44 protein-coding genes, 1 tRNA gene and 2 pseudogenes are annotated in these 55,997 nt (G+C 44.2%); 29 read left to right on the forward strand and 18 right to left on the reverse strand.

The genetic code is table 11. The annotated features are described in order from the left end of the window. Nucleotides 1-63 precede the first annotated feature (63 nt). A complete protein-coding gene (locus tag DWY79_RS08315; protein WP_122369187.1) occupies nt 64-1,425 on the reverse strand; it encodes a TrpB-like pyridoxal phosphate-dependent enzyme in 1,362 nt (453 codons plus the stop codon). A 159-nt stretch (nt 1,426-1,584) separates the two neighbouring features. Between DWY79_RS08315 and DWY79_RS08320 the strand changes: the two genes are divergently transcribed. Continuing rightward, a complete protein-coding gene (locus DWY79_RS08320; RefSeq protein WP_005859945.1) occupies nt 1,585-2,814 on the forward strand; it encodes a DcaP family trimeric outer membrane transporter in 1,230 nt (409 codons plus the stop codon). Nucleotides 2,815-2,836: 22 nt separating this feature from the next. Continuing rightward, nucleotides 2,837-4,057 carry a DcaP family trimeric outer membrane transporter gene (locus tag DWY79_RS08325; RefSeq protein WP_034530824.1) on the forward strand — a complete coding sequence of 407 codons (1,221 nt, stop codon included), beginning with the start codon at nt 2,837-2,839 and terminating at the stop codon, nt 4,055-4,057. A 95-nt stretch (nt 4,058-4,152) separates the two neighbouring features. Here DWY79_RS08325 and DWY79_RS08330 read toward each other — a convergent pair whose 3' ends face one another. Further along, complete coding sequence (locus DWY79_RS08330; protein WP_005859941.1) at nt 4,153-5,163, reverse strand: aspartate-semialdehyde dehydrogenase; 1,011 nt, start codon at nt 5,161-5,163, stop codon at nt 4,153-4,155. Between the two features lie 154 nt (nt 5,164-5,317). Here DWY79_RS08330 and DWY79_RS08335 point away from each other — a divergent pair, with 154 nt between their 5' ends. Both DWY79_RS08335 and DWY79_RS08340 read left to right on the forward strand, forming a co-directional pair. Continuing rightward, complete coding sequence (locus DWY79_RS08335) at nt 5,318-7,690, forward strand: lamin tail domain-containing protein (RefSeq protein ID WP_122369188.1); 2,373 nt, start codon at nt 5,318-5,320, stop codon at nt 7,688-7,690. A 33-nt stretch (nt 7,691-7,723) separates the two neighbouring features. Then, nucleotides 7,724-7,990: a hypothetical protein gene (locus DWY79_RS08340; protein WP_008772999.1), complete on the forward strand. Its 267-nt coding sequence runs from the start codon at nt 7,724-7,726 to the stop codon at nt 7,988-7,990. Nucleotides 7,991-8,101: 111 nt separating this feature from the next. Here DWY79_RS08340 and DWY79_RS08345 read toward each other — a convergent pair whose 3' ends face one another. Then, complete coding sequence (locus DWY79_RS08345; protein ID WP_122369189.1) at nt 8,102-9,235, reverse strand: clostripain-related cysteine peptidase; 1,134 nt, start codon at nt 9,233-9,235, stop codon at nt 8,102-8,104. A gap of 229 nt (nt 9,236-9,464) precedes the next feature. Then, a complete protein-coding gene (locus DWY79_RS08350; RefSeq protein WP_197735325.1) occupies nt 9,465-10,514 on the reverse strand; it encodes a YhcG family protein in 1,050 nt (349 codons plus the stop codon). Between the two features lie 268 nt (nt 10,515-10,782). Between DWY79_RS08350 and DWY79_RS08355 the strand changes: the two genes are divergently transcribed. Continuing rightward, nucleotides 10,783-11,343 carry a DUF3575 domain-containing protein gene (locus DWY79_RS08355; protein ID WP_005863367.1) on the forward strand — a complete coding sequence of 187 codons (561 nt, stop codon included), beginning with the start codon at nt 10,783-10,785 and terminating at the stop codon, nt 11,341-11,343. A gap of 12 nt (nt 11,344-11,355) precedes the next feature. Next, nucleotides 11,356-11,862, forward strand: a complete 507-nt coding sequence (locus DWY79_RS08360; RefSeq protein WP_121961179.1) for a DUF3868 domain-containing protein — start codon at nt 11,356-11,358, stop codon at nt 11,860-11,862. Between the two features lie 137 nt (nt 11,863-11,999). Here the strand turns inward: DWY79_RS08360 and DWY79_RS08365 are convergent, their stop codons facing one another. Together DWY79_RS08365 and DWY79_RS08370 are read right to left on the reverse strand one after the other, a co-directional pair. Further along, nucleotides 12,000-12,548, reverse strand: a complete 549-nt coding sequence (locus tag DWY79_RS08365) for a hypothetical protein (RefSeq protein ID WP_122369190.1) — start codon at nt 12,546-12,548, stop codon at nt 12,000-12,002. Continuing rightward, entirely contained in the window at nt 12,548-13,084 is a 537-nt protein-coding gene (locus DWY79_RS08370) for an AAA family ATPase (RefSeq protein ID WP_370449943.1), read from the reverse strand. Before DWY79_RS08370 ends, DWY79_RS08365 begins: the two co-directional genes overlap by 1 nt. A gap of 162 nt (nt 13,085-13,246) precedes the next feature. On the opposite strand from DWY79_RS08370, the gene DWY79_RS08375 reads away from it, so the two are divergent. Both DWY79_RS08375 and DWY79_RS08380 read left to right on the forward strand, forming a co-directional pair. After that, nucleotides 13,247-13,936, forward strand: coding sequence for a type 1 glutamine amidotransferase domain-containing protein (locus DWY79_RS08375; RefSeq protein ID WP_057326108.1), 690 nt, complete (start codon nt 13,247-13,249; stop codon nt 13,934-13,936). Nucleotides 13,937-13,991: 55 nt separating this feature from the next. Continuing rightward, nucleotides 13,992-14,720 carry a nitroreductase family protein gene (locus DWY79_RS08380; protein ID WP_057326109.1) on the forward strand — a complete coding sequence of 243 codons (729 nt, stop codon included), beginning with the start codon at nt 13,992-13,994 and terminating at the stop codon, nt 14,718-14,720. 94 nt (nt 14,721-14,814) lie between these two features. On the opposite strand, the gene DWY79_RS08385 is transcribed toward DWY79_RS08380, so the two are convergent. From DWY79_RS08385 to DWY79_RS08410, 6 genes are all read right to left on the reverse strand, one after another. Further along, complete coding sequence (locus DWY79_RS08385) at nt 14,815-15,225, reverse strand: hypothetical protein (protein ID WP_005863355.1); 411 nt, start codon at nt 15,223-15,225, stop codon at nt 14,815-14,817. A 1,037-nt stretch (nt 15,226-16,262) separates the two neighbouring features. Continuing rightward, nucleotides 16,263-17,318 (reverse strand): fimbrillin family protein, encoded by a 1,056-nt coding sequence (locus DWY79_RS08390; RefSeq protein WP_005863353.1) that lies wholly within the window; start codon nt 17,316-17,318, stop codon nt 16,263-16,265. A gap of 53 nt (nt 17,319-17,371) precedes the next feature. Further along, nucleotides 17,372-18,403, reverse strand: a complete 1,032-nt coding sequence (locus DWY79_RS08395; protein ID WP_122369192.1) for a DUF5119 domain-containing protein — start codon at nt 18,401-18,403, stop codon at nt 17,372-17,374. Then, on the reverse strand, nt 18,400-18,975 hold the full coding sequence (locus DWY79_RS08400; protein ID WP_009275253.1) for a DUF5119 domain-containing protein: 576 nt from the start codon (nt 18,973-18,975) through the stop codon (nt 18,400-18,402). Before DWY79_RS08400 ends, DWY79_RS08395 begins: the two co-directional genes overlap by 4 nt. A 132-nt stretch (nt 18,976-19,107) precedes the next feature. Beyond that, complete coding sequence (locus tag DWY79_RS08405) at nt 19,108-19,962, reverse strand: helix-turn-helix transcriptional regulator (protein WP_005859912.1); 855 nt, start codon at nt 19,960-19,962, stop codon at nt 19,108-19,110. 11 nt (nt 19,963-19,973) lie between these two features. After that, a complete protein-coding gene (locus DWY79_RS08410; protein ID WP_005859910.1) occupies nt 19,974-21,503 on the reverse strand; it encodes a glycoside hydrolase family 10 protein in 1,530 nt (509 codons plus the stop codon). Between the two features lie 206 nt (nt 21,504-21,709). Here DWY79_RS08410 and uvrA point away from each other — a divergent pair, with 206 nt between their 5' ends. Further along, a complete protein-coding gene (gene uvrA, locus DWY79_RS08415; RefSeq protein ID WP_121962432.1) occupies nt 21,710-24,493 on the forward strand; it encodes an excinuclease ABC subunit UvrA in 2,784 nt (927 codons plus the stop codon). Nucleotides 24,494-25,040: 547 nt separating this feature from the next. Here the strand turns inward: uvrA and DWY79_RS08425 are convergent. After that, a complete protein-coding gene (locus DWY79_RS08425; RefSeq protein ID WP_005863339.1) occupies nt 25,041-25,259 on the reverse strand; it encodes a hypothetical protein in 219 nt (72 codons plus the stop codon). 49 nt (nt 25,260-25,308) lie between these two features. Continuing rightward, nucleotides 25,309-27,111: a T9SS type A sorting domain-containing protein gene (locus DWY79_RS08430; protein WP_122369193.1), complete on the reverse strand. Its 1,803-nt coding sequence runs from the start codon at nt 27,109-27,111 to the stop codon at nt 25,309-25,311. 73 nt (nt 27,112-27,184) lie between these two features. Here DWY79_RS08430 and hflX point away from each other — a divergent pair, with 73 nt between their 5' ends. The 12 genes from hflX (at nt 27,185) to DWY79_RS08490 (ending at nt 44,947) form a co-directional block, all read left to right on the forward strand. Further along, nucleotides 27,185-28,396 carry a GTPase HflX gene (gene hflX / locus DWY79_RS08435; protein ID WP_005859898.1) on the forward strand — a complete coding sequence of 404 codons (1,212 nt, stop codon included), beginning with the start codon at nt 27,185-27,187 and terminating at the stop codon, nt 28,394-28,396. Between the two features lie 21 nt (nt 28,397-28,417). Continuing rightward, the gene (locus DWY79_RS08440) at nt 28,418-30,406 is read left to right on the forward strand and encodes a DUF4954 family protein (protein WP_008779088.1); all 1,989 of its coding nucleotides are present in this window, start codon (nt 28,418-28,420) and stop codon (nt 30,404-30,406) included. A gap of 5 nt (nt 30,407-30,411) precedes the next feature. Next, nucleotides 30,412-31,293: an AraC family transcriptional regulator gene (locus tag DWY79_RS08445; RefSeq protein ID WP_005863332.1), complete on the forward strand. Its 882-nt coding sequence runs from the start codon at nt 30,412-30,414 to the stop codon at nt 31,291-31,293. Between the two features lie 97 nt (nt 31,294-31,390). After that, a complete protein-coding gene (locus DWY79_RS08450; protein WP_011967258.1) occupies nt 31,391-31,948 on the forward strand; it encodes a glucose-6-phosphate isomerase in 558 nt (185 codons plus the stop codon). Between the two features lie 3 nt (nt 31,949-31,951). After that, complete coding sequence (locus tag DWY79_RS08455) at nt 31,952-32,911, forward strand: ROK family protein (protein WP_008779090.1); 960 nt, start codon at nt 31,952-31,954, stop codon at nt 32,909-32,911. Continuing rightward, nucleotides 32,892-33,680 (forward strand): glucose-6-phosphate isomerase family protein, encoded by a 789-nt coding sequence (locus DWY79_RS08460; protein ID WP_122369194.1) that lies wholly within the window; start codon nt 32,892-32,894, stop codon nt 33,678-33,680. The genes DWY79_RS08455 and DWY79_RS08460 overlap by 20 nt, the downstream gene beginning before the upstream one ends. Before the next feature lie 32 nt (nt 33,681-33,712). After that, nucleotides 33,713-35,149, forward strand: a complete 1,437-nt coding sequence (locus DWY79_RS08465) for a sugar porter family MFS transporter (RefSeq protein ID WP_122369195.1) — start codon at nt 33,713-33,715, stop codon at nt 35,147-35,149. A 1-nt stretch (nt 35,150) separates the two neighbouring features. Beyond that, nucleotides 35,151-36,410: a cellulase-like family protein gene (locus DWY79_RS08470; RefSeq protein WP_122369196.1), complete on the forward strand. Its 1,260-nt coding sequence runs from the start codon at nt 35,151-35,153 to the stop codon at nt 36,408-36,410. Between the two features lie 134 nt (nt 36,411-36,544). Further along, nucleotides 36,545-38,785, forward strand: coding sequence for a glycoside hydrolase family 2 protein (locus tag DWY79_RS08475; protein WP_122369197.1), 2,241 nt, complete (start codon nt 36,545-36,547; stop codon nt 38,783-38,785). Between the two features lie 152 nt (nt 38,786-38,937). Then, a complete protein-coding gene (locus tag DWY79_RS08480) occupies nt 38,938-42,135 on the forward strand; it encodes a TonB-dependent receptor (protein ID WP_122369198.1) in 3,198 nt (1,065 codons plus the stop codon). A gap of 17 nt (nt 42,136-42,152) precedes the next feature. Then, nucleotides 42,153-43,658: a RagB/SusD family nutrient uptake outer membrane protein gene (locus DWY79_RS08485; RefSeq protein WP_122369199.1), complete on the forward strand. Its 1,506-nt coding sequence runs from the start codon at nt 42,153-42,155 to the stop codon at nt 43,656-43,658. Between the two features lie 332 nt (nt 43,659-43,990). Then, complete coding sequence (locus DWY79_RS08490; RefSeq protein ID WP_034531679.1) at nt 43,991-44,947, forward strand: Rpn family recombination-promoting nuclease/putative transposase; 957 nt, start codon at nt 43,991-43,993, stop codon at nt 44,945-44,947. A 38-nt stretch (nt 44,948-44,985) separates the two neighbouring features. Here DWY79_RS08490 and xerD read toward each other — a convergent pair whose 3' ends face one another. Continuing rightward, nucleotides 44,986-45,891 carry a site-specific tyrosine recombinase XerD gene (xerD, locus tag DWY79_RS08495; RefSeq protein ID WP_005859891.1) on the reverse strand — a complete coding sequence of 302 codons (906 nt, stop codon included), beginning with the start codon at nt 45,889-45,891 and terminating at the stop codon, nt 44,986-44,988. A gap of 100 nt (nt 45,892-45,991) precedes the next feature. On the opposite strand from xerD, the gene aroQ reads away from it, so the two are divergent. From aroQ to DWY79_RS08520, 5 genes are read left to right on the forward strand one after another with little or no spacing between them, the layout of a single operon-like run. Beyond that, a complete protein-coding gene (gene aroQ / locus DWY79_RS08500) occupies nt 45,992-46,408 on the forward strand; it encodes a type II 3-dehydroquinate dehydratase (RefSeq protein WP_005859889.1) in 417 nt (138 codons plus the stop codon). A 60-nt stretch (nt 46,409-46,468) separates the two neighbouring features. Continuing rightward, nucleotides 46,469-47,926: a pyruvate kinase gene (pyk, locus tag DWY79_RS08505; protein WP_005859887.1), complete on the forward strand. Its 1,458-nt coding sequence runs from the start codon at nt 46,469-46,471 to the stop codon at nt 47,924-47,926. A 5-nt stretch (nt 47,927-47,931) separates the two neighbouring features. Further along, the gene (locus DWY79_RS08510) at nt 47,932-48,567 is read left to right on the forward strand and encodes an O-methyltransferase (protein ID WP_122369200.1); all 636 of its coding nucleotides are present in this window, start codon (nt 47,932-47,934) and stop codon (nt 48,565-48,567) included. A gap of 12 nt (nt 48,568-48,579) precedes the next feature. Then, nucleotides 48,580-48,915, forward strand: coding sequence for a 30S ribosome-binding factor RbfA (gene rbfA / locus DWY79_RS08515; RefSeq protein WP_005859883.1), 336 nt, complete (start codon nt 48,580-48,582; stop codon nt 48,913-48,915). Nucleotides 48,916-48,926: 11 nt separating this feature from the next. Further along, the gene (locus tag DWY79_RS08520; protein ID WP_008778805.1) at nt 48,927-50,156 is read left to right on the forward strand and encodes an FtsX-like permease family protein; all 1,230 of its coding nucleotides are present in this window, start codon (nt 48,927-48,929) and stop codon (nt 50,154-50,156) included. 51 nt (nt 50,157-50,207) lie between these two features. Here DWY79_RS08520 and DWY79_RS08525 read toward each other — a convergent pair whose 3' ends face one another. After that, nucleotides 50,208-51,290 carry a mannose-1-phosphate guanylyltransferase gene (locus DWY79_RS08525; RefSeq protein WP_005863311.1) on the reverse strand — a complete coding sequence of 361 codons (1,083 nt, stop codon included), beginning with the start codon at nt 51,288-51,290 and terminating at the stop codon, nt 50,208-50,210. Nucleotides 51,291-51,493: 203 nt separating this feature from the next. Between DWY79_RS08525 and DWY79_RS08530 the strand changes: the two genes are divergently transcribed. The 3 genes from DWY79_RS08530 (at nt 51,494) to DWY79_RS08540 (ending at nt 53,444) form a co-directional block, all read left to right on the forward strand. After that, nucleotides 51,494-51,577, forward strand: a tRNA-Leu gene (locus tag DWY79_RS08530). 272 nt (nt 51,578-51,849) lie between these two features. Further along, complete coding sequence (locus DWY79_RS08535) at nt 51,850-52,647, forward strand: class I SAM-dependent methyltransferase (protein ID WP_008772948.1); 798 nt, start codon at nt 51,850-51,852, stop codon at nt 52,645-52,647. Further along, nucleotides 52,644-53,444 carry a GNAT family N-acetyltransferase gene (locus DWY79_RS08540; RefSeq protein ID WP_034531667.1) on the forward strand — a complete coding sequence of 267 codons (801 nt, stop codon included), beginning with the start codon at nt 52,644-52,646 and terminating at the stop codon, nt 53,442-53,444. The genes DWY79_RS08535 and DWY79_RS08540 overlap by 4 nt, the downstream gene beginning before the upstream one ends. 61 nt (nt 53,445-53,505) lie before the next feature. Here the strand turns inward: DWY79_RS08540 and DWY79_RS08545 are convergent. Both DWY79_RS08545 and DWY79_RS23360 read right to left on the reverse strand, forming a co-directional pair. Further along, a pseudogene (locus tag DWY79_RS08545) lies at nt 53,506-54,296 on the reverse strand (PDDEXK nuclease domain-containing protein). After that, nucleotides 54,279-54,740 (reverse strand): annotated as a pseudogene (locus DWY79_RS23360) (phage integrase SAM-like domain-containing protein); the annotation flags it as partial. The pseudogenes DWY79_RS08545 and DWY79_RS23360, both read right to left, overlap by 18 nt. Nucleotides 54,741-55,997: the final 1,257 nt, after the last annotated feature.

Consider the following 55,997-nt stretch of genomic DNA (forward strand, 5'->3'; position numbering starts at 1 on the left):
CTGAAATAAACAATAGCAAAAAGGGGCTGTCACACTTTTTGGACAGCCCCTTTCTTGTTTTTATCAGATGATTTTCTCCAAATCTTTCAAATTGTTAGCTACTTCCTCATCCGTTACCTCATAGTTTGTTAGATCACCGGATAGATATTGGTCGTAAGCGGCCATATCGATCAAGCCGTGGCCCGATAAGTTGAACAAGATCGTACGAGGTTTACCTTCGATTTTGGCTTGCTCTGCCTCATGGATAGCCGCGGCGATAGCGTGGGATGATTCTGGGGCCGGGATAATACCTTCCGCTTGCGCGAATAGAGTAGCGGCCTTGAAGGTATCCAATTGCTTGATATCCACGGCGCTCATCAATTCGTCTTTCATTAACTGGCTGACGATGGAGCCGGCGCCATGATAACGCAAACCTCCCGCATGGATATTCGCTGGAGAGAAATTATGTCCCAACGTGAACATCGGGATTAATGGGGTATAGCCAGCCTCATCTCCGAAGTCATATTGGAATTGCCCTCTTGTAAGTTTCGGGCAAGATGCCGGTTCCGCCGCTATAACCCGGATATCCTTACCTTCCGTTAGTTTATGGCGCAGGAATGGGAATGTGATACCGGAGAAGTTGGAACCACCACCGAAACAACCGATAACGACATCGGGGTACTCGCCAGCCTTTTCCATTTGTTTCTCAGCTTCCAGTCCGATAACGGTCTGATGCAGCATAACGTGGTTTAATACGCTACCTAATGTATATTTACAGTTCGGTGTTTGCATGGCCAACTCTACCGCCTCGGAAATAGCGGTACCTAGGCTACCTTGATAATTAGGATGGTCTGTCAATATCTTACGTCCGGCTTTCGTACTCATACTCGGGGAGGCAACAACTTGTGCTCCGAAAGTCTGCATGATCGAACGACGGTAGGGTTTCTGGTGGTAACTAACCTTTACCATATAAACGGCAAGTTCCAAGCCGAAAGCTTTTGCCGCGTAAGAAAGAGCGGCACCCCATTGTCCGGCGCCTGTCTCGGTCGTGATATTAGTCGTACCCTCTTGTTTACAATAATAAGCCTGAGCCAAGGCCGAATTCAACTTATGTGAACCGATCGGGCTTACACTCTCGTTCTTGAAATAGATATGAGCGGGCGTATCCAGCGCTTTTTCTAATCCGGTAGCACGAACCAACGGAGTCGGTCGCCATACCTTATAAAGCTCGCGTACTTCATCGGGGATCTCGATCCATGCGTCTGTCGTGTTCATTTCTTGATGAGAGACGCCTTTCGAGAATAGAGGATATAAATCTTCCTCCTTTAAGGGCTGTTTAGTTTGTGGATTTAAGATCGGCAGCGGTTTATTCTTCATATCCGCTACGATATTATACCATGCCGTAGGTATATCTTTTTCTTCTAGCAAAAACTTTTTAGTACTCATTTTCTTTATCTGGTGTTTACAATATTAATCTAATTTGACCTTTAAGGCTTACAACTTGGAAGCAAAGGAACAAATAATATTTCGTTTCTTCAAATTGAATCCATAAAAATATATACATTCGCGGCTTATAAGGTAAGAAAAATAACAAACTGAATTATAATGAGACGGATTACCCTGTTGCTCGTGGGGATGCTAGCCTTATTTTCTACGACAGCGCAAAGAAAAAACTTCACTTACAAATTCTACGGCTTCGTCCGTGGAGATCTTTTCTACAATTCCCGGGCTAATATGGCTCCGATCGATGGGAACTTTTATCTCTATCCTTTGGATAAGAGTTTTGATGCGGATGGCAAGGATTTGAACGCCACGCCGAATGGCAGTTTCTATACGTTCACTTCCCGCTTGGGCTTGGACGTGACGGGTCCCGATATCGGCAAGGCTCGTTCCTCCGCTAAGATAGAGACGGACTTTGGCGGTTTTTCCGGTAGTAATACGATGTTACGTATCCGGCAGGCATACGTAAACTTGGATTGGGGAAAATCGGCGGTATTAGTAGGGATCACGTGGCATCCCTTGTTTGGCGCCGTGATGCCGGATGTCTTGAATCTTTCCACCGGAGCGCCGTTCCAGCCTTTCAACCGTAGCCCTCAGATCCGTTACCAGTATAAGGCGAATAGCCGGGTACAATTGACGGCTTCCGTGTTGTGGCAATTACAATACCTTTCCAGCGGACCGAAAGGCATGAGCGAGGATTATATTAAGAATAGCTGCATTCCGGAGATGTTCGTGGGGGCGGATTTTACCCCTGCGGATGGTTGGTTGATGGGGCTCGGCGCTCATATGATCTCCTTGAAACCCCGTACTTCCACGGAATGGAAGGAGCAAACTTTTAAGGTGAACGAGCGAATGACCGCATTCTCTTACGAGGCACATTTGAAGTATAGCGGAAGAAACTATACCTTTGCGGCGAAAACCTTGATGGCCTCAGCCTTGGATCATACCGCTTTATTGGGCGGTTACGGGGTGAGCTCGGTGGACTCCCGTACGGGCGAGCAGGGATATACGCCTTTTCGCCATTCTACGACATGGGTGAATTTCGCCTACGGAACGAAATGGAGACCGGGAGTTTTCGTCGGATATACGAAGAATTTGGGAACCGGGAAGTCCTTGGTCTCAGCGGATAAGGTCTATGGTATGGGATTGGATATCGATCAATTAATAACCGTCAGCTTAAACGTATCGTATAATTTACCGCATTGGAAGTTCGGTTTCGAGTATTGTCCGGCGACAGCTTATTATGGCACGACCGACTTAGAGAGCGGACGTATCGAGCAAACACATGCGATAACGAATCATCGTATATTAGGTTTGATGATGTATTATTTTTAAAGATAGATTGACCGGAATGGAAATGAAACGCAACTTGCTTCTTTTGATCGGCCTATGTATGGCGGTATGCGTACAGGCGCAAAAGAAAAACTTCTCTTACAAATTTTACGGACAGGTACGTGGAGACTTGTTCTATAATTCCCGTGCGAACGCCGAGATCGTGGATGGTTTGTTCCACCTATATCCGAAGGACGTGGCGTTGGATGCGGATGGCAAGGACTTGAACGCTAGTCCGAACGGTAGTTTTTACCTGCTTTACTCCCGTTTGGGAATCGATGTACAAGGACCGAAGGTTGGTTCGGCCAAGACTTCCTTGAAACTGGAGGCCGATTTCCGGGGTTCGGGTAGCAATTGGGCGGTGCTTCGTATCCGTCATGCCTATGTGAATCTGGATTGGGGCAAGTCCGCTGTCTTGATCGGACAGACGTGGCATCCGCTATTTGGCGAGGTCTTTCCACAGATGTTGAATCTTTCTACCGGCGCCCCGTTCCAGCCCTTTAACCGCAGCCCGCAAATTCGTTATCGTTATACGGACAATGGATGGCAATTGACCGGGTCGGTTCTATGGCAGTTGCAATATCTATCGGCCGGCCCGAATGGAAAGAGTGAGGAATATATCAAGAATAGTTGCGTACCGGAAGTCTATCTCGGGGTGGATTATAAGAAACCCGGTTGGCAGGTAGGAGCCGGTATGGAAATCTTGTCGTTAGTGCCGAGAACGCAGAACGAGGTGGATGGCAAGATTTATAAAGTCAGCGAGCGGGTTACTTCCGTATCCGGCGAGGCGCACGTGAAATATCAGGACGCTAATTGGTTGGTGATGGCGAAAACATTGCTGGCTTCTAACTTGACGCAGACTTGTATGTTGGGTGGTTACGGCGTCACCTCTATCGACCCACGTACCGGCGAACAGGAATATTCGCCGTATCTCTTCTCCACTTCTTGGTTGAATATCGTGTATGGTAAGAAATGGAAACCGGGTTTGTTCTTAGGCTATTTGAAGAACTTGGGAGCGAACGAGGCACTGGTAGGCAAGACCTATGGCGTAGGTCTGGATGTAGATCAGGTATTTACGACCAACCTACAACTTTCATATAACCTCCCGCACTGGAAACTGGGTGTTGAATACAGTCCTTCCATTGCATGGTATGGTAATGTGGATTTGCAGGATGGTGGACGGATTCATGACACACATTCGATAACCAACCATCGGGTATTGGGCGTATTGATTTATACGTTTTGAGAAGGCATGAAGGAATTACGCTAAGCATAAAAAAGCGGGATAAGAGTATTCTCTTGATCCCGCTTCCACGTATATAGAATTTACAAAGTTGTCTGTTATTTGATATTACCCACCTTTAGCAAGTACTCGGCGATTTGTACGGCGTTCAAAGCGGCGCCTTTCTTGATCTGGTCGCTCACGGTCCAGAATGTCAAACCATTCGGGTTGCTGATATCCTTACGGATACGGCCTACGTAAACCGGATCGTGATCCGCTACGAACAACGGCATCGGATAATCCTTGTTTGCCGGTTCATCCTGCAATACCACACCCTCAGCCTCGGCGAAAGCCTTGCGAGCCTCTTCCACGCTGATCGGACGCTCTGTCTCTACCCAAGTAGATTCGCTATGCGCGCGCATAACCGGTACGCGAACACAAGTAGCGCTCACCTCGATATCCGAGTGCATGATCTTACGGGTCTCGTTATACATCTTCATCTCCTCTTTCGTATAGCCATTTTCCGTGAATACGTCTACGTGAGGGATTACGTTATATGCCAATTGATAAGCGAATTTCTCTACTGTAGGCTCCTCGCCCTTTAATAATTGCTCATATTGTTTTACCAACTCAGCCATAGCGGTAGCGCCCGCTCCACTGGCAGCTTGATAAGTAGATACGTGAACACGCTTGATATGAGATAAGTTCTCGATCGCCTTCAACGCTACAACCATCTGGATCGTGGTACAATTCGGGTTAGCGATCACGCCACGAGGACGATTCAAGGCATCCTCCGGGTTTACTTCCGGTACGACCAATGGAACATCCTCGTCCATACGGAACGCGCTGGAGTTATCGATCATCACCGTACCATGTTTCGTGATCGTCTTCTCAAATTCCTTGGAAGTACCACCTCCGGCTGAAACAAAAGCAACATCGATTCCCTTAAAGTCGTCGTTATGCTTCAGTTCCTTAACGGTATACTGTTTACCACGGAAGGTATAAACACGTCCGGCACTACGAGATGAGCCAAAAAGTACCAGCTCATCCATCGGGAAGTTTCTCTGGTCGAGTACACGCAGGAACTCCTGTCCTACGGCTCCACTTACACCAACAATTGCTACTTTCATTTTGAGCACTGATTTAATTTGAATAATGTAAAATAGTTATAACTTTGCTGTCTGTAAAGGGCTTTCATATTTTTGCCTTTTGCGCCCTATTATTTACAGTTGTAACTTATTAGGGTGCAAAGATAGAGAAATTTATAACTAAAACGATATAGCTATGAAACAATTATTATTAATTCTTGCGTTTTTACTTCCGCTTTGCGCTTATCCCCAGTTAAAAGAACCGTTTAATGGACCGGAGATTACATCGGATAACCCTTGGACGGGTGATTTAGATTGCTTTGTGATTGAGAACGGATGGCTGGTCTCACGTGCGGATCCTACCCGGAAAAGTGTTTCCATAGAAACTCCTCTCGTTTATTCCGCTACAATGGAATGGGAATTTGAGATTCGGATGGATTTCAAACCAAGCGATCAAAACCATATCCGGCTACATGTTTATTTAGATGATCAGAGGATGCTTGGATTAAAAAACGATTATTATGTCCAAATCGGCAGTAATAAGAAAACGATAACTTTTCGGAAACATACCGCAACGGAGAAGAATCCAAGGATCTTAATAGAGAAAGCGCTCGATGTCTTGTTGGGAGCCGTGGATTTGAAAGTGAAACTTACTTTAGAAAATCATAAGATATGGAACTTATATGTGCTAGAGAAGGGTAGGTTTGTCTTGATAGGGAGTTGTGAGTCTGAAGTTTCTTCTTCATGTAAAGGGGGACAACTACGTTTTGAATGCCGCTATTCTAAAACTCGAGTAAATGATTTTGCGTGTAACTACATCATTATATCCGATAATATCTCGATCGAACCAGAGAAGCCGGATACTCCCGAAGAGCCAGAAGAACCCAATGAGCCCGATGAGCCGTTGGTTCTTCCGCGGCTTCTTGCTATCCAACCGATCACCGAGTCTGTTTTCCAATTACAATATAATCTTCCGGTGGATATCCGTGAGGCGATATTCTCTATATCGGGTATCGGTAATGCCTCTCGTATGACCTATGCGGATGATATGCGGATCCATGTGAATATCAGCTTTGATAAGGAGTTGAAGGTTGGTATGGGTTATGATTTGTTGTGCTCGGGGTTAATGGATCTTGAGGGAAATAAGATTCCGGAGAGTTCTACCGAGATTCGGTTAGAATATGAAGAAGAGCCCGACGTTCCGGAGGAACCGGAAGTGCCGGATACTCCTTCTTTCCCCGCCGGTAGTATCCGTATTAATGAGGTGATGGCTGATCCGAAAGGGCAAAAGGCTTTTCCGGAAACGGAGTATGTGGAACTTTATAATACGACGGATAAGGCTATAGAGTTAAATGGTTGGTCATTCTTATATGGTAGTAAGCCAACGGTATTGACAGCTTTGCTTTTGGAAGCGGATGGATATATCGTGCTTTATCGGTCTGGTAGGGATATACATATTGACGATTCGGGACAAGATATGCCCTTGGATAAATTCCCGGCGTCTTTGGCGAACACGAGGAAGGAGCTTGCGTTATTCGATCCTTCCGGTAAGGAGATCGACCGGATTGCCTATGAGAAAGCGAAAGCCGGTATCGCTTGGGAACGTTCTGAAACCGGTTTTTATTTATCAACGGATGAACGAGGAGGCACGCCGGGTTCCGCAAACTCTTCTCCTGACGATGAACCAGAAGATCCGGATCGTCCGGACACTCCCCATAAACCGGGTATCCCCACGGACATTATAGTCTTACCCAATGAGATCGTTTTTAATGAGTTGTTGCCGAATCCTTATCCGGAAGGGAGTGAGTATATCGAGCTTTATAATCGTTCGGACCGGACATTGTCTTTGGCTGGACTGTCTGTTGCTACCCGCAAATCCGATGGTACATTGAGTTCGCATTATCCTTTATCTTCTATAGTCTCTCCGGTAGAACCACAAGATTATGCGTTGCTGACTAAAAGTATGGGAGGAGTGAGCGATTTTTATCTGATATCTTCGCCGGATGCTTTGCATGAATTAAAACTTCCGGTCTTGGCAAATACCTCCGCTACGCTAGTCCTGTTTCGTACAGAAGATGAGGTTATGATCGATGAGATTCGTTATTCCTCTAAATGGCATGCCCCATCCGTGAAAAATGAGAAGGGGATTGCCTTGGAGCGGATTAATCCTGATAGCGATACGCAGGATGAGATGAATTGGACTTCGGCTTCGGCCACGGCGGGATACGGTACGCCCGGCTATCGGAATTCCCAATATGGAAAGCAAGATGAAGGCGAGGTCACGGGCATAGAGTCTCCCGTTTATTCTGAGGCAACGAAGGAATATACGATCTCCTACCATCTTGATGAATCCGGCTATACCTGTAGGGCCTGGATATTTGATATCTCCGGAAGGCGTATCAGTGAGGTGGTAAATCATGACTTATTAGGGATAGAAGGTGAATTGGCTTGGAACGGCCTTGCGGTGAATGGTTCCAAGGTGAGAACCGGCGTTTATATTTTCTATGCGGAACTTGTTCATCCTCAAGGACAGGTAAAACGATATAAGGAAGTGTTTTTAGTGAAATAAGTTCATTTGTGAAATAATATTAGTATTTTTGCTATGAGTAACTATAACGGTAACATTGAAAAAAGAAAAGCGGCTCAGGATTTAATGAAGAACAGAAGAGAAAATACTTCAAAGTATTTCTTCGATTTGTCAAAATTAACTTTTGCCGCTCTTGTATTGGGAGTAGGAAGCGCATTATTAAACCGCTGGGAGGATACGAGAGATATCATGTTGTGGCCTCCTATATTCTGGTATTCTTTATTTACTGGAACGTTTATCGCTACAGTATTTGCTTTGATTGGGTATAAATTATTAAAATAGAGAAATATGTTATTAGCAGTATTCTTTACGGTTATTTCTATAATGGCGGCAGGTTTCTTGATATTCCTGTATACCCCTCGTGGTAAACGCTGGCTAAGAGATGAGTTTTAATCATTGATATACATCTTTATACCACTCAAGATCCTTGTACCATTCGTTCAGTTTGGGCAAGGCTTCTTGGGGGACGTAAATGGATAGGCCGCTATATTTATTGACCGGCAGATAGCTTCCATACGGATACGGATAAGCGTAAACCGCCTTGGGTGTAGTAGCCTTGTAAATAACCGCCTTTTCCATGCTCCGCTTGAATGCGTTATATTGCTCTTCCGTGGCCAGACGGCTCACGTAATCATCAAAATCATATAAGGCATGATAATTCGGCGTCAAATACTCCATGATCTGCAATTCGCTAACGGGTACGGCGAAAAGATCACTTTCCGTCTTATCATGGAATAGGGTACGGCAAGTAGCGGCCAATTCATCCAACTCATCGCTTTTCATGACCGAGATCGTTCCTGCCTCACTTTGATAATACGTATAAAACTTTGTCGCTATCCCCACCACATCAGCTTCTTTCTTGAACATATCCCCCATGATCGTTTGATAGGGGAAACCATTGGCCAGTATCTCCGTTGGCGAGCCGATGATATAATCCGTACATCCCCGGAAAGCATAAGCTACCTCGGCGCACGACATATAACAGGCGTCGAACAAAATAAAATCAAAATGATACTTCGATAAAGCGGAGGCCAAATCATTGATCTCCATGAAATTATTCTTCCCATCCTGCCCGAAAGAACGCAGATAGCTATAGATATCCGAAGGTAGCCATCCCGTTCCGTGACTCCACAGCACCAACCCGTAACTATCCGCCGGATATTCCTTTTGTACCTTGTCGATTATTTGCGTCAGCGTCTCGGTAGAGGCCGAGTTCTGGTTCGAGTCGTAGGTCTCGAGCACGATCTGCCGGATGGTATCCGCTTCCAGCTTTAATTGAAAAAGCTGGGGAGCCTCGTTCTGCTTATCCGTATAGATCAACAAATTACCGTTGTTCAATCCATCTCGCTCAATCCCTTCCTTTATCGCCCTCAGGTTTTGGCTCACGTATCCACTCAAGCTATTATCCCCTGCGAAATAGATAAGAACCGTACGAGGGGCAGTAGTAGGGATAACGACCTCCTCTTTATCGCAAGCGACAAACGAAAGGAGTGAAAGGAGAAAAATCACGATATATTTAGCCTTCATGAGTCATATTCTGGATTTATTTTACAAAGGTATTACAATTTCTTGATATACGGAAGAATGAGGAAGATGATTTATCCTTACTTTCCACTCTACTATTTTATATATGAGAGTGTAATTTGCTAAGCTACTTCCGGTATTATCTGTTGAATATCTCGTGCTTTGTTCAACAAAACCATTTGCGGCAGTTATCATCATTATTATAGGAGCTATGGAATCAATCGGAGCTGTTCTATTGATTAATTTTGTAATCGTTTTGAGATTTCTCCGCAGTGCGTTTCACTTCATTGATTTCATTGATGAGCTGTTCGGTAGTAGGCAGGTAGAGTTGGTATTTACTTGCGAGAATAGTCTGATTGTTTTCGGGCAAAGCCAACTTCACCGCCGTATCGTTTTTGTCGGTGCAGAGAAGAATACCGATAGTAGGGTTCTCATCCTCCGTCTTCACATAGCGGTCGTAGTAATTGACATACATCTGCAACTGTCCAAGGTCTTGGTGCGTGAGTTTCTGCGTTTTCAGTTCAATCACCACAAACGAGCGCAGCAGGCGGTTGTAGAACACAAGGTCGGCGAAGTATTCGTCATCTTCCACAAGTAGTCGCTTCTGCCTTGCCACGAAAGAGAAGCCCTTGCCCATTTCAAGCAGAAAATCTGCAATGTGCGAGATAATAGCACTCTCCAAATCTCGCTCATAATAAGAAGCACGGCGTTCCAATCCGAGGAACTCCAATACCATTGGATCTTTGATAATCTCCGTGGGCGATTCGGGAATTCGTTGGTTTTGCGCCACGGCAAGCACCGCCTCCTTGTCGTTACTAAGCAACAGACGCTCGTAGAGCAGGGAATTGATTTGCCGTTCCAGCTCACGTTTAGTCCAGCCGTTGTTCACCGCCTCCAATTGGTAGTATTTGCGTTTATCTGTGTCGGGTATGGCTATTAGCAACTTGTATTGCGACCAGTTCAATTGCGAACACACTGTATTCGCAATCGGGTAAGTACGGTAAAACTGACGGCACATTTCGAGCTGACGCACCGAAAATCCGCTACCATAGTCGGGCGTGATGCGCTTCGAGAGGTTCTTGATAAGGTAAGAGCCATAGTCGGCACGCTCTTTGCCCTGCTGCTCTTTCTCGAAAATGCGCTTGCCGATGTTCCAATACATTTGCACCCGACAGAGGTCCACACTCCGCACGGCATTGGCACGTGCGCTATCTATTATCTGTTTTATTTCGCCCACGAACCCGTCTAAGGAATTTACCATTTCATTCTTCATATCATCCATTGCAAAGAACCGATTTAAATTCGTTTAATGCCTGCAAGTCAAACTCGCTAACCGTGAGGTTGCCAATCATCAAAGCCAACTGCGATGAAGCTAACTCGTTTACTTTTAATTACTACAAGAACATTTAGTGACTTCTGTAGACAAAGATAACGTTTTTCATTTGAAATCATGGATATTATATAAGTTAACGTACAAATGAACTGATAAATAATATTTATATTTGTACGGTTTTGTCTCTTAAATAAACAAACCTAATGAACCGGGAGATATGAATAAACTATATTTACTGTTAGTATTTCTTTTGTCAACCTTTATGGATATTCAAGGACAGGTCGTGGCCGTGAAGACCAATGTGCTTTATGACGCGATCACTACGCCGAACGTAGGGGCGGAGGTCGCGTTCAACAAGCATTGGTCGGTTGAGGCATCGGGGTATTATAACGGTTGGACATTCTCGAGCGATAAGTCCTTTAAGCATTGGATGATACAACCAGAGGCGCGCTACTGGATACACGAGCGTTTCAACGGACATTTCTTCGGGGTTCATGCCCAGTATATGGATTACGATTTCGCCGGTTTGAAGCTCCTGTATGGGATGGAGAAAAAGAATAGTTATAACGGTAACGCTTATGGCGGCGGTATCTCTTATGGTTATCAGTTATACGTGTCGCCCCGTTGGAACGTGGAGTTCACGGCGGGTTTCGGATACTTGCATTTCGAATATGATAAGTACGCTTTTCCTAGAGGAGATGCGCCTATCGGCAAGTTCCGCAACGAGTATTGGGGATTAACAAAGGCGGGTATCAGTATCGTTTACATCATCAAATAAAGAGATAAATCTATGAAGACATTCATTTATATATGCTTGCTTGTGATCGGCCTTGTTCTTCCGGCAGGAGCGCAGGTTCCTATACAATCTTACCGGGGGCAAGTCTCCTTGAAGCAAAACCGCATCGAGCGGGAGGGCAACTCCTTGCGTCTAGACCTAACGATCAGTGTCTGCGGACTCTCCGTGGGACGATATCAAACCCTGTCCTTGATGCCGATGTTGCGTAGCGACAGAGATTCCGTAGTCATGGCCCCGGTAGTACTAAACGGGGCAAACAAGCAAAAAATGTACGACCGTACCTTAGTTTTCGAAGGCAAGAAAGCCGCCGATGGCGACACTTATACGGTAATCAAGAACACCCCGGAACTGATCCGGGAAATCCCCTATGAACTATCCATTCCATACCACCCATGGATGAAGAACGCCGCTCTGATCTTGGTTGGGGAGTTGGATAATTATGAAGGTGCGCCATTACGAACATTCGTAAACGTATTGACAGAACATTTGGACATTCCGTAAAATAGTTTTTAACGCATTCCGTTATCCTGCAAGTACTGTCGAATAAGCGTAGGCGGTAGACTTGGGTATGGGCTTGTGCCTGCAATGTGTTCTGTATCCTTCGCTATGTTTCAGTCCACAATATCTCAAGAAGCTTGCTACAGTTTTGATGTTTGCCCATCAATAAGGGCTTTCATTTCTGCGCTATTAGAACTATATTGCTTTTCTTTCAAATATTTAATGGTATTCCTTAGGATTGTTATTTCTTCTGCGCTCTTAATTTCGTGAAATAACTTTTTGAAGTTCGTATCCTCTTTGCTCGATACTTGCTTTGTCTGCGCTGTAAAAGATCTCAATTCATCTGAAAGATCGAATTGTTTCATCTCAACTTTCTCTTCCTTAGCGCATTTTTGGATAAAGCGGTCTACGGCAGGATCGATCATTATTAAGAAATGAGCCTTGTCCGGGTGTTTGTAAAAATATAGGGAGTCCGTATGTCCTATTTCCGCAAATTCGTTGACGTAACTGACCTGTCGTTTGTCTTTATCCACTATTCCAACCGCGAATTTATCCGATAACTTTTCTTTCATCACTTTTACGACGTTGTTACAGCCTTTCTGATGATTATATCCTTTAGCGGTGGGAACCAACGTCTCGATTAGGTTTGTATCGACGTAGCATTCCGGAATTATGTAGAGTTCTGCCATTATCTTAAGAAGGTTTCGGTGTTGAAAAATAGGTCGATGCCATATTCGTACATTTCTTGTACTTCTGTGTCACTGGCTCTTTTCACGAAAGTTTCCCCATTCCTGAAGTCAACTAGGTAAATGGCAAGTTCGTCACTCGGTAATTCCAGAAAGTCGTTAACCACATAAGGACTGTGTGTCGTTATAAAAAACTGGTTTCTGTCCGATTGGATAATATCCTGCGTTACCTTTGATATGAAAGGAGGGTATGAGTGGGCTTCCGGTTCTTCAAAAACTAATGCGGACTCACTGTTACTTTCAATAGCCGCTTTGTAGAAAATCATGCGCTGCAGGGTATCGGCTATGGAATGAAATGGAATTAAAAATATCTCTCCCGGTTTCTTTTCTTTCATTACTTTAATCTCCTGGCTATTGGTATCGAAGACATATTTCAAGCCATAGTCGTTGAAAATAGTTCTTAATTCTTCTTTCAACTTGGGCATCATGGAAACAATATTCATCAAATTGCTTCCTCCCGGAGGTAATAGGAAAGGGATCGGTAATTTCTCCTTATCGAATGCTGGTGGATAGAGATAGCATTTGAAAGGATTTGCAGGTTTTCATATTTTCGGATTATGTTAAAGATTCCATATTCTGAAAAACAATCTATCCATGTGTATGTTTTCTTTTAAAGAATATGAATCAATAATTTGATTATCATGAAGATTTTAATAATAGTTACTAGCACAGGGACTTTTGCCAATGGGAAACTCGCGACCGGATTATGGCTTAGTGAGTTTACTCATATCTATCATAGTGCAAAAGAAAGCGGCTATGACATAACGGTAGCCAATCCGAAAGGAGGTTATATTCCCATTGATCCCGAAAGTTTAAAACCAATTTTTTTAGATGAAATGTCCGAAAAGTATTGGGAAAAGCCAGAATTCAAAAAGCTGTTGGATCATGCAAACAGTTTGGATAACCTGTTGGAACAACAGTTTGATTGTGTCTATTTAGCCGGCGGACACGGTGCGATGTATGACTTTCCTGACAATGAAGCTTTAAAGACTATCGTAAGGAAACAGGATGAAAGTGGCAGGATAGTGTCGGCCATCTGCCACGGGGTCAGTGGGTTGTTGAATGTCAAACTATCCAATGGCGAATATATGATTAAAGGCAAAAAGCTGACGGGATTCAGTTGGTTTGAGGAAAGTCTTGCCAGAAGAAAAGAAGACGTGCCTTTTGATCTTGAAGCGTTGTTGAAAGAGAGAGGAGCGGATTATGAAAAAGCATTGATACCTATGACTTCAAAAATAGTTGTAGATAATAATCTGATTACTGGGCAGGACCCGTTCAGTTCTAAAGAAATGGCGAAGGTCGTTATGCGGCAATTAAATAAAGCACAATAATAAATGGCTGAAGTAATCAGCTGGGAATAAATGTTTAATTCAAATCAGTATCATTATGAATTTAGATGAAGTCCTTCATCATCGTCGTTCTGTACGGGTGTATGATAAAGAAAAACCAATAGATACGGAAAAGGTAAAACATTGTTTGGAACTGGCTACATTGGCTCCTAACAGTTCTGATATGCAATTATGGGAATTTTACCATATTACAGAACCTGAATTATTGGCAAAAATTTCAAGGGACTGCCTTGGTCAGAAAGCGGCTTCTACCGCTTCACAAATTGTCATTTTTGTGGTTCGGCGTGACTGGTACAAGAAACATGCGCGATTCGTACTCAATTTTGAACGGGAGAACATTCGTCATTACAGTCCTAAAGAACGTCAGGACAAACGTATTAAGGATCGGGAAATATATTACGGTATATTGATGCCCTTTGTTTATGCCCGGTTCTTCGGTATTCTCGGATTGCTCAGGAAATTGTTGGCTAATATAATCAGTATTTTCCGTCCTATGATGCTTGAAGTTTCCGAGAATGACATACGTGTGACAGCCCATAAATCCTGTGCGCTTGCCGCACAAACGTTTATGATTGCGATGGCAAACGAAGGCTATGACACGTGTCCCTTAGAAGGGCTGGACAGCCGTCGGCTAAAAAGGACATTGAAACTACCTCATGGTGCTGAAATAAACATGGCTATTCCTTGTGGGATACGGGATGGAAATAAAGGCATTTGGGGAGAACGTTGCAGAGTACCTTTTGAAGATGTTTATCGTAAACTTTAAGGCCTCCTTTTTTAAGGCTGGAATTTTCACTCACAAATAAAAAGTACAAATATCAAGTATAAGTGGTAGATGTTGTAGATGTTCGCATGAGCCGTTAATTCCCTATCTCGCAAAAATAAGTGACTTGTATCCATTGGCCATTCTGAAAGTGGATAAGTTGAAGGACGGCCCGATGGCTGTTGATGGTGAGGTTGGCGGTAATCTGCTCCGTGGAGAATGAGTGGTGAGCGTATTTGGCAGTGTGGTTGATGATCTTGTTGGCATACGTCTCTTTTCCTTCCTTTTCCCACGTGAAGATAGCGCGATCGAAATCTAGCGTGAAACGATCATGGAAGGTGTTTCCTTTCCATGTCTGACCCAAGGGCTTGACGCCTTGTGGAGTATCAACGCATTCTGTTATCCGGCAAGTGTTGTCGGATAAATGTAGGTGATAGACTTGGGCATGGGCTTGCGTGGCAAGCAGGAGCCATAGCGACAAGACGGGTAACAGGAGGATCGTCTTCATTTAATGGATAAGGGCAACCTGTCTCCATCGGTTGCCGGGCTAAAAATACAGAAGCGTGGAAACTATTGATATTACCGTATTGAGGCTCTGGACGGCCCTATCCATGTAATAAACAATAGCCCACGCCATGCTGTTATATCGTCCAGAGCGATTACTGGTAAATATAGCACCGACGTGAGCGTTTATTGTCTATTATCCATGGATATGAAATTGTCCAGATTTCAATACGGGATAATATCTTTAAACGCTCTTCGTTAACTTATGTCCTCCTTCAGTGACCTACGCTTAGATATGAGGGATTATCGCAAATATAGGAAGAATAATTGATATCCGTATGCTATGTGGGGAGAAGTTTCCTCGCGGATTGACATTTTGACAAAATGTAAACGGAAGTCCGTGAGAGTCGATTATTTCGGGCGGATGTACGTCTCGCTTCCAAATACGCAAGAAAAAAACAGCAATTGTTTAGTAGACAGACAGATGTTGGAAAATGGCCTTTTATTCTAGCGAAATTAATTCATCGTAACTCATGGTTTGCCGGGTGTTTGGGCGATTCCATAAGGTTACGATAGGGTTATAATAAGGTTATAACGCCTTTCTCATTAGGTTATAACCCTATTCTTAGCTGCTTACGATGCCCAACGTAACCATATGTGTCGCCTAACGCGGCCTTTCGCGTTGGCTTTCGCAACCTATTGTGTGTGAAAAGGGGTACTTTGAGATGGAAAAGGGCACTAATGGCTATCTCCTTCTCGTTGTTTTGTGGTTCTTGCGGGAAGGGGATGTCACGATATATGGCTTATATTGCTCAAAAAGGTGGGATAATGACCGTATTGCTATCGAAAGGTTTTCTGATATTTATTTTATTGTAAGTAATCCTAGCTAAATATAGAGTGGCGTGTTTTTATGAGAATGGATTTTATGATAGAGAAGAGAGGCGGTGATATGAAGACCGGCTATTAAAAATTAATTAAGGGATTAGGTCTTCTATGTTGAAGAAGCCTAATCCCTTAATCTATGAAAATAAAGATAATATATTACTTGATTTCACCATTACCCCATTCTGCGGATTCTACTCCAACTGTTACATTCTGTAATTCGATCTCAAAAGTATATAAATATTTTTTACTAGGCTTCCATCCGTCTGTAACTACCGGTAAATCGATTTTCTTTACATTATTAACATCACCTGCACTTGTGGTTACAGTGTAACTGATCACAGCTGTTATATCTTTTTCTGCATATGATTGAGGAAGTAAAAACATAGGATCTAGTAAGTCGGTCGCTGCTAGTGCTACGGTATTGTCCAACTCATTTGCTAAGTTCGTTTTTTCGATGGCTACGTTGTGGTAAGTATTATCCAGCACCCATATATTATCTGTGTTATTAGTGTTAAATGTATATGTTCCTGCATTCTTAATTTTGTTGGTTGCAAATGATAACTTAAATCCTGTTACGGTAATCTTTGTTGCTCCAGTGTACTGTGCCTTGAGCTTTGCTTGAAACTTAATTTGAGAAAGAAGGTGATCCATTTTGAATTTAACAGTACCTGCATCTACTGCAACTCCATCTATAGTTGTGCTTGTTTTAGTAAGATCTGTGACCATATCTGCTACTAAATCTATTTGCGTATCAATTTCATCGGAAACAGTCAGTTTAATAGTCGGTGCTCCTGTTTTTGCTTTATCTGATATTGTAGTGATACTAGTTGTTTTAGGGCTGTAGGCAAAGAAAGTTACTTTACCAAGATCTCCATCCTCATTTTGTTCATTTGGCCAATATTGTATAGGAGAATAAGACCATTTACTATCAGTATATGTAACGGCTTGATCGTACATGAAGTTTGGAGCTTTAGCTTTGTCTCCACTTAATGATGCCCATGTATCGACACCTGTATAAGTTGCTATAACATTGAATCCCGTTGTTTGTAGTTTGGTGTCATCCATAATACTGGCCTTCGTCTGTTTCCCCACATAAGTTCCGAAATTAATCGCATTGTCATTCTTTGCTACCAATGTGCCAATCTCATCTTCGCCTGAGCAGCCCGCCAATACTACTAGGCTTAATGCTGCGATAAATAAATTTGTCTTCATAATGTTTAGTCTTTTAATGTTGTTTTATGTTGTTACTATTTATCATTCTATAGTTATGCGGGGATTACGATATTCGTCTCATCTCCCCAATTGTCTACTGTCGCATCGAATCCCCCTTCGCCGCCATTCTTTTCCGGCTCCACGTTTGGTAGCTCCAACGGAATATCCTCGGGAACTTCTTCCTTATCCGGATCAATTTTCGTACCCAGCACCACCTCTACCTCTTTCGTCTCATTATTGATCGCGGCACGTGGAGCTATATCATATTGCTTCGTAATGACCGTTCTGTTATCGACCAATAAGATGGAGAGCGTAAGCAAATTACTGATCTCGTCCGTGGCCTTCGATGTGACGTTTGGTCTGCCGAGTGTCAAGTAAGAGCCGGATAAGATACCATCGGTCGTTGAGTTCTCGTGAAAGGTCTTTTCCGAGAAGTCCACGAGTTGCGTCGCTACGCTACTTCCGGTCTTTCTATCCGCTATCCAATATGTATCCGCCATCCCTTTAATCGATCCCCTCGCAGTCCGCATGTTGTGCAATCCTTTTATCTCTAAGGACAGATGAGCCGTGAAGATTACCTTCTCGGGCCGGCAAGCCAAGGAAAACTCCTTTCCCTCCTTAAGGTTCGCCCGTACCATCTCTTGCGTCACCTCAAAACCCTCCAATGTAGCTACCGCTAAAGGTTCCGGATCGTAGATCAGCCGCTCTCCCTCGGTGGGCGTGTACCAATCGCTATCCGTCGTCTTCATCACGATCCGCAGGGTGCTGTATTGATCTTGACCCTCGATCGTGAGATAACTGTATTCTTCGGCCGCTTGGTTAAATACCACTACGTTATAGATCCCTTTCCTCAATCGCACCTCGTCGCCCGTCACCGTGTTGGTAAGGAAACGGCTTGGCTCCCCTCCATCGACCGGGTAAAAGAGCGCGGTCATACCATCCGGGTCGATACCGCAAGGACCCCAATCTATGTCGAGGCGCACCGCGCAACGGTCTACATACTCGCCGATCATAGTCTCTTTCGAGCATCCCGCCAATCCCATGACAAGCGAGATCAAGATGATAAATAACCGGCTCTCTCTCATCGGATACTCGTTTTCTTTAGCCCGTTGATATTGTTTGCGATCCCTTTCCTTTCATTGCTTAGATTCAAGGAACTGTCCTTCGATAGGAAAAACGGCGACAAGGTCAATTCCTTATGCTTCTCCGTGTCCCCCTCAACCTCTACCGAACGGATCGTGGCGACATATAACGGGATCACCTCGTCTTGACATGCCTCCAGATCCTCTAGAGAGGAGATATATGCTTCCGCTTCCTCGAACTTCGACATATTACGAAAACCTATGTTTTTCGCGTCGTAATTGAAAACCAATACATTATATTTATCCGGTGGTAAGAACAGGGTGATGCCATTGGCGTTCCCATCCGTCTGTATCATCGGCCCGCCCTCCGACGGGTAGATACAATAGCGAAGTTTCTCCGGTACCGGGGAACCTGCTACCACGCTATCCCAACGAAGGGTGCAAGTGATGTAGCCCGTGCCTCTTTTCTCCGGTTCCTCGGATCTCTCGCAACTACATTCCAGCACCATGCCGATAATGAATAAAACTGCGATAGAGATCTTTAAGATAATACTTGTCTTATTGTACCTATACATTTTATTTATCTTTGAAAATCAATTATGATTGATCTTCTGGACGCAAATGTATAGGGAATGCTAAAGGGGAGAATTGTTATTTTTGTCCAAAGAGTTGCAAAAGTTGAGAGATTTAAAAAAAATCATTGAATATTATGTATTTTCATCCTTTAGAGAACGGACAGAGCGGGGAGATTGGCCGAAATTAGCCCTGCAGAAGTGCGAGAAGTTAGAAAGCGATTCAAAGCCATACTTGTAGCAAATCTCGGATATGGAAAGCTCTGTCATGATAAGGTCGTTATGAATGTCTTGGCATTTGCGTTTCAGCATCCATTGATAAGCGGGCTCTCCAAACGTATCCTTGAAGATACGGCGGAAGGTGGGTACGCTGTAGCCTCCCAATTGGGCGAAGGTCTCCACGTCTTTCGCCTTCTGGTAGTTCTGCATCACGAAATACTGGAAACTGTGGCTATACCGGTAAATCGGGGCGTAAAAGGCGGCTAGCTCCTTGATGGGGTAGTAGCAGTTCAGCAAGTAGACCATCTCCGAGCGTTTGGCTTGCATCAGTCCGGAGCATCTTAAATCATCGTTGAGGTAAAGCTTCATGCCCTCGATGAAGAGTTGTATCGGCGGGACCATCGTCATTACGATGGGCTGCTGGCGTTCGTTCTCCACGATGGAGATGCCTTTGTTGAAACGATTGTCGCATATGTTTTGCGGACGCTCGAAGAGATAGATGATACATTCGGTGTAGTCGAGTACCTTGCACTCCACTTTCGAGCCGATCGGTTGCAATACGAACTGTCCGCCCCGGAACGTGGTGTCCGGGTGCTCCTCGCTGTTCAGCCAGATCTCTCCCTTGACTAGGAAAAAGACCATGTTCTGCATGCATCTTGTCTGAGGGATCACGTACCCTTTCGGATAAAGACGATACTTGAATATGTCCCTCTGGTAGAAACTACAAGAGGAACAGTCGGTATATTTGGTGCAGCGATGGTCGGTTAACATAATTGGTGTCTTTATAATTTTACTTTCTTTGTCTTGCCCTCGCTCTCGTTGTGAAAGCGATCTACGGCGGTCACTACATAGCGATATTTTACCTTTCCTTTCTCGTAAGGCATCAAGTAGCCGGTTTCCCGGGTGATAGCCACGATCTTCGAGGGATCGCTCGTGTCTATCGGCTCCTTGTCGTTAAAGCGATAGACCACGAAATAGGAGGCTAGCTCCGGATTCGTGGGGCTTTGCTCCGCTTGCCAATGTAACAAGAAGCCTTTAGGTGTCCATTCGGTCTTTAGCTTGCTTACGTCTTTTGGCGGACGGTTATGCATATGGGTATAGGCCGGGATAAGGGCCGGGTAACGGTGGTAGTTCCGTTTCAGGCTGTCGGCTACGCCCTTGTTGTTCCATAGAATCTCATTGGCGGGCCAGAAACAATTGCCGCTCACGTGAGGCAAGGCACGCTCGTAACGCATCTTGCGGGTTAATTGGTCCGCTTTCATGGTGCGGGCCACGTCTTGCCCGATATATAAATGACCTCCGTTGGCGTTTTTGTCCCACCATTTGATAAGCGTGATGTAATCCGCCGCCGGGTGTCCGATCTCCCAATAGATCTGGGGGATGTTATAATCGATCCAACCTTGCTGTACCCAATAGGTGATATCGGCGTAGAGGTCGTCGTAGTTTTGCAGACCGTTGGTATTGCTACCCGATCCGTCTGCGGTGCTTTTCTTGTTGCGGTAGATGCCGAAGGGACTGATACCGAAGCGTACCCAAGGCTTGGTGAGCAGGATGGTACGTTTCAATTCCCGGATCAGGGTATTCACGTTCTCCCGGCGCCAATCGTTCCTTTGCGCCTCGCTGTATCCTTTTCGCAAGCCGTATTTCCGGAAGCTGTTATCATCCGGGAAAGGCATACCCGCCGCGGGATAGGGATAGAAATAATCGTCCATATGTATAGCGTCCACGTCGTAACGGCCGACGATATCACGCACTACCCGGCAGATAAACTGACGGCTTTCCGGCAATCCCGGGTCGAAAAGGATTTGTTTATTATAGGTGACAAACCATTCGGGATGCTTATGATAGATGTGGGAATCGGCGAAACGGGTGTTTCCCGCCGTGCTCGCCCGGTAAGGATTCAACCAAGCGTGAAACTCCATGTTCCGTTTATGGCATTCTTGGATCAGGAAGGCCATCGGGTCGAACTCACCTGCCGGGGCTACGCCTTGCTCTCCGGTGAAGAAGCGGCTCCACGGCTCGATATCGGATTTATAGAAAGCGTCCGCCTCGGGGCGCACCTGAAAGATGATGGCGTTGATGCCGCATGCTTGCAGGTAATTAAGCTTGCGGATGAAGTCTTTTTTCATCCGGGCGGGAGTCATATCCTTGTATTCGCCTTGAAAAGCGGTCTGTATCCATGCTCCCCTAAACTCTCGCTTGGCCTCCTTGCCCGTACTCGTAGCCGGACGAGGCTTCTCGCGAACCGTAGAACATGAGGTTATCGCACAAAAGAGAATCGCTACTAAGAAGCGAAAATATTTAATGTACATGGGTGCCTTGCTGTGTTTGTCTATGAAATTTTCAACAAATGTAGAAGATTCCCTGTAAATATGAAATATTTCACCCTTGTTATTTTATTTACTTGGCAGTAGAGACGAGGCACACCCTGTCTAACTGTGTGAATTAGTTCGATGAAGATAGGGCAGAATCGGTTAGTTTTGGCTATCTTTGCGTTAAAGAAAAAGATAAAGGTAATATGTCTGAGAGCAATTCGATTTTCATCAAGGGGGCACGTGTCAACAACTTGAAAAATATAGATGTAGAGATTCCGAGGGACAAGCTGGTGGTGATAACCGGGCTGTCGGGGAGTGGAAAATCATCGTTGGCGTTCGATACCCTTTATGCGGAGGGACAGCGTCGGTATGTAGAGAGTTTATCCGCTTACGCCCGCCAGTTCTTGGGGAGGATGAGTAAGCCGGAATGCGACTATATTAAGGGAATACCGCCGGCTATCGCTATCGAGCAGAAGGTGAATACCCGTAATCCGCGTTCCACGGTCGGTACATCTACCGAGATTTATGAGTATTTACGCTTGTTATATGCTCGCGTCGGGAAGACGATATCGCCGGTTTCCGGCACCGAGGTGAAAAAACATCAGGTGAGCGATATTGTCAAGGAGGTCATGCGATACCCCGAGGGGACTCGTTTTGCCGTATTCGCCCCGGTTGTCTTGCCGGAAGGCCGGGATATGAAGGAACAGCTGGAGATCTTGCGGAAAGAAGGATATGCCCGTCTGTCGGTGAATGATACGGTATATCGTATCTCGGAGGTACTGGCCAGCGAGGAGTTACTGTCTTACCCGATCGAGTTGTTGGTGGACCGCCTGACGGTATCGGACGATAAGACCTTGAAAAGCCGTTTGGCGGATTCGGCCGAGACCGCTTTCTTTGAGGGCCATGGTACCTGTTTGATCCGTATTTATACGGAGGAAGGGGTAGTCGTGAAGGAATTCTCGAAGAAGTTTGAGGCGGATGGCATGATATTCGAGGAGCCTACCGATATGATGTTTAGCTTTAATAATCCGTTGGGCGCTTGTCCGACTTGTGAGGGGTTCGGTAAGGTGCTGGGCATCGATGAGAATCTGGTGGTGCCCGATAAAAGTTTGTCTGTCTACCAAGGAGCCGTGGTTTGCTGGAAAGGTGAGGTGATGGGGGAATGGCTGAAAGACTTTATCGTGAAGAGCGAGAAATATAACTTCCCGATCCACCGCCCGTATTACGACTTGACACAGAAAGAGAAAGATTTGTTGTGGCATGGGGCGAGAGGTTTACACGGCATCGACGATTTTTTTAAGTTCGTGGAAGAGAATCTTTATAAGATACAATACAGGGTGATGCAAGCCCGCTATCGGGGAAAGACGACTTGCCCGGTTTGTAAGGGGAGTCGCTTGAGGCCGGAAGCGCTGTATGTGCAAGTGGGTGGTAAGAATATCGCCGAGCTGGTAACGATGCCGGTTTCGGAGGCAAAGGCTTTCTTTGATCAACTGGAACTAGACGAGACGGATGCGGCGATCGCTAAACGTTTGCTCACGGAAATCAATAATCGCTTGCAATTCCTGTTGGATGTGGGGTTGGGTTATCTGGCTTTAGATCGCCTCTCGGCCTCTTTATCCGGAGGAGAGAGCCAACGTATCAATCTGGCTACCTCGTTGGGTAGTAGCTTGGTGGGTTCGTTGTATATTTTGGATGAGCCGAGTATCGGTCTGCATTCCCGGGATACGGATTTGTTGATCAAGGTATTGCGACAGTTGCAAGCCTTGGGGAATACCGTGGTCGTGGTGGAGCATGATGAGGAGATTATCCGTGCGGCGGATTATATCATCGATATCGGTCCGAAAGCAGGGCGTTTGGGGGGCGAGGTCGTTTATCAAGGCGATGTGAATAACCTCCGGAAATGTACCGATAGCCACACGGTACGTTATTTGACGGGAGAGGATCAGATCGAGATCCCGCCTTACCGCCGTCCGTGGAATAATTATATAGAAGTGACAGGGGCCCGGAAGAATAACTTAAAGGGCGTGGACGTGAAGTTTCCTTTGAACGTGATGACGGTGGTTACCGGCGTGAGCGGTTCGGGTAAAAGTTCCTTGGTTCGTGATATTTTCTACGAGGGCGTGAAACGCCATTTGGATGATGCCGCCCGCCTGACCGTAGATTGCTCCGGTATCAGTGGAGATTTGAATATGATTCAGGCGATCGAGTTTGTAGACCAGAACTCGATCGGAAAGAGTTCTCGCTCGAACCCTGTGACGTATATCGGCGCTTACGATGAGATCCGTAAACTATTCGGCGAGCAGCCTCTAGCGAAGCAGATGGGATATAACGCCGCTTATTTTTCCTTTAATAAAGAAGGAGGTCGCTGCGAGGAATGTAAGGGCGAGGGCAAAATCACGGTAGAGATGCAGTTTATGGCGGATATCACCTTGGAATGCGAGGCTTGCCACGGCAAACGCTTCAAGCAGGATGTATTGGATGTAGAGTATCAAGGCGCTAACATATACGATGTGTTGGAAATGACCGTGAATCAAGCGATCGAGTTCTTCGAGAAAGGTTCCGGCTCCCAAGAAAAGAAGATCGTGAAACGCTTGAAACCGCTGCAAGACGTAGGTTTGGGCTATATCAAGCTGGGACAGACTTCCTCCACTTTATCCGGTGGTGAGAACCAACGTGTGAAACTGGCTTATTACTTAGGCCAAGAGAAGCAGCAACCTACCTTGTTCGTTTTCGACGAGCCTACGACCGGTTTACATTTTCATGATATCAAGACTTTATTGAAAGCTTTCAATGCCTTGATCGAGAAAGGCCACTCCGTGGTAATTATCGAGCATAATATGGATGTGATCAAATGCGCGGATTATGTGATTGATTTAGGACCGGAAGGCGGAAAGGCCGGCGGACAGCTGGTTTGTGCCGGCACACCGGAGGAGATAGCGGCTTGCGAGGCATCCTATACCGGAAGGTTCCTGAAAGATAAATTATAATGCCTCTAGTTGTAGAGACGTAGCGTGCTGCGTCTCATCCCATCAAAATAGTAACTTAAATTCCATACAATAAGTATGCGAATGACGTAGTTGTACAAACTATTGAATAATAGCATCTTAAAAAAGATGATTATGTTTCCCGAAAAACACGTACGTGTTTCTGAAAAAAGTCGTACATGTTTTTCGGGAAACACGTACGTGTTTTTTCCGGATCATACGATCGGGTACAAAAGCGTACATGAACCTATACAACAAGCCTCCCTTATCATCAGACCTGAAAATGAATGTTTGGATGCGGTTTTAGTACTAGTGAATAAAACGTAAGATTTCTGAAAGTAACTCATTTTAAGGAAGTAACCAAAACAAGTAGATTGGATTCCCTGTTAAGATTGTACTTATTTATAATCGAATAATTTATACTGTGCGTGTGCTCTTTACGAGACATTCAAGTAGCCTGTGAAGGCGAAAAAGCAGTAATATTAATACTAGTGTAATAAAATAAAGTTCATTCAGCCTGTTCTTCTGTGAAGAAAAACAGGCTGTGTTTTTATTGCTTGGCAGGATCGTCGTCTTTATTCCACTTATCTCGCATTCTCAGACGTTTGACTTGCAGATAGCGTAGAAGGATGATGATGACGAGCGTAGCGCCGATCATCAAGAAATATTCGGTATAATTGTTTCCGGGATTGTTTCCCGGCCAGCCGATGATACTCATTACGATTAAGTAAACAAGTAAGGCAATTGTTGTGATATTGATCTTCTTCATATTCGTTTTATTCTAAAAACAGGGCAAAGATATAAGATTGTTTCGGGCTTTAGGAGGTTAAAACGCATTTGTACTGTGCCCGATAATGTTCTGTTTGAATAATTAAGATATATAAACCTTGTGGGAGGGGAATCGGGAGGATAGGGTTCCCTGCCTGTACCGCTTGCGTGAATACTAATATGCCTGCCGGAGTAAACAGTTCGACTTTACCGGGGGATGGAAGATTAGTAATGAATAAAGTCTTGTTCTCTAGCTGATAGCTTAATTCCGGAAATGAAAATACTTGATTGGAAACAGGGGAATCTTGTTGGGCTTGAGGTTCCGATGTCGGGAAAGATATGGGTGCGTTCGTTGATAATAATTTATAATTGGCTGGTTCGGATGTATTATATACAGATAGGCTGGTACTTTTATGCGCTTTGACAAAGAAAGCGGAGAATGGAGGGATGGCGAAATCGCTACCGATCACGTAGGGTTGGTAGGTGGAGCCGTCATATATATAAATGTATCCGTCTAAGGCCGAGTTTGATTCTATTTGACTAAGAGATAAAGGAGCCGGCAGAGGATTACCGCATAGATACCAGCCGTTGTGATTCTGGTTCTGGCTTTGGTTGTTAATGCTTACCGGAATAGAGGCTTGACCGTTTTTTCCGAAATCTATAGGGATATCTTTTGCTTTCGAGGAGAAACGAAGGTTCTGACGATCGGCGGAAGCGTCAATAGCGATCAGGTATCCCTTGTTCTTCTTGAAGATGGGCTGGGATGTATTGATTATTGTTCGTGGTATGACTTCCCAGTTGTTGGAAGGGCTTTGTGAATTAGCTCGCTTTTCTCCGTTATAGGTTTGTACGTAAAAGTAATTACCGTTTGTATCGCTTTTGTCATCACCCAGTTGGAAATCCGGGTCTATGCCGGATGCGAATACATCGAAGGGGAAGGAGATAAAATACCATTTGCCTTTTTGAGCGAAGGTCTTCTCGATTGTTATTTTGCCGGAGATGTTAATAGTTCCAGACGATCGCAAGGTGGAGGAAGACGCCAAGATACCATCATTAGGATAGATGGTAAGGTTATTTGCGGATAGATTTCCGGTTGGTAAAATATGGATATTTCCATTGCCAATAAAGATATCTTTACAGCTGATATTTGTATTTATGGAGATATTGCCGTTAATCAAGGCGTTGCGGTGACGGTAGGCGGGTAGGTGGCTCCAGCGATCCTCATGGTTCCAATCGCTGTTTCCGGTAAATAGGGAATAGGTAGGAATCATGCCGTGTGCGTAAACGCTGTCTACATAATAATAGCCGTTTTTGGTATTGGCGGCCGGTGTGGGGACGATAATATCCAATCCCGGGGGATTGCTGCCTATATCCGTCTTTTCGAATGAAGCAGTAGCATCGTCTTTATTTAAAGTTATGATCGACACATATTCTGGTTTGTTAGGGCGGTAAGTCTTAACTTGCATCTTTTCTCCGAGCATTAAATGGATGCCCCCTTTCCGTATACTGATTTTTATATCTTGATGATCTGTTAACGTGAAATGCTCGAAAGCCGCTTGCGTATTCATTGGCATTCGTAACCCGTAGTTTCCGTGGCTGTTAGGAATATCTTTCACGCCGGAGATATCTTCAATAAGGGCTTCACCTGTAATGGCATAATCCCAATTATCAGTCGGAAGTCCCTCAAATGTCTGCATCCGAAACGTATCCCGGATAGATATATTTGCGTTACTTTGCACAAAACTTTCCCATGTAGATGGATTTGAAACTTGTGACTGGATAAATTGTTGTACGAATAGGAATGCCGTACAAACGACAACGCATCTGGATAGATGCCAAATTCTCTTTTTCATAGCTAAGTTGATTTATATTTGTAAATATGTTCGCAAATATACGTAAATAATTGAAATAATATATCTTTGTGGCATGAAAGAATTTATCATATCTGAGGCACAGACCGAAAAGGCCGTTTTGGTGGGTTTGGTTACCCCCGAGCAAAATGAGCAAAAGGTTAAGGAATATCTGGACGAATTGGCTTTCTTGGCCGATACGGCAGGGGTGGATGCGGTAAAGCGTTTTACCCAGAAAATGGATTACCCGAATTCCGTCACTTTTGTCGGGACCGGTAAATTGCAGGAAATTAAGGAGTATGTGGTAGAGAATGAGATCGGCTTGGTGATCTTTGATGATGAGCTGAGTCCGAAGCAACTCCGTAATATTGAGAAAGAATTGCAGGTGAAAATCTTGGATCGTACGAGCTTGATCTTGGATATCTTCGCTAGCCGTGCACAGACCGCCCATGCGAAGACACAGGTGGAGCTTGCACAATATAAATATATGTTACCCCGCTTGACTCGTCTGTGGACACACTTGGAGCGTCAGCGAGGCGGCGTAGGTATGCGTGGTCCGGGTGAGACACAGTTGGAGACTGATAAACGTATTATCTTGGATAAGATCGCACGATTGAAGAAAGAGCTGGTGGATATTGACAAGCAAAAAAGCGTACAACGGAAAAACCGGGGTAAGATGGTACGTGTAGCGTTAGTCGGATATACGAACGTAGGTAAATCTACCTTGATGAACTTATTGAGCAAGAGTGAGGTCTTTGCCGAGAATAAGTTGTTCGCTACGTTGGATACGACCGTACGCAAGGTCATTATCGAGAACTTGCCGTTCTTGCTGTCTGATACGGTCGGATTTATCCGCAAGTTACCGACCGAGCTGGTGGAATCTTTTAAATCTACCTTGGATGAGGTACGGGAGGCGGATTTGCTGGTACATATCGTGGATATCTCACACCCGACTTTTGAGGAGCAAATAGAGGTCGTGAACCGTACGTTGGCGGAGATCGATAAGACCGAGAAACCGATGATCATGGTTTTCAATAAGGTGGACGCATTTACCTTTGTCCCGAAAGAGGAAGATGATTTGACCCCTCGTGGTCGTGAGAATATCGATCTGGATGAACTGAAACGTACGTGGATGGGAAAATTGCAAGATAATTGCATCTTTATCTCCGCCAAGGAACGTACGAATATAGAGGCGTTGAAAGAGATGTTGTATGAACGGGTCAAACAAATCCATATCACCCGTTTCCCCTACAATGACTTCCTCTTTCAGCAATATGATGAAGAGTAGAGTCTTACAAAATTAGTACCAATGAATCATTTGAGAAATTTGCGGCCGGATGAGATCGCCACCTTGCGATCTCAGGCTTGCCGGGCCGATGATTGGAATCAAGTTTGGGTTCCAGAAGTGTTTGATATTGAATATGTGAACCACGTACGTTTTTCAGGAGTGGTTAGGTTAGGAGCCTTTCGTAAGGTGTTTACCCTGCCGGGAGGATTGGTGAAGCATAGCGGGCTTCGTCATGTTACCCTACATAATTGCACGTTGGGGGATAACGTGTTGATTGAGAACGTACAGAATTATATCGCTAATTACCGGATCGGTGATGACTGCTTTATCCAGAATATAAATGTTATGTTGGTGGAAGGCAAGGCTACGTTCGGGAATAATGTCGAGGTGTCGGTCTTGAATGAGACCGGCGGGCGTGAGGTTCCGATTTACGATGGCCTGTCGGCTTCATTGGCTTATATTATAGCATTGTACCGTCATCGTCCGGCCTTGATCGAACGCTTGCGGGATATGATTACCGCTTATACGGAGGGTATTGCCTCTACGGAGGGAACGGTTGGCGATAAGGTCAAGATTGTCAATACCGGTACGATCCGTAACGTGAAGATTGGTGATTACGCGACCATAGAGAATAGCGCACGTCTGGAAAATGGTTCCGTAAATAGTAAGAGAGAGGCCCCGGTATTTATCGGGGATAGTGTGATCGCGCAAGATTTCATTGTCTCTTCGGGAGCCAAGATCGCGGATGCCGCTAAGATTATCCGTTGCTTTATCGGACAGGCTTGCCAAGTGACGCATAACTTCTCGGCCCATGATTCCTTGTTGTTCAGCAACTGCGCTTTCGAGAATGGGGAGGCTTGCGCTATTTTCGCCGGTCCGTTTACGGTGTCTATGCATAAGAGTAGTTTGTTGATAGCGGGAATGTATTCGTTCTTGAACGCGGGAAGTGGCTCCAACCAGAGTAATCATATGTATAAGCTGGGACCGATTCATCAAGGGATCGTGGAACGTGGTTCCAAGACTACCAGCGACTCGTATATCCTTTGGCCGGCCCGTATCGGCGCTTTCTCTTTGGTAATGGGCCGCCATCATCATCATAGCGATACTTCCGATATTCCATTCTCCTATTTAATAGAGAAGGATGATGAGACTTACTTAGTCCCGGGAATTAATCTTCGCAGCGTAGGTACGATCCGTGATGCCCAGAAATGGCCGAAGCGTGATAAACGTACGGACCCGGATCGCTTGGATATGATTAACTATAATCTATTGAGTCCCTATACGATCCAGAAGATGCTGAAAGCAGTAGATATCTTGAAAAACCTACAAGCATTGGTTGGAGAGACTTCCGAGATTTATTATTATCAGAATACTCGTATAAAAGGTTCCTCCCTCCGGAATGCGTTGAACTTTTATGGGATGGCAATTAATAAGTTCTTTGGTAACTCGTTAATCAAGCGTTTGGAAGGTACGACCTATTGTTCTATGGAAGAGGTCTGGGAGCAATTGCGTCCTACGGAATCCAAAGGCTCCGGAGAATGGCTGGACTTGGCGGGCTTGATCCTCCCGAGGGAACCGCTAGATGCCTTGTTGCAAGATATCGAACAGGGGGAAATCGCTTCCTTAGAGGATGTGGAATGCTTTTTCCGTTTGGTTCACGGACGTTATTATTCCTTGGAATGGACATGGGCCTACGAGATGATCGAACGTTATTATGGGGTGGATCTCCGTTCGATTTCCGCCGCAGAGATTATTGATCTGGTTCGTCGTTGGCAAGAATGTGTGATCCGCTTGGATGAGATGCTTTATGAGGATGCCCGTAAGGAATTCTCCTTGACTTCTATGATCGGTTTCGGTGTGGATGGTTCCAACAAGGAAAAACAACAGGATTTCGAGGGTGTTCGAGGAGATTTCGTGAATAATCCGTTTGTTACCGCCGTGCAGGAACATATCGTGAATAAACGGGCGCTTGGGGATGAACTGATCGAGAGGTTGAAACCTTTAGTATAAAGCCTATGAAACCATTATTTCAAGAACTGCCATTCCCGATAGATAGTCACATTCATTTCTATGTGGAGGATCTACCGCATTTTATAGTGCCTTGGCACTACCATCCGGCTATTGAGATAATGTATATCACAAGTGGTACGGGTACTCGCTTTGTCGGGGATCATGTGGAAGGATATTTCGAGGGCGATGTTTGTATGATCGGCCCTCAACTGCCACATGAGTGGAGAAACGACCCTGTTTATTTCGATAAGAGCTCCGGCTTGCGGGCTACTTGTATTTGCTTGTTCTTCAAGCGTCAGATTTTTGAACCTAATTTAATCCGTCTTCCGGAGATGAATAATATCCGGGAATTGATAGAGCGTTCCCGTAGAGGAATTAAGTTTGTGGGTAAGTCCCGGAAGAAGATTGCCGAGCTGATCAGCCAATCCGCCAATGAGACGGGAGCGAGTAGGGTGATCAAATTGATTGCTTTACTGGAATTAATGGCGACTTCCGAAGAATATGAGATATTAGCCAGTACGGGGTTTACGGAAACGGTCAACTCGGACGATTTCGAGCGTTTCAATAAGGTCTATAAATATCTGGTGAAGAACTTCACGTCTCCAGTGAAGCTGGAGGAAGTCGCCGCTTTGGTAGGCTTGACTCCGACCGCTTTTTGTCGTTATTTCAAGAAACGGACCAAGAAGACTTTCGTGGAGTACCTGAATGACATGCGCATAGGACACGCGAAAAAACTATTGATAGAGGGAAACCTGAAGATATCCACGATTAGTTCCGAGGCCGGATTCAATAATCTATCCAACTTCATCGGCCAATTTAAGAAAACCACGAATATGCTTCCATCCGAGTACCAGAAAAAATATAAGGAGCGCCTGGATGGAGAATAAGGACAGGATTTCATAGTTGTTTGGAAAAATACTAAAATAAAGCCCAAGGTATTCGATCTATTTTTGCGATATAAGTTGTATCGTAAAATAGAATATCATGGAACATAAAAAGATTGTAATCCCATCCTTGTCATTTTTTCAAAATGAGTTAAAGGGGGAAGGTGTGGTAAAGAGCCGGAGAACTTTAGGTGAGCTTGCCGGAATTTTTGAGAATCAAGATGCTTATTCCCAATTACCATTAGATCAATTAGCATACGAGGTATATAGTTATTTACCGGAGCGGGAAGGCACTCCGGGAGGGCTTTATTTTGGTATTACTCAATTATATCCGGGAAAGGTGGGAGATGAGTATTTCATGACGAAAGGCCATTTTCATCAACAAGAGGATCGTTCGGAGTATTATTGGGGATTGGAAGGCGAAGGTATGTTGATCTTGATGGATCGGGAACGGAATACGTGGGCGGAAAGGATGATGCCGGGTAGCCTGCATTATATACCGGGCGGTGTAGCGCACCGGGTAGCTAATACTGGAAATAGCGTCTTGTCATTTGCCGCATGCTGGCCTTCGGATGCCGGGCATAATTATGAAGAGATAGCGAATAAGGGCTTCTCGGCCCGATTGGTAGAAGTGAACGGTACCCCTAAATTGCGATAGCTTATGTATACGATAGCGATAGATTTAGGGGGGACGGTCGTAAAGATCGGACTATTGTCTGATGGTGAGATCGTAGACTGTGTGAGATTACCTTCCCGTCTGGCTCTGGGATTAGCTCTGAACTTACCTAAGATAAAGGAGGCGATCGATCGGTTGTTGGCCGCTTGGCGTATTGATGTGGCGGCGCTTCGTTGTATCGGCCTGGCTTTTCCCGGGTTGGTAGATCCAATTCATAACCGGGTAATCTCTACGAATGAGAAGTATGATGATGCCTGTTCGATCAGTCTGGATAAATGGGCATGGGAGAATTGGGAAGTTCCTTTCTGCATGGATAATGACGCTCGTTTGGCCGTAGCCGGAGAATGGTGGCAGGGTGCGGCCCGGGGAAAGAACAATGTAGTCATGATGACAATCGGAACCGGTATCGGTACGGGAGTCGTGATCGATGGACGGCTTCTGTATGGACAGCATTTTCAAGCGGGTTCTTTGGGAGGACATTTTGTGTTGGATTATAAGGGCCGTCGATGTTCATGCGGGAATAAAGGCTGTGTAGAAGCTCTGTCTTCCTCTTTTTTCTTGCCGACCATTATCCGGGAGCATGCCCTTTTATCGGAATCATTTAAGCGAGATGCGGATATCTATGATTTCAAGCGCATTTTCAGGTTGGCGCAGGAGGGGAATACAGACGCTTTATTGATTAGAAACGAATGCATGGATATCTGGGCATCGGCGATAATAACCTATATACATGCTTATGATCCGGAAGTGGTGATTCTGGGAGGGGGGATTTTAAAAAGCCAAGAGGTAATCATTCCTTATATCAGTAAGCGAGTGGATGAATTAGCTTGGTGTCCTTCCGGGAAAGTCCCGGTTGTCCCGGCAATATTGGGCGATGACGCCGCTTTATTCGGCTTGGAGTATTTCATGGTAAAACAACAGCAAAATGAACGGATTTGTATTTGATAAAGGAATTGATATAACACCGGTTCAATCGCCTATGGGGTTTACCTATGGGGCGGGTGTATTTGGTCCGGAGGTCGAGATTCGCCGGCTGGAAGATATACGGGCTAGTTTGCGTGATCCTCAATGCAAGGGACCGGAGCAGGTTTACTCGATCGCTATGGATGTCGGCAAAGAAGAACATCGTGTGTTGCTGAATAAGTTACATTTGTTATTCGGGGTAGTGACATATAGCGCTGGTAAATTGGGGCAGGAGCCAGTCAGAAGTCAAGGGCATATTCATAAGATATCTCCTTATAGCGGTTGGTCTACGCCGGAAATCTATGAGATTTGGTCGGGAGAGGCGATTATTTATATGCAGGAGTATGCGGAGGATCAGCCCGGTCGATGTTATGCGGTACATGCCTTTCCGGGGGATGTAGTGATCGTTCCTCCCTATTGGGTACATGCGACGATTAGCGCAAATCCGAGATTACCTTTGACTTTCGGGGCGTGGTGCGATAGAGATTATGGTTTTGTGTATGAGGGGGTTCGTAAACACAGGGGAATCGCTTGGTTTCCTGTATTTAATGGAAGCGATGAATTGGAATGGATCGCAAATTCGATGTACGATTCCTCTCATTTGATTTGTAAATCTCCTTCGGATTATATTTCTTTAGATATTCGGAAAGGGGTATCTATTTACAGACAATTCGAGGAAAATCCGGAGATTTTCTTATATGTGCCTAATCCGGCGTTGAAGGCGGAGGTATGGCGTGATTTCGAGCCTTGAGTTTATAGATGGATTAAATACACAAGAAAAACATGAGAAACACGAGCTATAGATATTGGATGATTTATGTAATAGCGATTGTCGCCGCTATGGGAGGACTATTGTTTGGCTTTGATACCGGCGTGATTTCCGGGGCGATTCCTTTTTTCCAGAAAGATTTTGGCATAGACGATAGTATGGTGGAGGTAGTTACTTCCTCCGGTTTGCTGGGAGCTATTCTGGGAGCGCTGTGTTGTGGTAAATTGACGGATCGCATAGGACGTAGGAAAGTCATTTTGACTTCGGCTGTTATTTTCGCTTTCGGTGCGTTAGGATCGGGTTGGGCTCCGGACATTTACCACTTGATTGCCGCCCGTTTATTCTTGGGAGTGGCTATCGGGATATCTTCTTTTGCGGTGCCTCTTTATATCGCAGAAGTTTCCCCGGCGAAGTCACGGGGGATGTTTGTCGCCATGTTCCAATTGATGATTACGATCGGGCTTCTGGTATCTTATCTTTCGGATTTGTATTTTGCGGATGAGACGTCTGTTTCATGTTGGAGGCCGATGTTTTATGTGGGGGTGATTCCCGCTATTATTTTGTTCGTGGGTATGTTGCTGGTTCCACCATCTCCAAGGTGGTTGATGTCCGTTGGCAGGGAGGAGGAGAGTTTATCGGTCTTAAAGATGATCGAGCATCCGGATCAAGTAAATGTCTCATTTGAGCAGATGCGGAATGAGATGCGGAAAAATGATGAGCGACAAGGGCGTTTTAAGGATTTGGCTCAGCCTTGGTTGAGGAATGCGTTGGTTATCGCTATTGGTATCATGTTCTTCCAACAGTTCGTAGGTATCAATACGGTGATCTATTATAGTCCTAAAATATTCTTGATGGCCGGTTTCGATGGTGCGGTCTCTGCGATTGGGGCTTCTGTAGGGGTGGGAGTTGTCAATTTATTGTTCACGTTACTGTCTGTCTACTTCGTAGATCGGCTGGGAAGGCGTAAACTTTATTTTCTGGGGTTGAGCGGTATCGTGATTTCCTTGTCGCTACTCGCTACCTCTTTTATATTCGCCGCTCAATTAGGGGATTCCGGGAAATGGCTTTCCATTGTCCTTATTTTCTTATATGTGGGATTTTTCGCTATCAGCATCGGGCCTCTAGGTTGGTTGATTGTGTCGGAAGTGTTTCCACAAAAGTTAAGAGGGCTGGGGGCTTCTCTCGGTTCATTGTCCGTTTGGTTTTTCAATGCGATCGTATCGTTTACCTTTTTCAAGATACTGAAGGTATTCTCAATACCGGGAACCGATTTAACGATCAATGGCGAAAGCCAAGGGAATCCGGCGGGAGCGTTCTTATTTTATGCGTTTATTGGAATTGTGGCGATTATTTGGGGATATTTCTATGTACCGGAAACGAAAGGAGTTTCATTGGAGAAGATCGAGGCTTTTTGGAGAAAAGGAGGACACCCGAAAGATAAAATAATATAATATGGATAGAAGAGTATTTATTAGACAAACAGCAGTTGCGGCATTAGGCGGCTTAGTGGCTTTTGATTTATCAAAGGCATCAACTAAAAGAGAAATGGCTTTTGCCGGGAAAGGAGAAATCTCGCCTCGGGCAATCACCATGTGGGATTTTTCTTGGTTGGAGAGGCGTTGGCCCGGAGCCGGTTATGAGGACTGGGACCAAGTATTGGACGAGCTCTCGGAACGGGGGTATAATGCGATACGTATTGATGCTTATCCTCATTTAATAGCGGAGAATCCAATGAAGAAATGGTTACTTAAAGAAGTCTGGAATCAGCAAGATTGGGGAAGTCCGGATATGAATGAGGTACAAGTTCAACCGAATTTGAACTTGTTCTTGTCGAAATGTAAGGAGCGGGATATTAAGGTCGGGCTTTCTTCTTGGTATCGTCTCGATGTGGATGAGGTTTGCCTGAAATTAGATACACCGGAGAAATTGGCGGATTGCTGGTTGACAACCCTTCGTTCGATCGAGGAGGATGGGTTATTGGATACGATCCTTTATGTGGATCTTTGCAATGAGTGGCCCGGTGATTCGTGGGCTCCTTTTTTCGCTAAGACATATCCGAATGTCGGTTGGGGGAATTGGTATAAGGAGGAATCCTTACGATGGATGAAAACCTCGTTGGAGAAGATGCGACAAGCATATCCGGATATGCCATTCTTATATTCTTTTGATCATGGGGATGTCAAGAAATATGAAGAGGTGGATTGCTCTTTTCTTGATTTGTATGAGCATCATATTTGGATGGCCCAACAGAATGGTGGAGAATTTTATAAGCTGGTGGGATATGGCTACAATCGTTTTTCACCGGATGATTATAAGAATGTGGTGAAAAACGCGGAACGGGTTTATCGGGAAAGACCTGAATATTGGCAGAAATTGTTGACTGATAAGATCGAGCTTATGGCTTCCGTGGCCCGGAAGAATCGCCGTCCTCTCGTTACGACAGAATGTTGGGGATTGGTGGATTATAAGGATTGGCCTTTATTGAAATGGGATTGGATAAAGGATCTTTGCGAGTTAGGAGCTATTACGGCTGCCCGTACGGGTATGTGGGTCGGTGTAGCGACCAGTAATTTTTGCGGACCTCAGTTTGTTGGGATGTGGCGGGATGTGGAATGGCATAAACGCTTGACTTCCATCATCCGTTCTTCTCCGATTGATGCGTCTCTCATGAAGAATAATGAGGTAGCGACCAAATTGTTGAAACGGCTTTAATCTTGGGATGGTATGTATTACGATCATTCTTATATTTTGATAAGATTCTAAAAGCAGGAGGTAAATTTCTATAAAGTTTATGTCTTTAATAATTGTAACTTGCCTTCGTGAAAGAGTTAAATAAATCGGATGTCATGAAAAGAATAATTTTAATTATGTGTTGTTTCCTATCTGTATTCGCTTGGGCCGATGATGGGAGGACAACGATCTCATTAAATGGGGAATGGGATTTCGATCAAACGGAACTGGCTTTTCCTCCACGGAAATATACCCGTAAGATACCGGTTCCGGGATTGGTGCATTTAGCGAGGCCTAAAATCTCTCAATACGAGAAATTCTTTAAGAAACCTGACGGCGTGGAGCTGGTGGAACAGTTTAATTTCTTAGAGAGAGATTATACGCCGATGTATAATTGGTATAAGCGGAAAGTATTTATCGATGAGAAATTTAAGGATGAGCAATTATTCCTTACGATAAAGAAAAGCCAATATGTTACACGAGTCTTCGTGAATGGGCATGAAGTGGGGGCTTCTATGGAATGCTATACTCCAATGGATTTTAATATTACGAGTGCCGTAAAATATGGCTCGGACAATGAGATATTGATTCAGGTGGGCGACCGGGCGTGGTTGCCTAGCGAGGCCGCCGGCGGAACGGATAAGGAGAAAGTCCATTACCTACCCGGAATCTGGGATGACGTGTTCATTACGGCTACTGGTAAGATGCGGGTCGATAAAGTTTTATTCCTGCCTTCTCTGGCTAAAGGATTGGTGACAGTTAAGACCTTGGTGAGAAGTTTGTATCCACCCCAAATGTTGTATGGGGATAAAATGAAGGATTCTTGTAAGATTGAGTTCTGTGTCAAGGAGAAGACTACAGGGAGGATAGTAGGAAAGAAAATGATTGAAGGTGAGGCTAAGCGGGATAATAGGACTTATTTCGAAACGAGTATCTCTTTGGATAATCCGAAGGCTTGGACTCCTGATTCCCCTTTCTTGTACGAAGGTGAGGTCTCGGTGTATGACCAAAATGAGCTTGTAGATCGTTATTCCGTGAACTTCGGTATGCGTGATTTTTCGAGAAAAGGTAAATTCTTTACGCTTAATGGGGATAAATTCTACTTACGAGGCTCCAATATCACGCTTCAACGTTTCTTTGAGGACCCGGATTGTCAAGCGTTGGCTTGGGACCGGGAATGGGTGAAGAAGCTGATGGTAGACCTGCCAAAGTCAATCGATTGGAACGCTATGCGAATATGTGTAGGAATTGTACCTGACTTCTGGTATGACCTTTGCGACGAGTATGGTATCGTATTACAGAATGAGTGGCTATATTGGCAAAATCATGGATGGGATGAACAGGTACGTAAGGAGTATACGAATTGGGTATGGAGCGATGGGAATCATCCCAGTATCGTGATCTGGGATGCGATCAATGAGAACTGGGACAGTTATATAGGAAATACGCTGATTCCCGAACTAAAGGAATTAGACCCGACCCGGATCTGGGATGCCGGTTACATGACATCAGATCAGATGGGGACGAACGATGAGATGGATGAGCCACACCCTTATCGTGCGCTTACGTTGATGCATTCCAGCGAACTGAACGACTACTTCAAAAACAATCCCTATAACTTAGGTGCATTGCATGAGAATTGGGTAGGTTTCTCTTCTATACTAGATGCGGGCGTTCCTCAGTTGGTGAATGAGTACGGATGGATTTGGTTATGGCGTGATGGACGGCCCTCGAAATTGACACTTAACAATTACAATTACTATCTTGGCGAGAATGCCACTCCGGAACAATGTCGTGAATTGCAGGCATATTGGTTGGAACTTGAGACGGAATGGCTGCGTTCGGAACGTTCGGTAGGCGGAATCTTGGCTTTTTGTCATTTGACAAATAATTATGGTTTCACGGGAGATTGGTTCATCAATGATATCAAGGATTTGGAACCTTCACCGGCTTTCCGCTGGTTCAAGCATTGTTTCGCCCCCTCGGCAGTCTTTATCGATTTAGCGGATCGTCGTTATACCAAACATCTCGAGCCTTTGAAACCGGGTAGTGATTTAGTATTCAACTTGGTAGGGGTGAACGACTTGAATAAGGAGTCGTCTGGAAAAGTTCTCATGAAACTACTAGACGAGAAAGGAACTATTATTTCGACACAAGAAGAGTCTATTGTGATTGAACCTTTTGGCAAGCGGCTTCAGCCTTGCCTTCTGAAATTGCCCTCAAAAGCAGGAGGTTATCTTTTGATAGCCGAGTATCATGAGAAGGGGGGGGCGAAACCAGTACTTAGTCGCCGTTATCTAAAAGTAGGCGATGCGGTAACCTCTTTCAAAGATTACTTCGAGTATACATTAAATTAGTTAGGTTAGCTTTTATATCCAATTTCCTACGGCGGCACTCCTCGTGAGTGCTGTCGAGGGGAATGCTACCCCTTTTTTGAAAATACTCAGAGTCCGACTAACCAAAAAGTAATGTTAGGAATATTGTTTAAACCTTTAAATTCGAATAATTTATGAAAAAGAAAAGTAAGGATCAGCGATGGCGTTGGATATGTGTCGGGTCATTATTGCTCGCTTCCTTAAATGGCAATCTGGAGGCAAGCGGCCCTTCCCATCCTAATGTAAATCCGGTGGAAGTTTCTCAAGCGACAAGAAAATTGCGAGGAACGATCTTGGATACAAATGGAACTCCGGTTATCGGTGCGAGTATTTCGGTAAAAGGAACTACTACCGGTACGATCTCTGACATGAATGGCGTATTTACGCTAGATGTGAAAAATGGCGATGTATTAGAAATCTCGTTTATAGGCTATCTCTCCCATACGGTTAAGGTCGGTACGCAGACTGATTTACAGATTGTCTTGAAAGAGGACACGCAAGCCTTGGATGAGGTGGTAGTGGTTGGTTATGGCGTTCAGAAGAAGAGCGTGATGACAGCGGCCATCAGTCGTGTCACCTCCGATGATTTGGAGAAGCTGACGCCGACCCGGGTAGAGGATGTGTTACGAGGAAAAGTCTCGGGAGTAAGCATTATGCAGAATTCCGGACAACCGGGAGCCGAGTCGAGAGTCCGTATCCGTGGTACAGGAACTATCAATGATAGTAACCCTTTGTATATTGTGGACGGAATGCCACTTGAAGGAGGTGTCGATTATCTGAATCCGCAGGATATACAATCTATCGAGGTCTTAAAAGATGCCGCTTCTGCCGCTATCTACGGTTCGCGTGCGGCTAATGGTGTTATTCTGGTTACGACAAAGAGCGGGAAAAAAGGAAAAGCGGTTGTCAATTATGATTTCTCTATCGGTTGGCAAAATCCTTGGCGAAAAATGTCGGTCTTGAATGCCACCGAATATGAGACAATAATGAATGAGGCTTACGTGAATGCCGGGATGGACCCTATTTACGATGATCCTTCGAAAGCAGGTGTAGGGACGAACTGGCAGAATGAGATTTATAACGAGAATGCCCCGATCATGAATCATCAAGCGAGCATCAGTGGGGGTGGTGATAAGGGAAGCTATTTCCTCTCTTTTGGTTATTTAGATCAAGAAGGAATTGTTGGAGGAAAAGATAAGTCGGATTATAAACGATATAGCTTACGTTTCAACAATACCTATAATGTGTTTGAGAATAAGGCGAATAAATTTTTCCGTAGTTTCAAGGTCGGTACGAACCTAGGATATACACGGATCATATCCAAAGGTATTTCGGAGAATGACAACTTCTCCGGCCCGTTAGCAAGTGCGGTGATGACTCCACCGAACGAATCGGTCTATCTGGAGAATCCTTCGGCGGAAGATCTCGCTTATTACGAGAAAAATTATCCCGGCTATGTCAAGGATGATGAAGGCCGCATCTATAACGTGATCGAGAATCAAGAGATCGTGAATCCGGTCGCTATGATGCAGACCTTAAACAATAACAAGGACTGGGATAAATTTGTAGGTTCTGTTTGGGGTGAATTGGAAGTATTCGAGAATCTTACGTTTAAGACCTCTCTCTCCACGGATATGGCTTTTTGGGGCGAAAGGAATTGGTTCCCAGTTAGCTATTTGTGTTATATGGTCAAGACTGAGAAATCGAGGGTGGAGCAAACGATGAATCGTGGCATGAAGCTTCTTTGGGAGAATACGTTGAGTTATAAACGTTCGATCGATAAACATAATTTCGCCGTTTTACTGGGAACCTCTATGGAACGGTATGATAGTAAAAAGGTAAAGGGAACAGCATTGAATTTACGAGCGGAAGATGATCATAAAGCATGGATCGATTTTACCAATAGTGCCTCTCCCGGCGATCAGCATTCGGAAGGTGGGGCGACGGAGCATCGGATGGCCTCCGTTTTCGGACGATTGAACTATAATTATGACGAAAGGTATATGCTTGAGTTAACCCTTCGTCGGGACGGTTCCTCTAACTTCGGCCGGAATAATCAATATGCCTATTTCCCGTCCGTCTCTGCGGGCTGGACGTTGACTAACGAGCCTTTCATGGAAAATAAACCGGGATGGTTCGACTTCTTGAAAGTGCGCGGAAGCTGGGGACAGAACGGAAATGAGAAAATCGGATCGTTTGGATATACTACGACAATGACCGGAGGAAATAACTATAGTTTCGGGGCAGGCTCGAACGGTGTCATCCATAGCGGAACAAAACCTACTTCTTTGGCCAATCCTGATTTGCGTTGGGAAACCTCGGAGCAATTGGACTTTGGATTTGATTCCCGCTTCTTTAATAACTCCCTTTCTTTCAGTTTTGATTGGTTCAAGAAAGATACAAAAGACATGTTGATGGAGCGTCCGATACCCCTATATGTGGGAAGTGGCTCGCCTTTGTCGAATGTCGGGACATTGACCAACCAAGGTATCGAGCTTGAAGTCGGTTATAAATTAAGTGTAGATAAAGTGAATCTGTCTTTCTTGGCGAATGCTTCTTATGTGAAGAATGAGATCAAGAATCTGGGAAATCAAACAGGATATATCGATAAGGAGAGTTTACCGACTTTAGGTACGGTATCAAGGAACCAAAATGGTTATCCGATCGGTTATTTCTTCGGATATAAGGCGATTGGGGTTTTCCAGACACAAGAGGAGATCGATAACTATATCAGTCCTGCTACCGGTAAGCCTATACAACCGAATGCGGTACCCGGTGATACGAAATTTGAGGATTTGAATGGAGACGGTGTGATCAGCGATGATAACGAGGACCGTACGATGATAGGCAAACCTAATCCGGATTGGATAGTTGGACTTACTGTTGCGGCTGATTGGAATGGCTTTGATTTAAGTGCCTTTTTCCAAGGTTCTTTCGGGGCGGATGTTTTCGATGCGTTACGCCGTTATGAGTTGGCGGCAGTCAATTATACGTCGGATGCTTTGGAGCGATGGACTGGACCGGGTACCTCCAATTCGATGCCAAGGATTGTGTTAGGTGATACGCCTAAGAACTTCCGTCCGTCTACTTTGTTGGTTCACGATGCTTCTTTCTTGCGCTTACGTAATTTACAGGTAGGTTATACGCTACCGGCCCAGTTGACCCGGAAAGCTTATATACAACGCTTGAGATTTTATGCGTCGTTCGATAATTTGTTGACTATTACGGGATATAAAGGGATGGACCCGGAAATTGGTTCAACAATGGGTATAGATAAGGGTGTATATCCTCAAGCCCGGGTTTATACATTTGGATTGAATTTGACATTTTAATCATTAAAATTAGTGTTATGAATAAATATATTTATCTGCTAGCCGTTGTATTCGGACTAAGTAGCTGCAATGATTTTTTGGAGTTGTCTCCGACGAATAAGGTTATCGAAACGGATTATTACAAGACACAGGAGGATTTGACCGAGGCATTGGTCGCTGCCTATGACCCGTTGAAATGGAACGCTTATAATGCGTATAGCTCTTATGAACTGGTTAGTAATATCATGTCGGATGATGCGGAGACCGGTGGATCGACGGTATCGGATCAACCGCAGTTGCAACGAGTGAATGATTTTACCAATTGGGTGACACCGACAAACTTACCCGAGGGTTTATGGGGGCGTTCGTATGAGGGTGTAAACCGTGCGAATATCGTGATAGAGAAATGCCCTCTTCTTCCGGAGGGGACGATGTCGGCGGAGCTTCGTGATCGTTATGTAGCTGAGGCTCATTTCTTACGTGTATTTTATTATTTCCAGTTGTGGCGTTTCTTTGGATACATACCGTATTACGAGACGAATTTGGGATTGGATGATATAACAACTGTCCCTCAATTGCAACCGGATGAGGTCTATGCGAAGTTAATAGAGGATTTAGATAATAACGTTATTGGGAAGTTACCCAAGGTAGTCCCGGCTAATGAGAAAGGACGAGCTACGAATGGTGCCGCTATCGCGATGAAAGCACGTATCGTTTTATATCAGAATGATGATACTAAAATGAAGGAGATCGCCAGCCAATTGAAAGAACTAATTACCGATCCTGCCTATCAATATGATTTGATCCCGGATTATAAAGTTCTTTTTGATGATGAGTATGAATGGTGCAAAGAATCTGTTTTTGAAGTCAATTATACGGAAATCGGGAACTCGAATGATTGGGCAGGCAAGGCTAATCAAGGTAACTCCGATATAATAATGCTAGGAGCCAGAGGTTTGAAAGATCCTAATAATGTATATGTGGAAGGCTGGGGTTTTGCGCCTGTAACAAAAGCATTGAATGATGCGTTTTTACCAAATGATCCTAGAAAGTGGACAACAATCATAGATCATGAGGAGTTTAGAGCGGAAGGCGGGACGGTTAGCTCGGATGTGAATCAATATACAGGATATAGCGTACGCAAATATCATCCTCGTGCGGGGTATTCTTCTACGGTTGGCACGGAAGCGCTGAATTATAAGAACAATTACCGTGTAATTCGTTTCTCCGACGTATTATTGATGGCATCGGAAGCTTTGTTGAGAAGTGGAGGTAGCGTAGGCGAGGCACAGGATTATTATGCGAGAGTCGTTAAACGTGCGATGGGGGATGATTATAAGGTTCCGGTGGTTTCATTGGATAATATCTATAAGGAACGCCGTTATGAGTTTGCGATGGAAGGTATTCGTTATTGGGATTTAGTACGTACGAACCAAGCAAAAGATTTTATCAAAGGTTGGGATGATACAAAGAAATACTTACCGATCCCTCAGTCGGAGATTGATAAGTCGGATGGCCATTTGGTACAGAACCCTCATTTCTAAGAATTGAGCTGTATTTACATTTGTTCATTTTAGGAGAACCTGATAGCTTTTAATTTGTTGATAATTAGATATGGATGTGTGATCATTTGTCCACATCCATGTTTTTTGTCTTTAAGTAAATAGTTTAAATCGATAAAATATGAGATTAAAATAGAGTAATAACGGTACACGAATACCCATTTGCGACCGCTTACGATCCCGTTCGTTGGCTATTCACTTACGGATCCAAAAAGAAGGACATTTCTTTTTAGATGGGATAGGCTTGTATTCCAGATCTTTTTATGTACATTTGAAGCCACCCAATAGTGGGGTAACTAAAACATGATATGACTATGGAAAAGAAAACAGAAAAAGAGGAGAAGTATATGAAGGAATTACAAGATCGATATATCCGTTTCGACTGGGCCATCAAACGCCTACTCCGGCAAAAAGCGAATTTCGGAGTGCTAGAAGGCTTTCTTACCGTGTTCTTGGGCGAGCAGATCAAGATTGAGGAGATATTGGAGAGTGAGGGAAACCAGCAAATGGCCGATGATAAATTCAATCGGGTGGATATCAAGGCTAAGAACACAAAGGGAGATATCATCCTTATCGAGATCCAGAATACCCGCGAGCTTTATTATTTGGAACGTGTGCTTTATGGCGTGGCGAAGGCCGTCACCGAGCATCTTCATTTGGGACAGGACTATTCCGGGGTGAAAAAGGTCTATTCAATCAGTATCCTTTATTTTGATATAGGCGTAGGAACCGATTATCTGTATCACGGGCAGAACCAATTTGTCGGCGTGCATACCCATGATCATTTACAGGTAAATACCAAGGAGAGGGGTGCGATCGTCAAGCGTCTTCCCTCGGAGATCTTTCCGGAGTATATATTGGTCCGGGTGAATGAGTTTGATAAGGTGGCCGTGACCCCCTTGGAGGAATGGGTGCGATACTTGAAAGATGGGATCATAACTTCCGGAACGACAGCCCCCGGCTTGGAAGAGGCACGAGAGAAATTACGCTATTACTCAATGTCTCCCGAGGAACGTTATGCTTATGACGAACATCTGAATGCGATTATGATCCAGAATGACGTGTTGAGCACTGCTAAGTTTGAAGGACGGGAAGAAGGATTAGCAGAAGGATTAGCAGAAGGCAGAGAAGAAGGACTAATAGAAGGTCGAGAAGAAGGCCGTGTGGAAGAACGTCTAGAAACAGCTCGGCGTATGCGGTCTGATGGGCTTTCGATGGAAATGGTCGTGCGTTATACTGGTTTGTCAGAGGAGGAAATAAATAAATTATGATATCTTGGGGCTTTGCTAGCGGAGCAGGATCGGTTCTTTTAAGTTCTTGGCCTGCTCCTCGGATGATGTTCCAGTATCTCTTTGCGAAGGAATTCCCGGTCGATATGTGTATATATCTCGGTGGTGGTGATTTTCTCATGCCCCAGCATCTCTTGGATAGCGCGTAAGTTGGCGCCGCCTTCCAGCAAGTGGGTGGCGAAAGAATGACGGAAGGTATGGGGACTTACGTTTTTATGGATACCGGCGGCCTCCGTCTGTTGCTTGATGATATGAAATACCATGATACGGGAGAGGGCCGTCCCTCGCCGGCTTAGAAATAAAATATCCTCGAAGCCTTTTTTAACCACGACCGAATTCCGGTCATACAGATAGTTTTTAATTTCCCGCAAAGCAACTTCGGAGATAGGAACAAGCCGTTGTTTGCTTCCTTTACCCTCTACCCGGATGAAACCTTCCTTGGGATATATATCCGAATAACGCAGGCCAGTAAGCTCCGATACGCGCAGTCCACAACTATATAAAACCTCCAGCATCGCACGGTTCCGCTGTCCCTCGGGAAGCGTGAGGTCTATCGTGTCGAGAATGCTATTTATCTCGTTGACGGTTAATACTTCCGGCAGCTTCAATCCGATCTTGGGAGACTCTAACAATTCGGTCGGATCATTTGTTATATAATTGTCAAGCAATAAGAAACGATAGAACGATTTGATACCCGAGATGATGCGTGCTTGCGATCGGGGATGGATACCGATGTCACGTAATTGGGCGATGAACTGTTGCAAGTCGTCGTAGCTGATCTCCTTAACGTCCTTTTTCTCATCCTCTGCGAAACGTAGCAATTTGTCAAGATCTGTCAAATAGGCGTCGATGGAGTTGGCTGAGAGCGATTTTTCTAACCGTAAATAGGTGTTATATCGGTTTATTATATCTTTTCCTTGTCGCATTGTCGGTATGTCGTTATGAATGTGTCAAATAAAATCCTTACCTTTGCCGGATAATTCCGGCCTCAACGGGCGGTACAAAGGTAATAAACTTACAATAAGAATGAAGAAGATTCAGATCATCAATGGCCCTAATTTGAATCTGTTGGGCAAGCGAGAACCGACAGTATACGGAAATGCCTCGTTCGAGGACTATTTGAGCGAGTTACGTGCCCGCTTTCCTCAGTGTGAGATATCTTATTATCAAAGTAATGTGGAAGGAGAGATAATTAACAAGATCCATGAGGTGGGTTTTGAATATGACGGTATCGTGTTGAACGCCGGCGCTTATACGCATACTTCCATTGCGTTGCACGATGCTATCAAGGCGGTTACTACGCCAGTCGTGGAAGTGCATATCTCGAATGTGCATGCCCGTGAATCGTTTCGTCATGTGTCGATGATATCGGCGGCATGCAGGGGAGTGATTCTTGGGTTTGGGCTGGATTCGTATCGGTTGGCGATCGAATCGTTTATGTGATAGAAGGTTTAGTAGGTTATCAAATAGAATTAATAATTAGGTTATAATAATTTAAGGTATATGTTAAAGCATACGAAGATTGTTGCTACAGTTTCCGACCAGCGCTGCGACGTTGCGTTCGTTGAGGCGTTATATAAAGCGGGAATGAATGTGGTGCGCCTGAATACGGCTCACATGATGGAAGAGGGGTTGACCCGTGTGGTAAATAACGTCCGTACCGTATCCGACCGTATCGGTATCTTGATGGATACAAAGGGGCCGGAAGTACGTACCACGACGACGGTAAACAAGGAACCGATCCCTTTCAAGACTGGAGAGATCGTGAAGGTAATCGGTAATCCCGATCAGGAAACTTCGCATGATTGTATTTGTGTGTCATATAAGAATTTCGTGAACGATTTGGCGATTGGCAGCGACATCCTTATCGATGATGGTGATCTGGAAATGAAGGTTACCGGGAAATCCGGCGATTGTTTGCTTTGCGAGATCCAGAATGACGCTACGCTAGGTAGCCGCAAGAGCGTGAATGTGCCGGGCGTACGTATCAATTTGCCTTCGTTGACTGAGAAAGACCGTAATAATATCCTTTGGGCGATCGATCATGATCTCGATTTTATCGCTCACTCATTTGTTCGCAACAAACAGGACGTATTGGATATCCAACGTATCTTGGACGAGCGTAACAGCCCTATCAAGATTATCGCTAAGATCGAGAATCAAGAGGGTGTAGACAATATCGAGGAGATTTTGGAAGTGGCTTATGGCGTCATGATCGCTCGTGGTGACTTGGGTATCGAGGTTCCGGCCGAGAAGATCCCGGGTATCCAGCGTATGCTGATCCGTAAATGCGTGGAGGTGAAGAAGCCGGTTATCGTGGCTACGCAAATGCTTCATTCCATGATTAATAATCCTCGTCCTACTCGTGCCGAGGTTACGGATATCGCCAACGCTATTTATTATCGTACGGATGCTTTGATGTTAAGCGGTGAGACGGCTTATGGAAAATATCCGATCGAGGCGGTACAGACCATGACGAAAGTGGCTCGTGAAGCCGAGAAGACCAAGCTTTCTGCGAATGATATCCGTGTGCCGATCGAGGGGAATGATTTAGACGTGACTTCTTTCTTGGCGAAACAAGCCGTTAAGTCTTCTTCTAAATTACATGTGAAGGCGATTATCACGGATAGTTATACGGGTCGTACGGCACGTTATCTGGCCGCTTTCCGCGGAACCTCTACTGTGTTCGCTATATGCTATAATCCTCGTGTGATGCGTATGTTGGGTCTTTCTTATGGGGTATGGGCGGTTCATCAGCCGTACAACGACAGTCGTAGGGGATATTTCTATGATGCGTTGAACCAGCTGATCCATAGCGGACGTATCACTCGCAACGATATGGTAGCGTATTTGAGCGGTAGCTTCGGCGAAGGTGGCGGTACCAGCTTTTTGGAGATTAACAACGTAGGAAAGGTGCTGGATGCCGGCACGCAATATCAGTTGCCTACTTTTAAAGAGTAAGAGGAATGTTTACGGGCGAGATTGATGCGTATATTCTTTCTCATATAGATGAAGAAGGGGATTTGCTGTCGGCGTTGAATCGCGACGCCAATGTGAACCTTCTCCGTCCGCGTATGCTATCCGGGCATTTGCAGGGTAGGATATTGAAGATGTTTTGCCGGATGATTCGTCCGAGAAGAGTCTTGGAGATCGGGACTTATACGTCTTATGCCACTTTGTGTATGGCGGAAGGCATGGAAGAGGGGGCGTTGATCCATACGATCGAGATCAATGACGAGATGGAGGATTTTATCATGAAATATCTTTCCCGCTCGCTACATAAGGACAAGATAAAAGTCCATTTGGGGGATGCGATGGAGATTATCCCCCGTTTGGATGAGACGTTCGATATGGTTTTTATCGATGCCGACAAACGCCTGTATTCCGAGTATTATGATTTGGTATTCCCGATGGTCCGTCCGGGCGGCTTGATTCTCGCGGATAATACGCTTTGGGACGGTAAAGTGGTAGAAGAAGTGCATTCTTCCGATAAACAAACGAAGGGAATACTGGTTTTTAATGAAAAGGTTAAGCAAGACGATCGGGTAGAGAAGGTGATCCTCCCTTTACGTGACGGCTTGACGATGATCTGGAAAAAGTAAATAATAAAGCGTATGGAAAGTACTAGATTACAAAAGATCGAACGCCTTCTTCAGAAGGAGTTGAGTGATATATTTCAGAAGCAGACGCAAGGAATGCATGGCGTATTGGTCTCTGTCAGCGTAGTTCGTGTAAGTCCGGATTTAAGTGTGGCGAGAGCTTATTTAAGCATTTTCCCGTCGGATAAATCGCAAGAGCTATTGGAGGCTATACGGAGCAATACGAAAGCGATCCGTTTTGATTTGGGGCAACGTATTCGTTTGCAGGTTCGTAAGATTCCTGAATTGAGCTTCTTTATAGACGATTCATTGGATTATATCGAGAATATCGACAATCTTTTGCATAAGTAATCAGAGGAGCCTTGAATCTTCCGTTCTATATAGCCCGGCGATATCTCTTTTCGAAGAAGTCGCACAATGCCATAAATATCATATCGATGGTATCGGTATGCGGGGTTGTTGTCGCCACGATCGCCTTAGTATGCGCCTTGTCGGTCTATAATGGTTTCAACGATTTGGTCTCTTCTCTCTTCAGCAATTTTGATCCGGAGTTGAAGATCATGCCTCGGAAAGGGAAGGTTTTCGACCCGACCTCGGAAGAGATACGTAAGGTGAGGGAATTGCCCGGCATTGTTTGTTTTAGTGAGGTATTGCAGGACAATGCCTTGGTCCGTTATCGAGATCGTCAGGGTGTAGCTACCTTGAAAGGTGTAGACGAGCAATATGAGAAACTGGCGCAGATCGATAGTATCTTGATCGATGGAAAGTTCCTTCTGAATGACGAGGTGGCGAATTATGCGAATATGGGGATCGGATTGGCTTTCTCGCTAGGAATAAACGCTGGCTTCGTCTCTCCGCTAGAGATCTACGCTCCGAAGCGGGAGGAGAAGGTGAACATGGCGAATCCGGCTTCTTCTTTCAATTTGGAATATGCTTATATCGGTGCTGTCTTTCGTACGGACCAACAGGTTTACGATGATTCATATATGATCGTGCCTTTGTCATTGGCCCGTTCTTTATTTAATTATGATAAAGAAGTGACAGCGGTGGAATTGAAGGTGAAAGATAGCGGGGATATCGCTCCGGTAAAGAAAGAGATTCAACGTATCCTAGGTGATCAATATATCGTGCAAGACCGTTTTGAGCAACAAGAGGCTTCTTTCAAGATGATGCAAGTCGAGAAATGGATGACCTTCTTGATCCTTACTTTTATATTGGCGATCGCCTTATTCAACGTGGTGGGTTCTTTATCCATGTTGATGATCGAGAAACAGGAGGATGTGAGTACACTGCGTAATATGGGGGCTGATGACAGTCTGATCCGTCGGATTTTCTTGTTTGAAGGCTGGATGATCTCCGGTTTTGGAGCTTTGATCGGAGTCTTGATCGGGGTTGTACTTTGCTTGCTACAACAAGAGTTTGGCTTTATAAAACTAGGGGAAGCTGCCGGAGCGTTTATTATAGAGGCTTATCCGGTACGTGTAGTCACGGTGGATATAATAACAGTCTTTGTAACGGTATTAACGATAGGCTTTTTGGCTGCGTGGTATCCTGTACGATATCTTGCTAAGAAGTTGAAAATTGAGAATTGAGAATGAATACCGCTTGCCGATAATTCTCAATTCTCAATTCTCAATTCTTAATTAGTTGTATTCTTTTCCGTATTTGATTTTAGCGTCGGCTACGAATTGTTTGATACGTTGTTCGTCATCCTTCTTACAAATCAATAATACGTTTCCGGACTCGGCCACGATGCAATCTTTTAGCCCTTGGATAACGGCTAGACGTTTCGGGTTATTTAATGCGATCACATTGCCGGAGCATTCGTATAGCATTGCCTCGTTATTTTTCAATACTGCGTTCTCATTTTCGTCTTTATTCGCTAGGTCGAACAAAGATCCCCAGCTACCGAGGTCGGCCCAACCGAAATCTACACATAGCATATATACGTTGTGCGCTTTCTCCATGATACCGTAGTCGATGGATATATTTAGGCAATAAGGGAAATTCTCTTGGATGAACGCTTTTTCTTCCGGGGTATTAAATTTATCCTTACCTAGATCGAAACGGCTGCTGATATCCGGGAGATATTTAGAGAACGCTTCCAAGATCGTATTCACGTTCCAGACGAACAAGCCAGAATTCCAGAAGAATTCTCCACTTTCCATAAATACCTTTGCCAACTCGAGATCCGGTTTTTCAGTAAAGGTCTTTACCTTGGTGAAATCATCTACTACCGTATCACTGCTTTGGATATATCCGTATCCTGTTTCCGGGCGGCTAGGCTTGATGCCCAAGGTGACCAACGCACGGTTTCTCTTCACGAAATCCAACGCTTTTTGAACGTCCCTCAAGAAAACATCCTCTTTTAAGATCAGATGGTCGGAAGGGGCTACGACAATATTGGCTTCCGGATTGCATGCCTTAATATGATAAGCCGCATAAGCGATACAAGGGGCTGTATTGCGACGAGCCGGTTCCAAAAGTATTTGTTCTTCCGCTAATTCCGGCAACTGCTCCTTGATTAAGTCCGCATAAGATTCGTTGGTAACGATGTATATATTTTCAGTAGGGATGATTTTTGCGAAGCGATCAAATGTCATTTGCAGTAAAGACCGTCCGCTCCCAAAAAAATCAAGGAATTGCTTTGGGTAACTTTCTCTACTGAAAGGCCAGAAACGGCTACCGATTCCGCCTCCCATGATGACGCAATAATTATCTTTCATGATATTGGCTGTTATTATGATTATACGTTTACAAATGTAACGAAATAATCTTTCTATGCGAAACAATCCCATACATATTCCCACTGTGAAAAAAATATTTGAAAATTTTTACCCAAACGCTTGCGGGTTTAAAAAAAAGCTGTACCTTTGCAACGCATTTGAGAAACAAACCTACTGCTAAAGCTAAAAGGTTAATCAAAAATGCCCAGATGGCGGAATTGGTAGACGCGCTGGTCTCAAACACCAGTGGATTCACTTCCATGCCGGTTCGATCCCGGCTCTGGGTACTGAAGTTGAAAAGCTTGATTGAGTAATCAGTCAAGCTTTTTTTGTATGTAATTATTCGGCAGGACTATCCACGGCTAGACAATTTTTTGGGTCAGTCCAAAAACCCTGTGGGTATGTTAAATCAGATCAGGTTCTAAATAATGTTCATGCTATTTGGGTTGCAGAAATAAAGGAAGATAAGGTTAATCTATGGCATATCCATCCGGACACGAAAGAGAATAGAAATAAGTTTGGTATATAAATATGAAACAATGAATATTGGAGAATATAAATGAATATAGGTTACAAGGTTGGTGAGTTGATTTATGATGCAAATATATATGATGGATTAAATACCTTTCTATCTGATTTGCAATTCTACAAAAAGTGGCTACCGAAAAATAAGGAGGCTGAAATACTTGAACTGTGCTGTGGTACAGGCAGACTTACGATCCCCATTGCCAAAGATGGATACAGCATTTGCGGAGTAGATTACACACCCTCAATGCTCGAACAAGCAAAGATGAAGGCTATCGAAGCAGAATTAGTGATTGATTTCATAGAAGCAGATATTAGAATGCTCGACTTGCAAGAAAAATTCGACCTAATCTTTATTCCATTTAATTCAATCCACCATTTATACAGAAACGAAGATTTATTCAATGCGTTAGGGTGCGTTAGAAATCATCTCAAAGCAGGAGGCTTATTTCTGTTAGATTGCTTTAATCCCAACATCCAGTATATTGTCGAGAGCGAAAAAGTGCAGGCAGTAATTGCCGAATATACAACGGATGATGGACGGGATGTGTTGATAAAACAAACGATGCGTTATGAGAGTACAACCCAAATCAATCGCATAGAATGGCACTATTTTATCAATGGCGAGTTTCATTCAATCCAGAATTTGGACATGAGGATGTTTTTCCCTCAAGAATTGGATTCATATCTGGAACGGGCTGGATTTGATATTATTCACAAGTTTGGAAGTTTTGAAGAAGAAGCATTTAACGATAATTCGGAAAAACAGATATATGTTTTAACCCTTAATGATAATAAGGTATTATACGAAAAGATACAAAACCAAAGATGAAAATGGACTTTAAAATCAGAATAGCGCAACAATCTGATAGTGCTGAACTGAGAGATTTATATAAGAATACCGTGCTTGTAGTAAACAGGCGTGATTATTCACAGGATGAAGTTGAAGATTGGGCATCATGCGGAGATGATCTTTCCAATATAGAGGAAATGATAAAGACTCACTATTTTATTGTGGCTGTTAATCAATTGTCTCAGATTGTAGGTTTTTCATCCATTACGCCGCAAGGCTATCTGCACTCTATGTTCATTCACGCAGACTTTCAAGGCAAAGGCATTGCAACTATGCTTTTGGAAGAAATAGAACGATATGCTATTACAAAAGGTATTATACAAATCACATCAGAAGTGAGTCTAACTGCTCGTCCATTCTTTGAGAAGCAAAAATACGTGGTGAAGAAGGAACAAAAACGACAGGCAAATAAATTGAATTTGACTAATTTTTGGATGGCAAAAACCTTATCTGTAATAAAGCCATATCATGGTCGTATTCCTGCTTGTGGTGTGTTCTGTGGCGGTTGTCCAAGCTACACACGAGATGAAAAAACTTGTCAGGGAGCAGAGGAAAACAAAACCCGCTGTGAAAAATGTAGAACATTTTACCTGTGTTGCGTTGAGAAAGGAATAACACACTGCTACCAATGTCATCTATTTCCTTGTACTAAGTTCAAAGGTTTTACAAAACGTTGGTTAAAGTATGGGCAAGACTTTATTGAAAATCAGAAATTTTTAAAGCAGGTGGGTGAAATGGAATTTTTGAGGTTTTATAATGAAAAGGTTACAGATTAAGTTTAGTCCATTTCTCTTGTATATCTAAAATGAACTAAACCTTTGTTTTTATTGAAAGTTGTTAGCCTATCTCCTTTGAAAGAAATCTCTTGAATTCTTCCTCACTGGGCAACTGGATTTTATACTTTTGTACAAAAATATTTGGGTCTAATCCTGCTGTGGCATAACGAACTAAAGTATCTCCTTTTTCAGTACAAAGCAGAAGCCGTGTCCCATTTCCAGAAGGAACTTTTGTAAATTATCAAGGATGGCTTGCTCTAAATCATTCTCTGTAACTAATGCCCGTTCATTTAACCCTAAGAACTCTAAGGTCAAGGGAGTATTTATTACATTCGCAGGCTGTAGTTGAACTGCCTGTTGCTGTACTAATGCAGAAAGAGCTTCTTTGTTTTTAGATAATCCACTACGCTCGTAGTACAATGAATCAATCTGCCGTTCCAGTTCTTTTGCAGTCCAGCATCCCCTAATCGTTTCCATTTCATAAAAGGCACGTTTAATAGGATTGTCAATAGCAGATATTGCATTCAAATGCGTAGAAGATAATCTGTTAAATAGCTTTTCAGCAGCCAATTTCCAGTCATTATTTGCAATTTCTGAAACCATTTGCAATTTGGCGGTTACTGACCGCCGAATCTCTGTTTCAAATTCGGCGGTCGGCAACCGCCGAATTCCCGAACCCGACATAACATAGCCTAAAACCTCTTCTTTCAACTGTGGATAAACAAGATATAAACGTCTGAACTCCCGGAATCTACGTTCGTTAAGCCCTTTGGTATTCAGTCGTTTTTCCAGCTTCTTCAAGAGTTGCTCACCATAGGCTGCACGGTCTTCACCGTTTTGTTCAAACTTCAATAGCTTGTTTGAGTAGTCTACATTCTTATATGTAAGGTCTTTCACATCACAGAGGCGTAAACCACAATATAGGCAGAAGATAAAGGCACGTCTTACCATTGGGTTCTCATTCTCATAATGGCAGTTGATAAGAGCCTGAATTTCTTCCAGTGAAAGCACATCTTTCCGTAACATTTGGTCATCTACCTTACAAATTACTTCTTTACACGGGTCTTTCAGTATCACATCGTGTTCGATGGCATAGCGTATCACTTTCTTGAAACGCTGATAGATACTTTTTGCTCCTTCGCCAACGCTACGGGATTGCAAATAGTCTACAAACAGAACCATCATATCCTTAGTGATAAATTCGGGTTTGATGTTGCATTCATATAATGGGTACTGTTCTTTCAGAAAATCCTTAAAACGACTGAAGGCAATTTGCATCATACGCAGGTCTTTCTTAATATTTATGGCTAATCAGTTAAAGAAATCCCTTTCTTTGGAGATTGAACGGTTCAATGCTTCGCAGAAGAAAGGATTTAGCTTTATGTTTTGATGTAAAATGCTTTTTCATAGTTCCTCTATAATAGAAGCTCACGCTAGTAGCCAAGAGGTAGTGTGGCATGTTTAGAACATGTATTCCCAAAAAGAAGAAGGAATCTGCTCTTTTGTCGAAAAAAAGTCTTATGTTTACGCACGATATGAAAAACAGGGTTTATATAGGCCCTGATATCAGTAAATAACCAACCTTGACATGTGTACAAACAGAGATAAGGCTATCTCTTTTGGGCGGGACGGCGGAGATGTCTGCCGTTTCGTTTTTTGTCTATGAGCCAGTGACGTGGTTGCTGACGAATCGTTGCCTCAAGATATTTTTCTGCAGATTCATCGTTCATATATTTCCAATATTAATCAAGTAAACGCTCACCCGATATTTATTGGGGACAGACTTAATTCAAAGGGATAAGACAAGAATCACGGATGTCAGCTTAATGCGATGAATGGTATCTTTTTGATTGAAATACCTTCTTTTTCACGACACGGCTCTCTGGCTATAAAAGCCAACGAGCGTAAGCGGGGAGCGCGAACAAGCTACCACAACCGCTTTTTAACACGATAAGCGTCGCTTTTTAACGAATATATACGTATCAACCTACACATATGGCTGTATCAACTCACACATATAGCAGTGTTAACCCACACATATAGTCGCGTCAAGCTACACATATAGTGGCGTAAGCCTACACATATATAGGCATCGGCCCTCACATGCGGTAGCGTTGGGCATTATTACCGCCTAACGACCGTAAAACATGAACTAGGGTGAATTATTTCGGCTGGAACGAAAGGCTGTTTTTCAGCAAACGGCTATCAAACAGAGAATTGCTGTTTTTTTCTCTCGAATTTGGAAGCGAGACGCACTTGGGTACGGAATAATCGATTCTCCGGGACTTCAGATTACAAGTTGTCAAAAAGACAAATGGGCCACTTGTATCTATAGTTCCTCTGCCATTTCCCGATAACCATCGGGGAAGAGACGGTTAATGTATAATTTATGCCTTGTCAGGTGAATAACTTACGGTTTGTCAAGTGAATAACTTACGGCTGGGGGTAGCCGTAAGCTTACGAGTCTGGAAGTGGTTAGTTATTCACTTGGGAAGCCTTTCTCAAGTGAGTTGGTCTGTTGATTAATAGTTTATAAGACAGCGATTTATATGG

The organism is Parabacteroides sp. AF27-14, assembly GCF_003635425.1.
GTDB classification, from domain to species: Bacteria; Bacteroidota; Bacteroidia; order Bacteroidales; family Tannerellaceae; genus Parabacteroides; species Parabacteroides distasonis.

What these genes read in the sequence shown, in the direction of transcription:
- DWY79_RS08315 (WP_122369187.1), bottom strand. Translation starts at nt 1,425, where the DNA reads ATGAGTACTAAAAAGTTTTTGCTAGAAGAAAAAGATATACCTACGGCA.
- DWY79_RS08320 (WP_005859945.1), top strand. Translation starts at nt 1,585, where the DNA reads ATGAGACGGATTACCCTGTTGCTCGTGGGGATGCTAGCCTTATTTTCT.
- DWY79_RS08325 (WP_034530824.1), top strand. Translation starts at nt 2,837, where the DNA reads ATGAAACGCAACTTGCTTCTTTTGATCGGCCTATGTATGGCGGTATGC.
- DWY79_RS08330 (WP_005859941.1), bottom strand. Translation starts at nt 5,163, where the DNA reads ATGAAAGTAGCAATTGTTGGTGTAAGTGGAGCCGTAGGACAGGAGTTC.
- DWY79_RS08335 (WP_122369188.1), top strand. Translation starts at nt 5,318, where the DNA reads ATGAAACAATTATTATTAATTCTTGCGTTTTTACTTCCGCTTTGCGCT.
- DWY79_RS08340 (WP_008772999.1), top strand. Translation starts at nt 7,724, where the DNA reads ATGAGTAACTATAACGGTAACATTGAAAAAAGAAAAGCGGCTCAGGAT.
- DWY79_RS08345 (WP_122369189.1), bottom strand. Translation starts at nt 9,235, where the DNA reads ATGAAGGCTAAATATATCGTGATTTTTCTCCTTTCACTCCTTTCGTTT.
- DWY79_RS08350 (WP_197735325.1), bottom strand. Translation starts at nt 10,514, where the DNA reads ATGGATGATATGAAGAATGAAATGGTAAATTCCTTAGACGGGTTCGTG.
- DWY79_RS08355 (WP_005863367.1), top strand. Translation starts at nt 10,783, where the DNA reads ATGAATAAACTATATTTACTGTTAGTATTTCTTTTGTCAACCTTTATG.
- DWY79_RS08360 (WP_121961179.1), top strand. Translation starts at nt 11,356, where the DNA reads ATGAAGACATTCATTTATATATGCTTGCTTGTGATCGGCCTTGTTCTT.
- DWY79_RS08365 (WP_122369190.1), bottom strand. Translation starts at nt 12,548, where the DNA reads ATGGCAGAACTCTACATAATTCCGGAATGCTACGTCGATACAAACCTA.
- DWY79_RS08375 (WP_057326108.1), top strand. Translation starts at nt 13,247, where the DNA reads ATGAAGATTTTAATAATAGTTACTAGCACAGGGACTTTTGCCAATGGG.
- DWY79_RS08380 (WP_057326109.1), top strand. Translation starts at nt 13,992, where the DNA reads ATGAATTTAGATGAAGTCCTTCATCATCGTCGTTCTGTACGGGTGTAT.
- DWY79_RS08385 (WP_005863355.1), bottom strand. Translation starts at nt 15,225, where the DNA reads ATGAAGACGATCCTCCTGTTACCCGTCTTGTCGCTATGGCTCCTGCTT.
- DWY79_RS08390 (WP_005863353.1), bottom strand. Translation starts at nt 17,318, where the DNA reads ATGAAGACAAATTTATTTATCGCAGCATTAAGCCTAGTAGTATTGGCG.
- DWY79_RS08395 (WP_122369192.1), bottom strand. Translation starts at nt 18,403, where the DNA reads ATGAGAGAGAGCCGGTTATTTATCATCTTGATCTCGCTTGTCATGGGA.
- DWY79_RS08400 (WP_009275253.1), bottom strand. Translation starts at nt 18,975, where the DNA reads ATGTATAGGTACAATAAGACAAGTATTATCTTAAAGATCTCTATCGCA.
- DWY79_RS08405 (WP_005859912.1), bottom strand. Translation starts at nt 19,962, where the DNA reads ATGTTAACCGACCATCGCTGCACCAAATATACCGACTGTTCCTCTTGT.
- DWY79_RS08410 (WP_005859910.1), bottom strand. Translation starts at nt 21,503, where the DNA reads ATGTACATTAAATATTTTCGCTTCTTAGTAGCGATTCTCTTTTGTGCG.
- uvrA (WP_121962432.1), top strand. Translation starts at nt 21,710, where the DNA reads ATGTCTGAGAGCAATTCGATTTTCATCAAGGGGGCACGTGTCAACAAC.
- DWY79_RS08425 (WP_005863339.1), bottom strand. Translation starts at nt 25,259, where the DNA reads ATGAAGAAGATCAATATCACAACAATTGCCTTACTTGTTTACTTAATC.
- DWY79_RS08430 (WP_122369193.1), bottom strand. Translation starts at nt 27,111, where the DNA reads ATGAAAAAGAGAATTTGGCATCTATCCAGATGCGTTGTCGTTTGTACG.
- hflX (WP_005859898.1), top strand. Translation starts at nt 27,185, where the DNA reads ATGAAAGAATTTATCATATCTGAGGCACAGACCGAAAAGGCCGTTTTG.
- DWY79_RS08440 (WP_008779088.1), top strand. Translation starts at nt 28,418, where the DNA reads ATGAATCATTTGAGAAATTTGCGGCCGGATGAGATCGCCACCTTGCGA.
- DWY79_RS08445 (WP_005863332.1), top strand. Translation starts at nt 30,412, where the DNA reads ATGAAACCATTATTTCAAGAACTGCCATTCCCGATAGATAGTCACATT.
- DWY79_RS08450 (WP_011967258.1), top strand. Translation starts at nt 31,391, where the DNA reads ATGGAACATAAAAAGATTGTAATCCCATCCTTGTCATTTTTTCAAAAT.
- DWY79_RS08455 (WP_008779090.1), top strand. Translation starts at nt 31,952, where the DNA reads ATGTATACGATAGCGATAGATTTAGGGGGGACGGTCGTAAAGATCGGA.
- DWY79_RS08460 (WP_122369194.1), top strand. Translation starts at nt 32,892, where the DNA reads ATGAACGGATTTGTATTTGATAAAGGAATTGATATAACACCGGTTCAA.
- DWY79_RS08465 (WP_122369195.1), top strand. Translation starts at nt 33,713, where the DNA reads ATGAGAAACACGAGCTATAGATATTGGATGATTTATGTAATAGCGATT.
- DWY79_RS08470 (WP_122369196.1), top strand. Translation starts at nt 35,151, where the DNA reads ATGGATAGAAGAGTATTTATTAGACAAACAGCAGTTGCGGCATTAGGC.
- DWY79_RS08475 (WP_122369197.1), top strand. Translation starts at nt 36,545, where the DNA reads ATGAAAAGAATAATTTTAATTATGTGTTGTTTCCTATCTGTATTCGCT.
- DWY79_RS08480 (WP_122369198.1), top strand. Translation starts at nt 38,938, where the DNA reads ATGAAAAAGAAAAGTAAGGATCAGCGATGGCGTTGGATATGTGTCGGG.
- DWY79_RS08485 (WP_122369199.1), top strand. Translation starts at nt 42,153, where the DNA reads ATGAATAAATATATTTATCTGCTAGCCGTTGTATTCGGACTAAGTAGC.
- DWY79_RS08490 (WP_034531679.1), top strand. Translation starts at nt 43,991, where the DNA reads ATGGAAAAGAAAACAGAAAAAGAGGAGAAGTATATGAAGGAATTACAA.
- xerD (WP_005859891.1), bottom strand. Translation starts at nt 45,891, where the DNA reads ATGCGACAAGGAAAAGATATAATAAACCGATATAACACCTATTTACGG.
- aroQ (WP_005859889.1), top strand. Translation starts at nt 45,992, where the DNA reads ATGAAGAAGATTCAGATCATCAATGGCCCTAATTTGAATCTGTTGGGC.
- pyk (WP_005859887.1), top strand. Translation starts at nt 46,469, where the DNA reads ATGTTAAAGCATACGAAGATTGTTGCTACAGTTTCCGACCAGCGCTGC.
- DWY79_RS08510 (WP_122369200.1), top strand. Translation starts at nt 47,932, where the DNA reads ATGTTTACGGGCGAGATTGATGCGTATATTCTTTCTCATATAGATGAA.
- rbfA (WP_005859883.1), top strand. Translation starts at nt 48,580, where the DNA reads ATGGAAAGTACTAGATTACAAAAGATCGAACGCCTTCTTCAGAAGGAG.
- DWY79_RS08525 (WP_005863311.1), bottom strand. Translation starts at nt 51,290, where the DNA reads ATGAAAGATAATTATTGCGTCATCATGGGAGGCGGAATCGGTAGCCGT.
- DWY79_RS08535 (WP_008772948.1), top strand. Translation starts at nt 51,850, where the DNA reads ATGAATATAGGTTACAAGGTTGGTGAGTTGATTTATGATGCAAATATA.
- DWY79_RS08540 (WP_034531667.1), top strand. Translation starts at nt 52,644, where the DNA reads ATGAAAATGGACTTTAAAATCAGAATAGCGCAACAATCTGATAGTGCT.